Here is a 57553-nt window from a genome sequence, read left to right on the forward strand (position 1 = left end):
CCCCCCGCCCCCCCCCCCCCCGCCCGCCCACCCCCCCGGGCCCCCCCGGGGGGTTCCATCCACACCCCCCCAAAAAACCCCCCGGGCAATGCCCGGCGTTTTTGTGTCTGCGGATCAGGCGCGGTTGCGCTTGGGCAGCACGTCCTTGAGTTTGGCGTGCATGCTGCGCAGGGTTTTTTCGGTAGCGTCCCAGTCGATGCAGGCGTCGGTGATCGAAACACCGTACTGCAGGTCTTCGAGGTTTTTCGGAATCGCCTGGCAGCCCCAGTTCAAGTGGCTTTCGACCATCAGGCCGATGATCGACTGGTTGCCTTCGAGGATCTGGTTGGCGACGTTCTCCATCACCAGTGGCTGCAGGGCCGGGTCCTTGTTGGAGTTGGCGTGGCTGCAGTCGACCATGATGTTCGGCTTGATCTTGGCTTTGGCCAGCGCTTGCTCGCACAGCGCGACGCTGACCGAGTCATAGTTCGGCTTGCCGTTGCCGCCACGCAGCACCACGTGACCGTAGGCGTTGCCTTTGGTGGTGACGATGGACACGCCACCTTCCTGGTTGATACCCAGGAATCGGTGCGGGCTGGAAACCGACTGCAGGGCGTTGATGGCGACGGTCAGACCGCCATCGGTACCGTTCTTGAAGCCCACGGCCGACGACAGGCCGGACGCCATTTCGCGGTGGGTCTGGGATTCGGTGGTACGTGCGCCGATGGCCGACCAGCTGATCAGGTCCTGCAGGTATTGCGGGGAGATCGGGTCGAGCGCTTCGGTGGCGGTCGGCAGGCCCATTTCTGCCAGGTCCAGCAACAGCTGGCGGCCAATGTGCAGGCCGTCCTGGATCTTGAACGAGTCATCCAGGTACGGGTCGTTGATCAAGCCCTTCCAGCCCACGGTGGTACGTGGCTTTTCGAAGTACACACGCATGACCAGGTACAGGGTGTCGGAGACTTCGGCGGCGAGGGCCTTGAGGCGCTCGGCGTATTCATGGGCCGCTTTGATGTCGTGGATCGAGCAGGGACCGATCACCACAAACAGGCGGTGATCCTTGCCATCAAGGATATTGCGCACAACTTCACGGCCCGCAGTCACGGTCTTGAGCGCGGTGGCGCTGAGGGGAATTTCCTTCTTGAGCTGATCGGGGGTGATCAAGGTCTCGTTGGAGGCAACGTTTAGGTCATCGATCGGTAAATCAGCCATCGTGTTACTCGTCAGGTCACGGGTGCCGGCCGCCAGCGATCCCCGTGCGGCGGAGCAGCAAGATTGTACGCAGCGGGGAGCCGAACCTTAGCGCGTTACACCGTGGCTCGACAATGGGTAGCAGCCGCTTTCCTGCGTCGGAAAGCCCACGGGTGCAGGGTTTTTGTCCTTAAATGAGAATCTGTCGGGTATGGCTGGCTTCAAGGCTGGCTTCGGAGAATTCACCGGCATGCTGTTTGACCCACTGCTGGGCCAGGGCATCGAGATCGATCAGCGCGGTTTGCGCCCTCATGTGTTGCTGGTAAAGGTGCTGGATCTGGCACACCTGTTCGCTCATTCGCGCGCCGAACAGTGCCTGTTCATCGACGAAGGCAATACCGACCCGGTAGCCGTCCTGCTGTTTCTGGCACCAGGCCACGTATCCCGGGTAACGGGCGCTTTCGCCCAGGGAAGGGATGATCATCTCAACTGCCATTCCGCGGCGGTACGCGCGGGGATGGTTGCAGGCGATACCGCCCAGGCTGATAGTGTGCAGCCGCTGGCGGAACAGGCTGGGCGACTGACGTAACGCCAGTTCGACCGGAACATCGTCCGGGTGAGGCAGAAAACCACGCATGCTCGACTCCGTGTCGATTTTTTGACCTTGTTCGCCTGAGTATAGTGATGGATCGTAAGGCTGTTGATTTGCGTGTGAAAAAATTGAACAAAAATTGAACGTTCGGGGGAAGCAGTATGACGAGCAAACGTCCGCGTATCGGCATCATCGGAACAGGTGCCATTGGTGGCTTCTATGGGGTGATGCTGGCCAGGGCCGGATTTGATGTGCATTTCCTCCTGCGTACCGAGTTTGATGCAGTCAATGCCAACGGCATACGCATCGACAGCGCGGTGCACGGAACGCTGCAGTTGGCGGTGCAGGCCTACGCCTCTGTTGCCGACATGCCGTCCTGCGACTGGTTGCTGGTGGGCGCCAAGGCCACCAGCAATGCCGAGCTCGCCCCGGTCATCGCCAAGGCGGCGGCCGCGGATGGCAAAGTGGTGTTGCTGCAGAACGGTCTCGGCGTCGAAGAACAACTGCGGCCGTTGCTGCCGGACAGCCTGCATTTGCTCGGTGGGCTGTGCTACATCTGCGTCAATCGCGAGGCGCCGGGCGTGATCCGTCACCAGGCCCTGGGTGCAGTGAACCTGGGGTACCACAGCGGCCCGGCTGGCGACGCCGCACGTCAGACAATTACCCAGCAGGGTGCTGAACTGTTTCGCGCTGCCGGTATCGACTCGCACGCCATGAGCGACCTGGCGTGTGCGCGCTGGCAGAAACTGGTCTGGAATGTGCCTTATAACGGACTGTCGGTGCTCCTTCAGGGCGGCACCACGCCCCTGATGGCAGACTCCCACAGCCGGGCGTTGATCCAGGCGTTGATGGCTGAAGTGGTTGAAGGTGCCCGTGCCTGCGGTCATGAAGTGCCACAGGGCTATGCCGAGCAGTTGTTCGCCGGCACCGAGAAGATGCCTGACTACTGGCCAAGCATGTATTACGACTATGTCCATAATCGCCCGCTGGAACTTGAGGGGATCTACGCCGAGCCGTTGGCCAGGGCGCGTGCAGCCGGTTGCAGTCTGCCGCGCATCGAGGCGCTCTATCAGGCGCTGGCGTTCATCGACCGGCGTAACCAGAAGACGGTGCAGTAACAGCCAGCGGCTACAGTGGATATTCCTGGCACAAGAGGAAGCGTGCATGAGCAAAAACCTGGGTGACAAACTGGTCGTCGCCATCTCGTCAAGGGCACTGTTTGACCTGAGCGAAAGCCATCGGATCTACCTGGCGCAAGGCGTCGAGGCTTACCGCCAGTACCAGATCGAGCACGAGGACGAAGTGCTCAAGCCCGGGGATGCATTTTTGCTCGTGCAAAAACTGCTGGGTATCAATGCTCACCTTGGTCATCCCCGGGTCGAGGTGGTGCTGGTGTCGCGCAACAGTGCCGACACCGGCCTGCGGGTGTTCAACTCCATCGAACACCACGGCCTGGGTATTTACCGCGCGGCGTTTGTCGGCGGGCGCAGCCCTTACCCTTACCTTGCAGCGTTTGGTTGTCACCTGTTCCTGTCCACCGATGCCGACGATGTGCGCAGTGCGCTCGAAGCGGGTTTTGCAGCGGCGACCATTCTCTCCGGCGGCGCGCAGCGTGCGGCCAGCGATGAATTGCGAATCGCATTTGATGGCGATGCGGTGCTGTTTTCCGATGAGTCCGAGCGTGTGTATCAATTGGGTGGCCTGGAAGCGTTTCAGGCCAGTGAGCGTGAGGCTGCCCGCGAGCCGTTGCGGGGAGGGCCGTTCAAGCCGTTCCTCGCTGCGCTGAATCAGTTGCAGAGCGAGTTTCCCGACGGTGCCTGCCCCATCCGCACCGCGTTGGTCACTGCGCGGTCGGCGCCTGCCCACGAACGGGTGATTCGCACCCTGCGCGAATGGGATATTCGCCTGGACGAGTCACTGTTTCTCGGCGGCCTGGACAAGTCGGCGTTCCTCGAGGCGTTTGCCGCCGACGTGTTTTTTGACGATCAGGCGGGCCACTGCGAGCGGGCGCGCAGTGTGGTCGCAACCGGTCATGTGCCGCATGGCATCAGCAACGAACCGACCCTTGGCTAGTGGCCGTTTGCCGGAGCGCCGGACGGAACGGCGCGTGATTCGGGCGCTGCTAAGCTGAAGCTTGCTCTGCCCAAGCGGCAGTCGAGGAGGTCGAATGATCCGTTCCATGCTCTATGCCACCGACCTCGGTGTGTACGCGCCTTTTGTCATGCAGCATGCGCTGGCGCTGGCGCGCACATTCAATGCAGAGCTCTATGTGATTCATGCCGTGGAACCGATGGGGCAGTTCGCCGAGTCGCTGTTGCAAAGTTACCTGGATGAACAAACGCTGGACCAACTGCATCGTCAGGGGGTCAACAACGTTATGGCCAACATCGAGCAGCGGGTGCTGGAAAACTTTCGTGACGAATTGGGCGAAGAGGCCGACCTGGCCCTGATCAAGGCGGTGCGCGTGCGTCAGGGGGACCCGGCCCAGGTGATTCTTGAGCAGGCTCAGCGCTTGAGTGTCGACCTGCTGATCTTCGGCAGTCACAGCCAGGGCGCGGGTGTCGATATCCCTCTTGGGCGTACGGCCGTACGCCTGTTGCAGTTGTCGCCGGTGCCGGTGTACATGGTGCCGCTGGCCCAACACCTTGGGCGTCGGAAGACTTAACGCTGCGTTGTCGGGGGTTTCCTACTAGACTGCTAAAATAGTTCTAGATTTATTCTTCAAACCACTAATATAGTTATAAATCGTCACTGCTGCCGGTGACGCCCAGCTGATTTGAGGGATACCTATGAAGCTTCAACAATTGCGCTACATCTGGGAAGTGGCGCACCACGACCTCAATGTCTCTGCGACAGCGCAGAGTCTGTACACCTCCCAGCCGGGCATCAGCAAACAGATCCGCCTGCTCGAAGATGAACTGGGCGTTGAAGTGTTCGCCCGCAGCGGCAAGCACCTGACCCGCGTGACCCCGGCCGGTGAGCGAATCATCACCACCGCTGGCGAAATCCTGCGCAAGGTCGAGAGCATCAAGCAGATTGCCCAGGAATTCTCCAACGAGAAAAAAGGCACCCTGTCGATTGCCACCACCCACACCCAGGCGCGCTATGCACTGCCGCCGGTGATCAGCAGCTTCATCAAACAGTACCCGGAAGTGGCTCTGCACATGCATCAGGGCTCGCCGATGCAGATCGCCGAAATGGCCGCCGACGGCACGGTGGATTTTGCCATTGCCACTGAGGCCCTGGAGCTGTTCGGTGACCTGGTGATGATGCCGTGCTATCGCTGGAACCGTTGCGTAGTGGTTCCGCAGGGGCACCCGCTGACCAAGTTGCCGAAGCTTACACTCGAAGCCCTGGCTGAGTACCCGATCGTTACCTATGTGTTCGGTTTTACCGGTCGCTCCAAGCTCGACGAAGCGTTCAGTCATCGCGGCCTGACCCCGAAAGTGGTGTTCACCGCCGCCGATGCCGACGTCATCAAGACATACGTACGCCTGGGCCTGGGCGTCGGTATCGTGGCCAAGATGGCTGTCGACACCAAGCTCGACAATGACCTGGTCGTGCTGGATGCCAGCGAGCTGTTCGAATCGAGCATCACCAAGATCGGTTTCCGCCGCGGCACCTTCCTGCGCGGTTTCATGTGCGACTTCATCGAGAAGTTTGCACCGCACCTGACCCGCGAAGTGATGGCCAAGGCCATTCAGTGCCATAACAAGCAAGAGCTCGAAGAGCTGTTTGCCGATGTCGAGTTGCCCGTGCACTGACAGCGGGAGCGGACATGAAAAACCGGCCATCGTGCCGGTTTTTTCATGTCTCGGATTGTGCTCAGGCCATGTTCATTGCGGTGGTGCCAACAAACACTGAAAGCATTGCAGCTATGGTCCCGGCACCCAGCTGGCGGCGGCTGAGTGCGCCACGCCAGGCCAGCTTGGCCAGGCCCAGGCTGGCCACAACCATCATCGCGCTAAAGGCGATCGCTGGTAGTGGTTGGTGCAGGCCCGGGTCTTCATTCAGCGCGCCCATCGCGAGAATGATGAGCGTCATCAAGATCTGCTTCTCCAGCAGGCAGTTACGCAGTTGTCGCATCACTGACGCCTGTAACTGATCGCGCGCAGGCAGGCCAGGCATCAGTAACAGTTCGGCCAAGGTAGCTCGACCCTTATCGTGCAGGTCAATGAGGCGGCCAATGGAGCGCAGTGGTATCCAGATCAACAGAACGGCAACCCACATCGACAGGAATGGCCCGCTGTATGTCGGTTGCAGCGCATAGGCCACCACCGCAAAGCCGATCATGACCAGATAGCTCAAGTACTGCCGGCGCACGCCATGCGCTTGACGGATGGTCTGGTAGCCAAGGAGGGTGGCGATACGGTCCTGATACAGGCTGCCCGGGAGGGCGTTGGGCGTGTTCAAGCGCTGGGGTGCCGCAAGGCGCTCTTTCAATGGGCCGACTACCCCCAGGGTGGCTCCATCGAGCACTGCACCCAGCGGGGTGAGCAGTTCGCTGCGAGGTCGTTTCGCATGCCAGTGCCACAAGCCCGAGGTTAGCACCAGTGCCAGAACCCCAAGCATCGCGCTAAGACCGGGTTCAGCCAATACAGACCAGAAAAGGCCGAGCAGAGCGCTGGGAATGATCGACAGAGCCAGGGGCGTGCTGAGTGCCAGCAGAGCGAAACACGAGCCCAGCCAGACTGCCGCAGCGAGCTGCAGGACGTCCTGGTTAGCGGGCGGCCACAGCAGCAGGTAGAGCAGTGGTGGGCCGACGCTCAATGTCAGGTGCGCAACAATGCCGCGCAGCAATGTGCGGCGAACGCCTGGCAGCCGCAAGGCGATCATGGTGCAAGCCAGGTTGCACAGCCGTGGCCCAAGTAGTCCCCACCATGCCAAGGCCGCGCTCAGCGCCCAGGTCAATGGCCCGGCTAGAGGCATGCCGTCGGCGGGCCCCAGGTGCCCGAGAAAAACACCGAAACTCAGAAGCACTAAATAACTCAGCACACTCGAAGAGAGAATCCAGGGGCCAGGAAACAGGGAGTCCAGCGCCTTGATCATCATGCTGCCAGCTCCAGCATTAGGTCTTCCAGGCCAAGTCGGTGCAGGCTTGCTTGCTCGGGCAGTAGCGAGCGGGTTTCACCTTGGGCCAGGTTCAGTACCAGGCTCCAGCCGCCGTCGGGCAATGATCGCCGGGCTACTTCGCCAGGCAGTGGCCCGGCAGGCAGCGGACAGTGCTGGGGCCATTGCACGCGGCGCAATTCGTCTTTGAGTTGGTCGGTTTCGGCATGGAGCCGGACGCGGCCTTGGTGAATCAGCGCAACATGGGAGGCGATGCGCTCCAGATCAGAGAGGATGTGGGTTGAGAACACCACGGTGCTGCCCTGTTCGCTGGCCAGCTCGACAATTTCCCGCAGCAACTCACGCCGAGCCAGCGGGTCCAGGCTGGCGGCCGGCTCGTCCAGCACCAGCAGGCGGGGTCGCGGGGCCAGGGCGCGAATGATCGCCACTTGCTGGCGCTGGCCGGGGGACAGATTCTGGATCAGGCGCTGGCCGTCCAGGCCCCAGCGCTGCAGCAGGTTCGTCGCCAGGTCGTTGTCCCAGTTCGGGTACAGGTTGGCACAGAACGACAGGGCATCTGCGACTTTCATCCACTGCAGGCTGTCGCTGTGCTGCGGGACGTAAGCCAATGTGGCTTTGTCCTGGTCATCGATCTGCGTGGCGGCTTTGCCAAACAGCCTTGCCTCCCCACTGTCTGCCTGGCGCAGGCCCAGCAGGCATTCGATCAGGGTGCTTTTACCTGCGCCGTTGCGCCCGAGCAGGCCCAGTACAGAACCGGGTGCAATGCTCAGCGAAACATCGTCCAGTGCCTGGTGATTTTTATAACGTTTGCTCAGGGCGCAGGCTTCAATCAGCGGGTCCGGATTACTCATTGCGTTCCTTCGTGGGGCTGTTCTTCGTTCATGAGGGGGGTAAGGGCGTCGATCAATTGATCTAGGCTCAGGTCCAACTGCCGGGCCTGACGGGCCAGTTCCTGCAGGGTGGGCTGCAGGGCGTTCAGGCGTGTTTCGGTCGGGGTAACGGCTTGCTGGTGGGTGGCAACCTGCATGCCCTTGCCGCGCTGGCGTTCCAGTAAGCCCTGGGCTTCGAGCAGGGCGTAGGCTTTGGAAACGGTCATCGGGTTGATGGCATGGGCTGCGGCCACCTCACGTACTGACGGCAACCGAGTGCCGGCCGGGCAGCTGCCAGCGCTGATCAGGCGGGTGATCTGGCCGACAATCTGGCGATAGATCGGGTCGGGTGAGCTGGGTTCGATGTAGAGGGTCATGGCGTCCATGTGTATTGGTGTAGCAATACACATGGATATGAACGCAAGGGCTTTTCTTCAGGCAAGAACAAACCGGGGCTGCTACGCGCCCCCTTAGGCCGTGGTCGGATTTTCAGTTGCTCATGAAGTCGCTTCTGCGTGGGCGCCAGATGGGCCATGGGCACGCAGGCGTTGATGCGACCACAGTGCCACCAGCAGCACCAGTGCTGCAGCGCATAGCGCAACGATGAACCCGGCCCGGGCGCCGCCATCATCCACGGCGTATCCGGATGTCGCTGCACCCAGCGCGATGCCGATGTTCAGTCCGGCCAGCAGCCAGGTCATGCCTTCGGTCAGGCGTTGTTCGGGCACCAGGCGCTCAACCAGCGACATTGCCACGATCAGGGTGGGGGCAAAGAACAGGCCGGCCACCAGTACGGCGACAGCCAGCATGGGAATGCTCTCTGCCAGTAGCAGGGGCAGTGTGGTCGCAGCTGTCATCAGCCCACCCAGCAGCAGTAAACGATGCAATGGGGTTTGCAGCTTGAGCGTGCCGAACAGCAGCCCGGACAGGCACGAGCCCAGTGCGTAGGCAGATAGCACCAGCGTCGCTGCCGCGGGTTGGCCCAGTTGCTCGGCGAAGGCGACGCTGACGATATCCACAGTGCCGACAATAATGCCCATGGCCACCATCAGCAGTATCAGCAAGCGCACGTTTGCCGACCTGATCACCGATCCCGGGTGATCGCTGGCGGCGTTCTCCGACTGCACCGGCGGTTCGCTGCCACGCTGCGCGACAAGGGCGAGTACGCCAACGGCCAGCAACAACGCTGCAGCCAGTGGCCCGGCCTGTGGAAATACCGCCACACACAATCCGACCGAAAGGGGTGGCCCGGCGATGAAGGTGACTTCATCGAGTACCGTTTCCAGCGAGTAGGCCGTTTGCAGGCGAGGTTGACCCCGATAGATGCCTGTCCAGCGTGCCCGCACCATTGCCGACAGGCTGGGCATGAAGCCGGCAAGCAAGGCGCCGACGAACAGCGTCCAGTCCGGCGCCTGCCACCAGGTGCTGGCGGACAGAAGCAGCAGGCCGATGACGTTGACGGCGGTGGCGGCAGGCAGCACCCGGTGTTGCCCGTGGCTATCCACAAGGCGGGAGATCTGCGGTGACAGCAGCGCGTAGGCCAGTACGAAGGTGGCGGACACTGCGCCCGCCAGCGCGTAGCTGCCGCGCAGTTGCGCGAGCATGGTGATGATACCGATGCCGGTCATGGGCAGCGCCACCCGCGCCAGCAGCCCCGCCAGGGTAAAGCCGGTAGCACCGGGTGCGGTGAACAATGCGCGATAAGGGTTGGCCATCGGGTTCTCCAGGGACATCGTTTGCCAGGAACTGGCGGTGCGCTGAAAATACATACAGAGCGTATGAATAAAAGCGTATATTCATACGTATTGAATGTAAACAATCATACGGCTCGTATGTAAGGAGTTTGAATGGTTCGCCGCACTCGCGCCGAGATGGAAGAAACCCGTGCCACGCTGCTGGCCACTGCCCGCAAAGTCTTTAGCGAGCGAGGCTACGCCGATACCTCGATGGATGACCTCACCGCGCAGGCGAGCCTGACCCGTGGTGCGCTTTACCACCATTTTGGCGACAAGAAAGGCTTGTTGGCTGCTGTGGTGGCGCAGATCGATGCCGAGATGGACGAGCGTCTGCAGGCAATCTCCGACGCTGCCAATGATCCCTGGGAAGGCTTTTGCCAGCGCTGTCGTGTTTACCTGGAGATGGCCCTGGAGCCAGATATCCAGCGTATCGTGTTGCGCGATGCCAGGGGCGTGCTGGGCGGTGCTTCAGCGGACGCGCAACGTGATTGTGTCGAGTCTATGCAGAGGTTGATCGATGCACTCATGTGCCAGGGCATTGTTGCCCGGGCCAGCCCGCAGGCGTTGGCTTCGCTGATCTATGGCAGCCTGGCTGAAGCGGCGTTGTGGATCGCCGATGGTGAAGACGCAAGCACGCGGCTGGTGCAAAGTGTTGCGGCGCTGGAGTTGTTGCTGCGCGGGGTGCTGGTCAGGCCCTGATCACCTGCTGCCCGGCTTGCAGCAAGCCGAGGCAGGGCGATTGCTCAGGGCCGGAACTCAGCCTTTGGTGATCAGGTTGCCGGCGTGCAGGCCGCATTCTTTCTGGGTCGATTCCTCCCACCACCAGCGGCCTTCGCGCTCGTGCTGGTTCGGCAGCACGGGGCGGGTGCAAGGCTCGCAGCCAATGCTGATGAACCCGCGCTCGTGCAGGCTGTTGTAGGGCAGTTCGAGCATGCGGATGTAGCCCCATACCTCTTCACTGCTCATCTGCGCCAGCGGGTTGAACTTGTACAGGGTGCGCTCCGGGGTGGAGAAGGCGCTGTCGATTTCCAGTGCGGCCACCTGGCTGCGGGTGCCCGGGCTCTGGTCGCGACGCTGGCCGGTGGCCCAGGCGCTGACGGTGCTCAGCTTGCGGCGCAAGGGTTCGATCTTGCGGATGCCGCAGCACTCGCCGTGACCGTCCTTGTAGAAGCTGAACAGGCCTTTTTCTTTGACGAAGGGGTCAAGCTTGCTGCGATCAGGCGAGAGAATTTCGATCGGCAGGTTGTACTGCTCGCGAACCTGGTCGATGAAGCGGTAAGTCTCGGGGTGCAGGCGGCCGGTGTCGAGGCTGAACACTTTGACGTTCTTGTTCAGTTTCCAGGCCATGTCCACCAGCACCACGTCTTCGGCGCCGCTGAAGGAAATCCACAGGTCATCACCGAAGTGCTCGAAGGCGAGTTTGAGGATGTCTTGCGGGGACTTGTTGGCGTAGGTCGCGGCCAGGGCGGCGACGTCGAAGGGTTGGCTCATCAGGCGGCTTCCGATCATTGAATGGCGCTTGGCGCTCGTAATGCGTTGATGTTACCAAAAATTGCCCGCGCAGACGCCGCGCATGTAGAGTGCGGCTTCCCATTTTTGTCGTTCGAGGAGTGTGCTGTGGAAATTGCCTGTCTCGACCTGGAAGGCGTGCTGGTCCCTGAGATCTGGATCGCCTTTGCGGAAAAAACCGGAATCGAATCATTGCGGGCCACCACCCGTGATGTGCCCGATTACGACGTACTGATGAAACAGCGCCTGCGCATTCTCGATGAGCATGGCCTGAAGCTTTCCGATATCCAGGCGGTGATCGCCACGCTCAAGCCATTGGACGGTGCCATCGAATTTGTTGACTGGCTGCGCGAGCGCTTCCAGGTGGTGATCCTCTCCGACACATTCTACGAGTTTTCACAGCCGCTGATGCGCCAGCTGGGTTTCCCGACCTTGCTTTGCCATCGCCTGATCACCGATGAGACCGATCGGGTGACGGGTTACCAGCTGCGCCAGAAAGACCCTAAACGCCAGTCGGTGCTGGCTTTCAAGAGCCTGTACTATCGAGTGATAGCAGCAGGGGATTCGTACAACGACACCACCATGCTGGGCGAAGCCGATGCGGGCATTCTGTTCCATGCGCCGGAGAATGTGATCCGCGAGTTTCCGCAGTTTCCGGCCGTGCATGATTTCGACGCGCTGAAGCAAGAGTTCATCAAGGCTTCGAACCGTTCACTGAGTCTTTGAGGGACCGGCTACTACGTTGTAGGAGCCAGGCTTGCCGGCGAAAAACGGTAACGCGGTGCCGCAGATTCACCGCAGTGCCTATTTCGTGGGCAAGCCTCGCTCCTACGGGGCGTGGGAAAGATTTTGCAGCGTGTCGAGCAGCACCTTGACCTTGGTGATCGACTCTTCGTATTCAGCCTGCCAATCCGAATCTGCCACCACGGCGCCACCTCCCCAGCAACACACCTGGCCATCCTTGACCAGCAAGCTGCGGATCGCAATCGAGCTGTCCATCTCGCCGCGCACGTCCACATACAGCAATGAGCCGCAATACAGCGCCCGGCGGCTGGGTTCCAGTTCGTCGATGATCTGCATCGCGCGAATCTTCGGTGCACCGGTGATCGAACCACCGGGGAAGCTGCCGGCGATCAGGTCCAGGGCGTCTTTGCCTTCGGCCAGTTGTCCGGTGACACTGCTCACCAGGTGATGCACGTTGGGATAGCTTTCCAGGTTGAACAACTCCGGCACTTTCACTGAGCCGATCTCACATGTTCGCCCCAGATCGTTGCGCAGCAAGTCGACGATCATCAGGTTTTCCGCGCGGTCCTTGTTGCTTGCCAGCAGTTCGGCGGCATTCGCGGCGTCCTGCGTGGCATCCGGGCTGCGCGGGCGGGTACCTTTGATCGGTCGGGTTTCGACCCGGCCACCACTGACCTGGATGAAACGTTCCGGCGAGAAGCTCAGCAGCGCGCTGCCATCATCCAGCACCTGGAAGCCCGAAAAGGGGGTAGGGCACACCCGGCGAATGGCCTGGTACGCCTGCCAGGGGTCGCCTTGGCACGGTGCGCGAAACCGTTGCGTGAGGTTGATCTGGTAGCAGTCGCCGGCATGGATATACGCCTGCACCCGGTCGAAGGCCTGGTGGTAGTCGTCGGCGCTGATGTCGCCGCGCATCGGTGCCAGCAGGGAAAACTGCGCCGTGCAGGCGGGAGCAGGCGCTTCGAACAGGCGGATCAGGCGTTGGCGCTCGGCGTCGGCGAGGCTTGGGTGAAACAGCAACTGGCTGCGTTCAAGCTGATGGTCGCTGATCAATGCCCAGGCATACAGCCCCAGGCTGGCGTCGGCCATTCCCAGGTCGTTGGCGGCCAGGCTCGGCAGCGGCTCCAGGCGGCGACCGAAATCGTAGCTCAGGTAGCCGATCAGCCCGCCGGCAAAGGGCAGCTCGACGCCTTGGGGCAATTCTGCCCGGCCCAGTTCGTCCAGGCTTGCGCGCAGGCGTTGCAAGTAGGCTTCACCGCCTTCAGTGGCCTGGGGCGTCAGGGTCTGCAGTGGCCACGCGCTGAGCAGGTCAAAACGGCCACGCGCGGCAGTTGGGCGCGCGCTGTCGAGCATGACGGCGCCTGGTGCCAGGCGGATACGGGCGAAATAGGCCGCAGGGTCGGCCAGGTAGGGCAGGGCGTGAAGCGTACAGGTCGGCATGCAAGTAACAGCTATGGATGCGGGGAGGCGATTGTAGTCCTGTGTAGGAAATGCGCCTAGCGTTGGCTGCGACCTTGAGTGTGTCCGGCTGCGCCAACCGGGGTGGAGGGCGCAGCCGGGGGTGTTCTCACTCAGATGGCACGTGGCCGAATAGCTCTTGAGCGAAGCGCACGCGCTCTTCCGGGGTTTCCTGGATGCCGTCTTTGGCGAGTTTTTCCAGGTGCGCCTCGACGGCGTGGGTGCGCAGGGTCAGGCCGCAGTCGTTGGCGATCTGGATGTTCAGGCCAGGGCGGGCGTTGAGCTCGAGGATCAACGGTCCCTTGTCCTGGTCCAGCACCATGTCGACACCGATATAGCCCAGCCCGCACAACTCATAGCAGCCAGCGGCCAGCTTCATGAAGCCGTCCCAGTTCGGCAACTGCACACCGTCCACCGCGTTGGTGGTGTCCGGGTGCTTGCTGATGATGTTGTTCAGCCAGGTACCACGCAGGGTCACGCCTGTGGCCAGGTCGACACCGACACCGATGGCACCCTGGTGCAGGTTGGCCTTGCCGCCCGACTGGCGGGTCGGCAGGCGCAGCATGGCCATCACCGGGTAGCCCATCAGCACGATGATGCGGATGTCCGGCACACCTTCGTAGCTGATGCTCTTGAAGATCTGGTCGGGGGTCACCCGGTACTCGATCAGGGCGCGGTCGCGGTGACCGCCCAGGGAGTACAGGCCGGTGAGGATGCTGGAGATCTGGTGCTCGATTTCCTCGTGGCTGATGATCTTGCCCGAGACCGTGCGATAACGGTCTTCAAAGCGATCGGCCACCACCAGGATGCCGTCACCGCCGGCACCCTGTGCCGGCTTGATGACGAAGTCGTTGCGTTCGCCAATGATCTCGCCGAGTTTTTCGATCTCTTTTTCGGTAGAGATGATCCCGTACATCTCCGGCACATGGATGCCGGCCTGGATCGCACGCTCTTTGGTGATGATCTTGTCATCGACGATCGGGTACAGGTGGCGCTTGTTGTACTTGAGGACGTAGTCCGCATTGCGCCGGTTGATACCCATGATGCCCCGGGCCTCCAGGGCTTTCCAGGTTTTCCAGAGACCGAACATCAGGCGTCAGCCTTCACGAAAGCTTTGAAACGTACCAGCTCCGTCAGGCGGTAGCCGCGGTAGCGACCCATTGCCAGCATGAAGCCCACCAGGATCAGCAGCACGGCCGGGAAGGTGAAGACGAAGTACACCAGTTCCGGCACGCTCATCAGCAGGTGCGCAAGGGAGGCAGCGAACAGGGTGCCGATGGCAACTTTCATCGCATGGCCACCGCCACGTTCTTCCCAGGTGATCGACAGGCGTTCGATGGTCATGGTCAGGATCACCATCGGGAACAGGGCCACCGACAGGCCGCGCTCCAGGCCCAGCTTGTGGCTGAACAGGCTGATGGCGGCAATCAGTACCACGACGAAGGTCAGTACCACCGACAGCCGCGGCAGCATCTGCAACTTCAGGTGTTCAAGGTAGGAGCGTAGCGACAGGCCCAAAGCCGTGATGACCGTGAACAGCACGATACCGAAGCCCAGCTGGGTTTCGCGGAAGGCCAGGGCGATCAGCACCGGGGTGAAGGTCCCCAGGGTCTGCAGGCCGATCAGGTTGCGCAGCACCAGGATCACCAGCACGCCGATCGGGATCATCACCATGATCATGAAGGTTTGCTGGGTCTGCAGTGGCAGGCCGTAGAGCGAGTATTCGAGGAAGTCGGCGTCGGTGTTCTCGTCCGTCAGCTTGGCCAGGCGGATGGCGTTCATCTCGCTGTTGTTCAGGCTGAAGCTGACGTTGGCTTTCTTGCCGCCATCGACGGTGATCAGGTTGTCATCGCCGGTCCACCACAGCAGGCGGTCGGCAGGCAGCCCTTGTTCGCCGGTGTCCGGGTTGAAGTACAGCCAGTCGGTGCCGTTGAAGCTGCGCAGCCACAGTTCAGGGGTTTGTGGCTGGTCGGCGATCAGGCGGATGGTATGGACCTTTTCCACCGGAACGTGGGCGATGGACAGCAGCAGGTCAATGATCTTGGCTTTGTTCAGCGACGAGGTGTCACCGGCCAGCAGCAGCTTGACGTTGTCGTCATTGAGGTTGTTGACGCGCTTGATGGTCTCGCTGACAAAGGTTTCGACGTCGGCCGAATGCTGGCGAATCGGCGCCATCAGGGCTTCGGCGGCGATTTTTTCCGGGCCCTCTACGGCCAGGCTGTCGCGGAAGGTCGGGCCCTTGATCTTGGCTTTTTCAGTGCTGTAGCGCTTGGTCAGCACCAGGCGGTAGTACAGGGTCTGGTTGCCGCTGGCACGGCGGGCCGACCAGGTTACCTTGCGGTTGCCGTCGACGCGGTTGACGCTGACCCCGTAGTTGTTGGAGATGAAGCTCTCGTTGAGGCTGACGTAGTCACGGCTCAGTGGCGGCACGAACATCTGGACCTTGATCGGGTCCTTGGGGTTGGCGACGAACTCGACCTTGGCGTCAATGTTCCACAGGTCGTCGGTCTCGTCTTCGGTCACCGGGATGCCGAGAAAGAAGATCTGATAGGCCGTGACGATGATGCCCAGTAGCACCAGTACGGTGATCAGGACTTTCAGGTGAAGGGTAAGAGAGCGCATCGGGATTACTCTGCGGTGTGAGCGTCAGGGGCGCAGGCAGGTTTGCCGGCCGCGTATTTAAGGCTTGGGTCGACCAGCGCGTCGAAGTGCTTGAGCGCCTCTGAGCCGATCAGCAGCGGGTACTGGAATGCGCTGCGGTCTGTCAGGTTCACTTCGATCACGCGTTGGGCCGTCCCCATGCAGATGTTCAATTCGATCACCGGGCGGGCGGTGTAGGCCTTGCCTTCGTCCGGGTTGTAATCGCCGGCGCGTCGCTTGATTTTGCTGACGCGGGCCAGGGGGCGTTCTATCGGATGCGCGTGGGCGGCGTCAATTGCCAGGTAGAAGCGTACCCATGATTCGCCGTTGCGCTTGAAACGCTTGATATCGCGGGCGCTGAGCGAGGCGGTCTTGGCGCCAGTGTCGAGCTTGGCGGCAACCTCCAGGTCGATATCGGCAAGGCGGGCGTATTCATTAAGACCGTACACGGTCTTTTCCGCGGCCTGACCCAGGGCAGGCAACAAAAACAGGCTGAGCAACAGTGGAAGGGGTGTAAGTCTCATAAATCCTGGCGCGGTGCTGTGCGATGTTCGGGTAAAGGCCACTGGCAAGTACTGCGCAAGCTTCCTCGATTTGCTGTCATCACCACAAAATGATGACAAACACACTATTCGTGCCCTGTGTAAGGGCGCGGCATTCTATCACGCTGGTGTGATGGCGCCAGCGGCTGCACTCAGACAACACCCGCACTGGTGAAGTTCGTTCTTAGACGATTGTCGACAATATTTATTTTGTCTTTGACTCCGCTTGCCAATTTGGCTAGTTTTGGCCTCATTGATTTGTGAGGTGTCGACAATATGTTGGACGCAGCCTTGGTTCCCGGTGCCATCGCGGAGGATTCCGAAACACTCTCGGAAAACGTCTTCCGCCGCATCCAGGCCGCTATCGTCAAGGGTGAAATCGCCCCTGGCAGCAAAATCTCCGAGCCTGAGCTGGCGCGCACCTACGGTATCAGCCGCGGGCCACTGCGCGAGGCCATTCATCGCCTTGAGGGCCAGCGCCTGTTGGTGCGCGTGCCCCACGTCGGTGCGCGGGTCGTGTCGCTCAGCCATGCCGAGCTGATCGAGCTGTATGAGATCCGCGAGTCGCTGGAAGGCATGGCCTGTCGCCTGGCTGCCGAGCGTATGAGCGTAGCCGAGATCGACGAGCTGCGCCGGGTGCTCGACACCCATGAGCGCGACGCTACGTTCCAGGCCGGCCTGGGTTACTACCAGCAGGAAGGCGACTACGACTTCCACTACCGGATCATTCAGGGCAGCGGCAACCGCACATTGGTGCAGATGCTCTGTGGCGAGCTGTATCAGCTGGTGCGCATGTACCGCATCCAGTTCTCTGCCACGCCCAACCGGCCGCGCCAGGCGTTCGCCGAACACCACCGCATTCTCGATGCCATCGCCGACCGTGACGGTGAACTGGCCGAGCTCTTGATGCGCCGTCACATCGGCGCCTCCAAACGCAACATCGAGCGTCATTATCAGGACGCGTCTAGCCCACGAGGTGATTCATGAGTCAGAAAAGTCCCGGCCAGCGTTTTCGTGATGCCGTCGCCGCCGAGCACCCGCTGCAGGTTGTCGGTGCGATCAATGCCAACCATGCGCTGTTGGCCAAGCGTGCCGGCTTCAAGGCTATCTATCTGTCCGGTGGCGGTGTAGCAGCCGGCTCGCTGGGCCTGCCTGACCTGGGTATTACCGGCCTTGACGACGTACTCACCGATGTACGCCGTATCACCGACGTGTGCGACCTGCCATTGCTGGTGGACGTCGACACCGGTTTCGGTTCCTCGGCCTTCAACGTTGCCCGTACCATCAAGTCGATGATCAAGTTCGGCGCTGCGGCCATTCATATCGAAGACCAGGTCGGCGCCAAGCGTTGCGGCCACCGCCCGAACAAGGAAATCGTCTCCCAGCAGGAGATGGTCGACCGCATCAAGGCGGCGGTAGATGCCCGTACCGATGACAGCTTCGTGATCATGGCGCGTACCGATGCCCTGGCCGTAGAAGGCCTGAACGCTGCCCTGGACCGCGCTGCCGCCTGCATCGAAGCCGGTGCCGACATGATTTTCCCGGAAGCGATCACTGAGCTGGCGATGTACAAGACCTTCGCTGACCGTGTGAAAGCCCCGATCCTGGCCAACATCACCGAATTCGGCGCCACTCCGCTGTACACCACCGAAGAGCTGGCCTCGGTCGATGTGTCGCTGGCGCTGTACCCGCTGTCGGCCTTCCGCGCCATGAACAAGGCGGCCGATAACGTCTATAACGCGCTGCGCCGCGACGGTACCCAGAAAAATGTCGTCGACACCATGCAAACCCGCATGGAGCTGTATGACGCCATCAACTACCACGCGTTCGAGCAAAGCCTCGATGCGCTGTTTGCCCAGAAGAAGGGCTGAAACGCGGTTTGAACCCGTGATGCATTGCCGTTTCCCATAACAAATTCAAGAGTGGAGAAAAACATGGCCGAAGCAAAAGTACTCAGTGGTGCCGGCCTGCGTGGTCAAGTGGCCGGGCAAACCGCACTGTCGACAGTCGGACAGGCCGGTGCCGGCCTGACCTACCGTGGTTACGACGTCCGCGACCTGGCCGCGGGTGCCGAGTTCGAAGAAGTGGCCTACCTGCTGCTGTACGGCGAACTGCCGAGCGCTGCTCAGCTGGCCGAATACAAGGGTCGGCTGAAAACCCTGCGTGACCTGCCTCAGGCGTTGAAGGAAGTGCTTGAGCGCATTCCGGCAGATGCCCATCCGATGGACGTGATGCGCACCGGTTGCTCGGTACTGGGCACCCTGGAGCCCGAGCTGACGTTCGAGCAGCAACGCGACAAGACCGACCGCCTGCTGGCACTGTTCCCGGCGGTGATGTGCTACTGGTACCGCTTCACTCACCATGGCGTGCGCATCGAGTGCACCAGCGATGAAGACACCATTGGCGGTCACTTCCTGCACCTGCTGCATGGCAAGAAGCCGAGCGAGCTACACGTAAAAGTGATGAACGTCTCGCTGATCCTGTACGCAGAGCACGAATTCAACGCCTCGACCTTCACTGCCCGTGTGTGCGCCTCGACCTTGTCGGACCTGTATTCGTGCATCACCGCCGCCATCGGCTCGCTGCGCGGCCCGCTGCATGGCGGTGCCAACGAAGCGGCGATGGAGCTGATCGAGCGCTTCCAGAGCCCGCAGGACGCGGTGACAGAACTGCTGCAGATGCTTGAGCGCAAAGACAAGATCATGGGCTTTGGTCATGCGATCTACAAAGAGTCCGATCCGCGTAACGAAGTGATCAAGGGCTGGTCGAAGCAGCTCGCCGACGAAGTGGGCGATACCGTGCTGTACCCGGTGTCCGAAGCGATCGACAAGACCATGTGGGAGCAGAAGAAGCTGTTCCCGAACGCCGACTTCTACCATGCCTCGGCGTATCACTTCATGGGCATTCCGACCAAGCTGTTCACGCCAATCTTTGTCTGCTCGCGTCTGACCGGCTGGGCCGCTCACGTGTTCGAGCAGCGCGCCAACAACCGCATCATCCGTCCAAGCGCCGAATACACCGGCGTTGAGCAGCGCAAGTTCGTGCCAATCGAGCAACGCTGAGACCGGCTTTGAGCGGCCAGCACTGGCCTCAGTGCTGGCCCTCACGCCACCGAACTTACCGTGATTGAGTCCCTGTGCCATGAATACTGAATTTCGCAAGAACCTGCCGGGCACCGGCCTGGATTATTTCGACGCCCGTGCGGCGGTCGACGCGATCAAGCCCGGCGCCTACGACACGCTTCCCTACACCTCGCGCGTACTGGCAGAAAACCTGGTGCGCCGTTGCGATCCGGCCAGCCTCAATGCCTCGTTGAGCCAACTGATTGAGCGCAAGCGCGATCTCGACTTCCCGTGGTTCCCGGCCCGCGTCGTGTGCCATGACATTCTCGGCCAGACCGCGCTGGTGGACCTTGCCGGTCTGCGTGACGCTATCGCCGACAAGGGCGGCGATCCTGCCCAGGTCAACCCGGTAGTACCGGTGCAGTTGATTGTCGACCACTCGCTGGCCGTGGAGTGCGGTGGCTTTGATCCGCAGGCGTTCGAAAAGAACCGTGCCATCGAAGACCGTCGCAACGAAGACCGCTTCCATTTCATCAACTGGACCAAGAAGGCATTCAAGAATGTCGACGTGATCCAGCCCGGCAACGGCATCATGCACCAGATCAACCTGGAGAAGATGTCGCCGGTCATCCACGCCGAGCGCGGCGTGGCCTATCCGGACACCTGCGTCGGTACCGACAGCCACACCCCGCACGTTGATGCCCTGGGCGTGATCGCCATCGGTGTCGGCGGCCTGGAAGCCGAGAACGTCATGCTCGGCCGCGCCTCGTGGATGCGTCTGCCGGAAATCGTCGGCGTCGAGCTGAGCGGCAAGCCGCAGCCTGGCATCACCGCCACTGACGTGGTGCTGGCCCTGACCGAATTCCTGCGCAAGGAAAAAGTCGTTGGTGCCTACCTCGAGTTCTACGGCGAAGGCGCCCGTGCCCTGACCCTGGGTGACCGTGCGACCATCTCCAACATGGCCCCCGAATACGGCGCCACTGCGGCAATGTTCTCCATTGACCAGCAGACCATCGACTACCTCAAGCTCACCGGTCGTGACGACGAGCAGGTCAAACTGGTGGAAACCTACGCCAAGGTTGCCGGCCTGTGGTCTGACAGCCTGGCCAATGCCGAGTACGAGCGTGTGCTGCGCTTCGACCTGTCCAGCGTCGTGCGCAACATGGCTGGCCCGTCCAACCCGCATGCCCGCGTTGCAACCAGCGACCTGGCCAGCAAAGGTATCGCCGGCCAGTGGGAAGAGGTGCCGGGGCAGATGCCGGACGGCGCCGTGATCATTGCTGCGATCACCAGCTGCACCAACACCAGTAACCCGCGTAACGTGATCGCCGCCGGCCTGCTGGCGCGCAACGCCAACAAGCTCGGCCTGGTCCGCAAGCCATGGGTCAAGTCGTCCCTGGCGCCGGGCTCCAAGACGGTAGCCCTGTACCTGAAAGAAGCGGGCCTCGATGACGAGCTGGAGCAGCTTGGCTTCGGTATCGTGGCGTTTGCCTGCACCACCTGCAACGGGATGTCCGGTGCCCTGGATCCGGTTATCCAGCAGGAAATCATCGACCGTGACCTGTACGCCACTGCCGTGCTCTCGGGTAACCGCAACTTCGACGGGCGTATCCATCCGTACGCCAAGCAGGCGTTCCTGGCTTCGCCGCCGCTGGTAGTGGCTTATGCCATCGCCGGTACCATCCGCTTCGACATCGAGAAGGATGTGCTGGCGGTGGTCGACGGCAAGGAAATCCGCCTCAAGGATATCTGGCCGAGCGACGAAGAGATCGACGCCGTGGTCAAGGCAGCGGTCAAGCCGGAGCAGTTCCGCCAGGTCTACATCCCGATGTTTGCCATCGAGGAAGACACCGGGCCTAAAGTCGACCCGCTGTACGACTGGCGCCCGATGAGCACCTACATCCGCCGTCCGCCGTACTGGGAAGGCGCCCTGGCCGGCGAGCGCACGCTCAAGGGCATGCGCCCGCTGGCGGTGCTGCCGGACAACATCACCACCGACCACCTGTCGCCGTCGAACGCCATCATGCTCGACAGCGCCGCCGGTGAATACCTGGCGAAAATGGGCCTGCCGGAGGAAGACTTCAACTCCTACGCAACGCACCGTGGTGACCACCTCACCGCGCAGCGTGCGACCTTCGCCAACCCGAAACTGTTCAACGAAATGGTTCAGGAAGGCGGCAAGGTCAAGCAGGGTTCGCTGGCGCGGATCGAGCCGGAAGGCAAGGTCACCCGTATGTGGGAAGCCATCGAAACCTACATGGACCGCAAGCAGCCGCTGATCATCGTTGCCGGTGCCGATTACGGTCAGGGCTCGTCCCGTGACTGGGCGGCCAAGGGCGTGCGCCTGGCGGGTGTCGAGGCTATCGTTGCCGAAGGCTTCGAGCGTATTCACCGCACCAACCTGGTGGGCATGGGCGTGTTGCCGCTGGAGTTCAAGCCAGGCGTCAACCGCAAGACCCTGGACATCGACGGCACCGAAACCTTCGATGTGGTCGGCCAGCGCACCCCGCGCGCAACCTTGACCCTGGTGATCACCCGTCACAACGGCGAGCGCGTCGAAGTGCCGGTGACCTGCCGCCTGGACACCGCCGAAGAAGTCTCGATCTACGAAGCAGGCGGCGTGCTGCAGCGCTTTGCCCAGGACTTCCTCGAGTCGGCGACCGCCTGAGAAAAACTGTAGGGGCCGGCTTGCCGGCGATGAAATCGACGCCGATTGCGTGGCGTCTGCATCGCTGGCAAGCCAGCTCCTACGGGTTGTTGTCAGCCTTATGTTTACGTGTATTTTCCCAGGACAAGATTCCCATGGCTCACGTACCCCAGATCAAAATCCCCGCCACCTACATCCGTGGTGGCACCAGCAAAGGCGTTTTTTTCCGTCTGCAGGATCTGCCTGAGCGCGCACAGGTTCCGGGCGCGGCCCGCGATGCCCTGCTGCTGCGGGTGATCGGCAGCCCCGATCCGTATGGCAAGCAGATCGACGGCATGGGGGGCGCAACCTCCAGCACCAGCAAGACTGTGATCCTTTCGCACAGCAGCAAGGCCGATCACGACGTCGACTACCTGTTTGGTCAGGTGTCCATCGACAAGGCCTTCGTCGACTGGAGCGGCAACTGCGGTAACCTTTCGGCAGCCGTTGGCTCCTTCGCCATCAGTGCCGGCCTGGTCGACAGCAGTCGTATCCCGCAGGACGGCATCGCCACGGTGCGTATCTGGCAAGCCAACATCGGCAAGACCATCATTGCCCATGTGCCGATCACCAACGGTGAAGTGCAGGAGACCGGCGACTTCGAGCTGGATGGCGTGACCTTCCCGGCGGCCGAAGTGCAACTCGAGTTCATGGACCCGGCTGCCGACGAAGACGGTGAGGGCGGTTCGATGTTCCCGACCGGCAACCTGATCGATGACCTGGAAGTGCCTGGTATCGGTACCCTCAAGGCGACGCTGATCAACGCTGGCATCCCGACCATCTTCATCCAGGCCGAAGCCATCGGTTACACCGGTACCGAGTTGCAGGACGCGATCAACAGCGATCCTCAAGCCTTGGCCAAGTTCGAGACCATCCGTGCCTATGGCGCCGTGCGCATGGGCTTGATCGAACACATCGATGAAGCGGCCAAGCGTCAGCACACGCCGAAAGTTGCCTTTGTTGCACCGCCGACGGCTTACCAGTCGTCCAGCGGCAAAGCGGTGGCGGCGTCAGACGTTGACCTGTTGGTGCGTGCGCTGTCGATGGGCAAGCTGCACCACGCCATGATGGGTACCGCTGCGGTGGCCATTGGCACGGCGGCGGCAGTCCCGGGCACGCTGGTCAATCTCGCGGCCGGTGGCGGCGAGCGCAGTGCCGTTCGTTTCGGTCACCCGTCGGGCACCCTGCGCGTTGGCGCTGAAGCCCGTCAGGTGAATGGCGAGTGGACGGTCACCAAGGCCATCATGAGCCGCAGTGCGCGGATTCTGATGGAGGGTTGGGTGCGTGTGCCGGGTGATGCCTTCTAAGGCTTCTGATCAGTACAAGCGCTCAATAAAAAACCCCGCCGATTGGCGGGGTTTTTTTACGCTAAGTCAGCTTACGCTTGAACGACCGGAATGTTGGCGCTCGCAGCAGCTTCACGGAACTCGGCGATCTGGTCGAAGCTCAGGTAGCGGTAAACGTCGGCAGCCATGCTGTCGATGTTCTTCGCGTACTCCATGTACTCTTCGACGGTTGGCAGCTTGCCCAGGATCGAGGCAACAGCAGCCAGCTCGGCCGAGGCCAGGTAGACGTTAGTGGCGTCGCCCAGGCGGTTCGGGAAGTTACGGGTCGAGGTGGAAACCACGGTCGAACCGGTCTGTACGCGTGCCTGGTTACCCATGCACAGCGAGCAGCCTGGCATTTCCATGCGCGCACCGGCTTTGCCGTAGATGCCGTAGTAGCCTTCTTCGGTCAGCTGGTGAGCGTCCATCTTGGTTGGCGGAGCCAGCCACAGACGGGTAGGGATGCCACCCTTGACCTTCTCCAGCAGTTTACCGGCAGCGCGGAAGTGACCGATGTTGGTCATGCACGAACCGATGAACACTTCGTCGATCTTCTCGCCCTGAACGGTCGACAGCAGACGGGCGTCGTCCGGGTCGTTCGGCGCGCAGAGCACAGGCTCTTTGACGTCGGCCAGGTCGATCTCGATGATCTCGGCGTATTCGGCGTCCTTGTCGGCTTCCAGCAGAACCGGGTTGGCCAGCCAGGCTTCCATCGCTTGTGCGCGGCGCTCCAGGGTACGCGGGTCACCGTAGCCTTCGCTGATCATCCAGCGCAGCAGGGTGATGTTCGACTGCAGGTACTCGGCGATAGCCTTTTCTGGCAGCTTGATCGAGCAGCCGGCAGCGGAACGTTCAGCCGAGGCGTCCGACAGTTCGAACGCTTGCTCGACGGTCAGTTCATCCAGGCCTTCGATTTCCAGGATGCGGCCGGAGAAGGCGTTGATCTTGCCTTTCTTCTCGACGGTCAGCAGGCCTTTCTGGATGGCGTAGTAAGGGATTGCATGAACCAGGTCACGCAGGGTGATGCCCGGTTGCAGTTTGCCCTTGAAGCGCACCAGTACCGACTCCGGCATGTCCAGCGGCATGACGCCGGTGGCAGCGGCGAAGGCGACCAGGCCGGAACCGGCCGGGAACGAGATGCCGATCGGGAAACGGGTGTGCGAGTCACCACCGGTACCGACGGTGTCCGGCAGCAGCATGCGGTTCAGCCAGCTGTGGATGATGCCGTCGCCAGGACGCAGGGACACGCCGCCACGGGTGCGGATGAAATCCGGCAGGGTGTGGTGGGTGGTGACGTCGATTGGCTTCGGATAGGCCGCGGTGTGGCAGAACGACTGCATGACCAGGTCGGCAGAGAAGCCCAGGCACGCCAGGTCTTTCAGCTCGTCACGGGTCATCGGGCCAGTGGTGTCCTGGGAGCCGACGGTGGTCATCTTCGGTTCGCAGTAGGTGCCAGGGCGTACGCCTTTGCCTTCCGGCAGGCCGCAGGCCTTGCCGACCATTTTCTGCGCCAGGCTGTAGCCTTTGCCGGTATCGACCGGGGCTTCAGGCAGCTTGAACAGGTCGGTTGCACCCAGGCCCAGTTCGGCACGGGCTTTCTCGGTCAGGCCACGGCCGACGATCAGCGGGATACGGCCGCCAGCGCGGACTTCGTCGAGCAGCACCGGGGTCTTCAGTTCGAAGGTGGTGATGACCTCGTCGGTGCCGTGCTTGCAGACTTTGCCGGCGTACGGGTACACGTCGATGACGTCGCCCATGCCCAGGTTGGTGCAGTCGAATTCGATCGGCAGGGCGCCGGCGTCTTCCATGGTGTTGTAGAAGATCGGGGCGATCTTGGTGCCGAAGCAGAAACCACCGGCGCGCTTGTTCGGCACGTACGGGATGTCGTCGCCGAAGAACCACAGCACCGAGTTGGTGGCGGATTTACGCGAGGAACCGGTACCGACCACGTCACCGACGTAGGCGACCGGGAAGCCTTTGGCTTTGACTTCTTCGATCTGCTTCAGCGGACCGACGGCGCCTGGTTGCTCAGGCACGATGCCGTCACGGGCCATTTTCAGCATGGCCAGGGCGTGCAGCGGGATATCAGGGCGCGACCAGGCGTCCGGAGCAGGGGACAGGTCGTCGGTGTTGGTTTCGCCAGGGACCTTGAATACGGTCAGGCTGTACTTTTCTTCGATCGCAGGACGGGCGGTGAACCACTCGCCGGCGGCCCAGGATTCCAGTACGGCTTTGGCGTGAGCATTGCCAGCCTTGGCTTTTTCGGCAACGTCGTGGAACGCATCGAACATCAGCAGGGTGTGCTTCAGTTGCTCGGCGGCAACGGCAGCCAGCTCGGCGTCATCCAGCAGTTCAACCATGGTGGCGATGTTGTAGCCGCCCTGCATGGTGCCCAACAGCTCTACCGCGCGCTTTTTGTCGATCAGCGGGGAAGTGGCTTCGCCCTTGGCGACAGCAGAGAGGAAACCGGCCTTGACGTAGGCAGCTTCGTCCACTCCTGGTGGAACGCGGTTGGTGATCAGGTCGACGAGGACTGCTTCTTCGCCAGCAGGGGGATTCTTCAGCAGCTCGACCAGGCCTGCGGTTTGTTCGGCGTTAAGCGGCTGGGGCACGATGCCCAGGGCGGCACGCTCTTCGATGTGTTTGCGGTAGGCTTCAAGCACAGTTATTACCCTCATCAGTGGTCCCAAATGGGTGTCCGGGACGCTCATCCAGAAAATCCGGCACCCATGCGCAATACGGCTTCTTGGGCCGCGTAGCCAGGGTTGCAGGAGATCCTCACAGAAGCTGCTTTCAAAGTTTTACGCCTGTAGAACGGAGGCTGATGAGGGCTGGCGCGGAATATGCGATGAGGCGTATATCCCGGGCCAACGCCGTTCTACCGGATCAACTGTGCTCGTGACGCTTTGAAAACAGCTTCTAACGGACATTGGCGCCTTAAAAAGGCCGGATGATTCTACGGTAAAAACTCGATAAAGGTAAGGCGCGCACGATGACTTTAACGGGTGACCCCCGTTAGACAAAGGGCTAACATGGCAGGCTGTTCCACCGTTCGGTTGTTGGTTTTTTCATGTCCAATCAGTCAATTAAAACGCCTTGTGTTGGCCTCTGTTCCACGGTTTACGGGGACTTGGTGTGCCGTGGCTGCAAGCGTTTTCATCATGAAGTGATCAACTGGAACGGCTACAACGAAGACGAAAAGCGTGCGGTCTGGCTGCGCCTCGAGCAATTGCTGGTGCAGGTCATGGTGGCCAAACTTGAGGTCTTTGATGCCGCGCGGCTGCGTTCGCAACTTGAAGTGCGCAAGATCCGCTTCGTGCCGCACCAGTCCGAGTATTGCTGGGCATACCAGCTGATCGCTCGTGGCGCACGGGTTATTCGTGAGATCGAGGCCTACGGCATGGTGCTGTTGCCGGAGTTTCGCGACTGGGAGCTGCCCGAGCTGCGTGACGCCATTGATCGGGAGTTTTTCTTGCTGTCCGAGGCCCACTACCAGCGCTACATCGCGCCGGGGTTCCTCAAGGATGCGCTGGGCTGAATCGCCGTAGGCGCGAGGCTTGCCCGCGAAGAACAATGGCGGTGTAGCAGATACACCGCAGCGTCTGGTTCGCCGGCAAGCCTGGCTCCTACCTAGCAATGCGGCCCTTAGCCTTGCGCCAGCTCGGTCAGGTGGACCCGTGCTTCTTCGCTTTTAAGCACCAGCACATCGCATTCCAGCGAATCGAGCACGACCTCCGCCGTATTGCCGATCAGGGCCCCGGATATCCCGGTGCGGGCCACGGTGCCGATGACGGTGACCGCCGCCTTGTATTTACTGGCGGTGTACGGGATCAGTACGTCAGCCGGGCCTTCGGCAACGTGCAGGCGATCATCGCTGATATCGAATTCGGCCTGGAACGCGGCGCATTCCTCGCGGTAGCGCTGTTCGATAGTCTCCTTGAGCTGGTACACCGGATCAGCGGCCGACAGCATTGGTGAGGGATGGGCGCTGATCACATGCAGGTTGCCCTTGGCGAGGTTGGCGATCTTGTAGCCGTGATCGATGATGCTCTTGTGCAGCAGGCGGTGCGTTTCGTCATGGTTGCCGACGTCCACTGCAGCGAGGATCACGCCACCGGTCCAGGGGGTTTCGGTCTTGACCATCAGCACCGCGCTGGGGCACTGGCGCAACAGCTTCCAGTCGGTCGGGGTGAGCAGAGCCCGCTTCAGCGGGTTGTCCGGGCGGTGTTCCTTGATCACCAGGTCACAGCCTTCTGCCTGCTGCACATCGACAATCGACTCGTGCAGCGAGTCGTGCCAGGCCTGCTCATGGGTGACGTTGTTGTAGCCGTCGTCATGCAGCTGGCTGGCGAGCAGGCTGAGCAGGGCGCTGTGGTCCTGTTTCTTGTCGCACATCAATAGGTGCAGGCGCGCACCCGTGGCGCCTGCGATCAGCTTCGCCCGCTTGAGCGCGCGGCTGTGGGCGTGTTCAGGGTCGAGTACCACCAGGATGCTGCGTACTTCTTGCATGAGCGTGAACTCCCTTCAGAAATGGCGACCGATGCCTGACTATAGTCGGCGCCAAGTGCTATGGGCGTTGATATGTATCAAGCATAGTTCACTGGTGATCGCCGCCGCTGCCGGTATAATCGCCGGTCTTGCCGTTTGCCCTGCCTGTTTGTGAGCCTATGCACCTTATTCCCGAAATTGATGCGTTCCTTGGTTGCCGTACTCCCGATGCCTGGGTCCAGGCGGCGCTCGCCGACCAGGAAACCCTGCTGATCGACCACAAGAACTGCGAGTTCAAGGCCGCCAGCACCGCGTTGAGCCTGATGGCCAAGTACAACACGCACCTGGACCTGATCAACATGATGTCGCGCCTTGCCCGTGAAGAGCTGGTGCACCACGAGCAGGTGCTGCGCTTGATGAAGCGCCGCAAGATCGCCCTGCGTCCGCTGTCCGCCGGCCGTTATGCCTCGGGTCTGCGCCGTGTGGTGCGCACCCATGAGCCGGTGAAGCTGGTCGACACGCTGGTGGTGGGCGCCTTTATCGAAGCCCGTAGCTGTGAGCGTTTTGCCGCGCTGGTGCCGCACCTGGATGAAGAGCTCGGCAAGTTCTACCACGGTCTGCTCAACAGCGAGGCCCGTCACTACCAGGGTTACCTGAAGCTGGCTCATCAATATGGCGAGCGGGCGGATATCGAGCGGGTAGTGGAGAAGGTCAGGGCGGTCGAGGCCGAGCTGATCAGCACCCCCGATGAAGAGTTTCGCTTCCATAGCGGCATTCCCGCCTGAGACTTTTCGGTTGAACAAGGGCTGCCTCGGCAGCCTTTTTTATCGCCTAAATAGAAAGCAAGCTAATTAATGCCTTGACGATAACTGTCTAAGCAGTAACATTATGTTACTAGCTGCCTAAGCAGGGATCTTGTTCATGCCGCATTACACCCCGGAAAACTTTCAGACCTGCACCCTGGGCTTGCTCCTGGGGCGTGCGGCGTTGGTCAAAGACCGCATTCTTGACAGCCATCTGCAGGCGTTCGGCGTTACCGCAGCGCAATTCAAGGTGCTGATCATCGTCGCCCAGTTCGGGGTCGACACCCCGGCCGAGCTGTGTCGCTACCTGGCGCTGGACAGCGGATCGATGACGCGCATGCTCGACCGCCTGGAGCAAAAAGACCTGCTGGTTCGCCGGCGCTGCCCCGATGACCGTCGTCAGGTGCGCCTGGCGCTGAGTGAGGAAGGCAACAAGCTCGCCGACCAATTGCCGCACATCGGCGCGGCGGCAATGAACGAACTGCTCGGGGTACTGGCCCCGGGCGAACTGGCCAGCCTGGAACACCTGCTGACCAAAATGCTGCTGGCCGCGGGTGACAGCCTCACGGCGTTGCGCGTAAGTGCGGCAAACGAGCACAAGGCTGCCCTGCAGTCCTGTGCTGCTGATTCTGAGTAAGACAAGGTATTCGACATGGCCACTGCCACTCCCCAAGACACTGCCGATTCCGTGCAGGCACTCGATAACACGCGCAAACGCAAGACCTGGCTGCTCGCCCTGGCCTTGCTGGTCGTGCTTGGCGCCGCGGCGGTATGGGCCTGGCACGAGTTGTACGGGCGCTGGAACGAAGAAACCGACGACGCCTATGTCAACGGCAACGTGGTGGAAATCACCCCGTTGGTGACCGGTACGGTAGTCAGCATCGGCGCCGACGACGGCGACCTGGTGCATGAAGGCCAGGTACTGCTGGAGTTCGACCCCAGCGATGCCCAGGTCGGGCTGCAGGCCGCTCAGGCCCAGCTGGCCCGTGCCGTGCGCCAGGTACGCGGCCTGTACAGCGATGTCGATGGCAAGAAAGCCCAGGTGCAGGCGCGTCAGGCCGAGCTGAGCAAGGCCCAGGAAAACTACACCCGACGCAAGACCCTGGCGGCTGGCGGAGCGATTTCCCTGGAGGAGCTGTCCCACTCCCGTGATGACCTGACCTCGGCTCAGGGCGCCTTCGACACGGCCAAGCAGCAACTCAACACCACCTCGGCACTGGTCGATGACACCGTGGTGTCGTCTCATCCACAAGTGATGGCGGCGGCCGCGGATTTGCGCCAGGCGTACCTGAACGCCGCACGCACCACCTTGGTGGCACCGGTCACCGGCTATGTCGCCAAGCGCACGGTGCAACTGGGCCAGCGGTTGCAGCCGGGCACCGCGACCATGGCCGTCATCCCCCTGGATCAGTTGTGGATCGACGCCAACTTCAAGGAAACACAGCTGCGCCACATGCGCATCGGTCAGCCGGTGGACATCATCGCCGACCTGTACGGCAGCGAAATCAAATACAGCGGCACCATCGACAGCCTCGGCGCCGGTACCGGCAGCGCCTTTGCCTTGCTGCCGGCACAGAATGCCACCGGCAACTGGATCAAGATCGTCCAGCGCGTACCGGTGCGTGTCCATATCAACCCTGAACAACTGGCGGCGCACCCGCTGCGTATCGGCCTGTCGACGCAGGTTACGGTCGACCTGCACGACCAGAGCGGCCCGGTGCTGGCCCAGTTGCCGCCGCAAAAGGCATCGTTTGCTACCCGTGTCTACGACAGTCAACTGGTCGAGGCCGATGCCTTGATCGCGCGGCTGATCCATGACAACAGCGCAGGCACCAGCAAGACGGCGCTGCGATGAGCAACACGGCTTCATTCAGCCCGCCGAGCCTGCTGCTGACGACCATCGGGCTGTCGCTGGCGACGTTCATGCAGGTGCTCGATACCACCATCGCCAACGTCGCCTTGCCGACCATCTCCGGCAACCTCGGCGTCAGTTCGGAGCAGGGCACCTGGGTGATCACCTCGTTTGCGGTAAGCAACGCAATTGCCTTGCCGCTGACCGGCTGGCTGAGCCGGCGCTTCGGCGAGGTCAAACTGTTTCTCTGGGCCACACTGCTGTTCGTGCTGGCCTCTTTTCTCTGTGGTATTGCGCGGTCGATGCCCGAGCTGGTTGGTTTTCGGGTGCTGCAAGGCATTGTCGCCGGCCCGTTGTACCCGATGACCCAGACCTTGCTGATTGCCGTCTATCCGCCGGCCAAACGCGGCATGGCGCTTGCGTTGCTGGCGATGGTCACCGTGGTGGCGCCGATTGCCGGGCCTATCCTCGGAGGCTGGATTACCGACAGCTACAGCTGGCCGTGGATCTTCTTCATCAATGTGCCCATCGGCCTGTTTGCCGCCGCCGTCGTGCGTCAACAGATGCGCTCGCGGCCGGTCAGCACGCAGCGTCAGCCCATGGACTACATTGGCTTGCTGAGCCTGATCATCGGCGTCGGGGCCTTGCAGATCGTACTGGACAAGGGCAATGACCTGGACTGGTTCGAGTCCGGGTTTATCGTGATTGGCAGCCTGATTTCGGTGGTGTTCATCGCCGTGTTCATCATCTGGGAGCTAACCGACAAGCACCCGGTGGTCAACCTGCGGTTGTTCGTGCACCGTAACTTTCGCATCGGCACGATCGTGCTGGTGGGCGGCTACGCGGGCTTTTTCGGCATCAACCTGATCCTGCCGCAGTGGCTGCAAACGCAGATGGGCTACACCGCTACCTGGGCCGGCCTTGCCGTGGCGCCGATCGGTTTGCTGCCGGTGCTGATGTCGCCCTTTGTCGGCAAATATGCGCACAAGTTCGACCTGCGCGTGTTGGCGGGGGTGGCGTTTCTGGCCATCGGCACCAGTTGTTTCATGCGTGCCGGCTTCACCAATGAAGTGGACTTTCAGCACATTGCCCTGGTGCAGTTGTTCATGGGCATCGGCGTGGCGCTGTTCTTCATGCCCACCTTGAGCATCCTGCTGTCGGACCTTCCACCGCATCAGATCGCCGACGGCTCGGGGCTGGCTACCTTCCTGCGCACCCTGGGGGGGAGTTTCGCCGCCTCGTTGACCACCTGGATCTGGATTCGCCGGGCGGACCAGCACCATGCCTACCTGAGTGAAAGCATCAGTACCTACGAACCAGCCACCCGCGAAGCACTGAATCACCTGGGCGGTGCGAACGGGCAGTCGTATGCGCAGCTGGAGCGGATGCTCAGCAGCCAGGCCTACATGATGTCGACGGTGGATTACTTCACCTTGATGGGCTGGGTGTTTGCCGGGCTGATACTGCTGGTGTGGCTGGCCAAACCACCGTTTGCGGCCAAAGCCGGGCCGGCGTCCGCAGGGCATTGAGCGCAAGCATCGCCGGCAAGCCGACGCCTACAAAACCGCGAGTGTAGGAGCCGGCTTGCTGGCGAAAAGGCCCGAAGGGCTTTCAATCAGGGAAACGCAAAAGGCTGCAGCTGAAACCCTTGCTCATCCACTTCCAGCGCCCAACCCTGGCGGTCCCAATCGCCCAGCACGATACGTCGCGCCGGCTGATCATTGACCATCAGCTTGTGAATCGCCGGGCGATGGGTGTGGCCGTGCACCAGCGTGAGCACGCCATGTTCGGCCATGACCCGCGGCACTTCTTCCGGCGTCACATCGACGATGTCGTTGGCCTTCATTCGTACCTGGGTGCGGCTTTCATTGCGTAGCTTGCGCGCCAGCTTCCGGCGGGTGCCGAGCGGCAGGTGCCGCAGGATCCACATGCTCACAGGGTTGCGCAGGTAACGACGCATTTTCATGTAGCCCAGGTCCAGGGTGCACAAGCTGTCGCCGTGCATCAGCAGGACCGGTTCGCCGCCCAGCGTCACCACGCTCGGGTCGCGTAGCAGTGTGCAGCCAGCGGCCTTGCAAAAGGCTTCGCCGATCAGGAAGTCACGGTTGCCATGCATCAGGTAGACCTGCGTGCCGCTGTCGCTGAGGGCGCGCAGGGCTTGGCAGATCGTGGTCTGGAAGGGCGTCATGGCGTCGTCGCCGATCCACACCTCGAAAAAGTCGCCAAGGATGTACAGCGCCTTGGCGTGGCGGGCACGACCGTCGAGCAGATCAAGAAACGCCCGGGTAATGTCCGGGCGTTCTTCTTGCAGGTGCAGATCAGAGATCAGCAGTATCACTCAACGATCTCGGCTTTCTCGATGATCACGTCATCAACCGGAACGTCCTGGTGGCCGGACTTGGAACCGGTGGCAACGGCTTTGATCTTGTCGACAACGTCGGTGCCTTCGGTGACTTTACCGAATACCGCGTAGCCCCAGCCTTGAACGTTCTTGCCGCTGTGGTTGAGGAAGCTGTTGTCGGTAACGTTGATGAAGAACTGTGCCGATGCCGAATGCGGCTCCATGGTACGGGCCATGGCGATGGTGTACTTGTCGTTGCTCAGGCCGTTGTCGGCTTCGTTCTGGATGCTTGGGCGCTTGTCTTTCTTCTCTTTCATGCCTGGCTCGAAACCGCCGCCCTGGATCATGAAGTTACCGATGACGCGGTGGAATACGGTGTTGCTGTAGTGGCCAGCGTTTACGTATTCGATGAAGTTGGCCACGGTGATCGGGGCTTTTTCAGCGTTCAGTTCGATGACGATGTCGCCGAAGTTGGTGCTCAGTTTGACTTTGGACATGCTGGAATTCGCTCTTTCAAGGCATTTGAAATAGGGCCGCGCGGGGGCGCGATACACACTTGACGCACAGTCTACAGCCCGCGATACGTGATTTGCGGCAGTTTTTTCGCATTGCCTGCCGAATATCGCGGCTGTTTGTCGGCCCGACGCTGTCGGCAGCTCGACCGCTTCGGCTATGATAAGCGCTTTGATTCAGTCGGCCTACCCAGGCCGTGCACCCCGTATTCAAGGATCCTATGAGCAAGCCCACTGCCGACACCGCTCCCAACGCCGCTGCCAAAGGCGCCCCAGCCGTTCCTGCAAACTTCCTGCGCCCGATCGTGCAGGCTGACCTGGACGCGGGCAAGCACAGCAGCATCGTCACCCGTTTCCCGCCAGAGCCCAACGGTTACCTGCACATCGGCCACGCCAAGTCGATCTGCGTGAACTTCGGTCTGGCCCAGGAGTTCGGTGGAGCCTGTCACCTGCGTTTCGATGACACCAACCCGGCCAAAGAGGACCAGGAGTACATCGACGCCATCCAGAGCGATGTGAAGTGGCTGGGCTTCGAGTGGACCGGCCCGGTGCGCTACGCCTCGGAATACTTCGACCAGCTGCACCTGTGGGCGATCGACCTGATCAAGGCCGGCAAGGCCTATGTCTGCGACCTGACCCCGGAGCAGGCCAAGGAATACCGCGGCAACCTGACCGAGCCCGGCAAGAACAGCCCGTTCCGCGAGCGCAGCGTCGAGGAAAACCTCGACCTGTTCGCGCGCATGAAGGCCGGCGAGTTCAAGGACGGCCAGTGCGTGCTGCGTGCCAAGATCGACATGGCATCGCCGAACATGAACATGCGCGACCCGATCCTGTACCGCATCCGTCATGCCCACCACCACCAGACCGGTGACAAGTGGTGCATCTACCCGAACTACGACTTCACCCATGGTCAGTCGGACGCCATCGAAGGCATCACCCACTCGATCTGCACCCTGGAGTTCGAAGGTCACCGTCCGCTGTACGAGTGGTTCCTGGACAACCTGCCGGTGCCGGCCAAGCCGCGTCAGTACGAGTTCAGCCGCCTGAACCTGAACTACACCATCACCAGCAAGCGCAAGCTCAAGCAGCTGGTCGACGAACAGCACGTCAACGGCTGGGACGACCCGCGCATGTCGACCCTGTCCGGTTTCCGTCGCCGTGGCTACACCCCGGCGTCGATCCGCAACTTCTGCGAAATGATCGGCACCAACCGTTCCGACGGCGTGGTCGACATGTCGATGCTCGAGTTCAGCATCCGTGACGACCTCGACCGTACCGCGCCACGTGCCATGTGCGTGCTGCGTCCGTTGAAGGTAGTGATCACCAACTACCCGGAAGGTCAGGTCGAGAACCTCGAGCTACCACGTCACCCGAAAGAAGACATGGGCGTGCGTGCGCTGCCGTTTGCGCGCGAAATCTACATCGATCGCGACGACTTCATGGAAGAGCCGCCTAAAGGCTACAAGCGCCTGGAACCCGCCGGTGAAGTGCGCCTGCGTGGCAGCTACGTGATCCGCGCCGACGAGGCCATCAAGGACGCCGACGGCAACATCGTCGAGCTGCGTTGCTCCTACGATCCGGACACCCTGGGCAAAAACCCTGAAGGCCGTAAAGTCAAAGGCGTGATCCACTGGGTGCCGGCTGCGGCCAGCGTCGAGTGCGAAGTGCGTCTGTACGACCGCCTGTTCCGCTCGGCCAACCCCGAGAAGACCGAAGATGGCGGCAGCTTCCTCGACAACATCAATCCCGATTCGCTGCAGGTACTCACCGGTTGTCGTGCGGAACCTTCGCTGGGCCAGGCCCAGGCAGAAGACCGCTTCCAGTTCGAGCGCGAAGGTTACTTCTGCGCCGACCTGAAAGACTCCCAGCCGGGTCGCCCGGTATTCAACCGGACTGTGACCCTGCGCGATTCGTGGGGCAGCTGAGGAACGCTCGTGCTTACCATCTACAACACGCTTAGCAAGACCAAAGAAGTTTTCAAACCGCTGGACGGCAACAATGTGCGGATGTACGTCTGCGGCATGACCGTGTACGACTTCTGCCACCTGGGCCATGGCCGCAGCATGGTTGCCTTCGACCTGGTCACCCGCTGGTTGCGTTACAGCGGCTACAACCTGACTTATGTGCGCAACATCACCGACATCGATGACAAGATCATCAACCGTGCCAACGAAAACGGCGAGTCGTTCGACGCGCTGACGGCGCGCATGATCGACGCGATGCACGAAGACGAGCGTCGCCTGAACATCCTGCCGCCCGATCTGGAGCCGCGTGCCACCGACCATATCCCGGGCATGCACGCGATGATCCAGACCCTGATCGACAAGGGCTACGCCTACGCGCCGGGTAACGGCGACGTGTACTACCGGGTCGGCAAGTTTGTCGGTTACGGAAAGCTGTCGCGCAAGAAGATTGAAGACCTGCGCATTGGCGCACGTATCGAGGTCGACGAGGCCAAGCAGGACCCGCTGGACTTCGTCCTCTGGAAAGGCGTCAAGCCGGGCGAGCCGAGCTGGGAATCGCCGTGGGGCGCCGGTCGTCCGGGCTGGCACATCGAGTGCTCGGTGATGTCCACCTGCTGCCTGGGTGAAAGTTTCGACATCCATGGCGGCGGCAACGACCTGGAGTTTCCGCACCACGAGAACGAAATCGCCCAGAGCGAGGCCGCGACCGGCAAGCAGTACGCCAATTCGTGGATGCATTGCGGCATGATCCGCATCAATGGCGAGAAGATGTCCAAGTCCTTGAACAACTTCTTCACCATTCGCGATGTACTCGACAAGTATCACCCGGAGGTTGTTCGTTACCTGCTGGTGTCGAGTCACTACCGCAGCTCGATCAACTATTCCGAAGACAGCCTGCGCGAGTCCAAGGGTGCGCTGGAGCGTTTCTATCATGCGCTGCGTGGCTTGCCACGGGTCGAGGCCAAGGGCGGCGACAGTTATGTCGAACGCTTTACCCTGGCGATGAACGATGACTTCGGTACCCCGGAAGCGTGCGCCGTGCTGTTTGACCTGGTGCGTGAAATCAACCGCCTGCGCGAAAGCGAGCCGGAGGTTGCGGCGGGCCTGGCGGGTCGTTTGCGTGAGCTGGGCGACTTGCTGGGCGTGCTGCAGCTGGATGCGGATGACTTCCTGCGTGCCGGTGCCGAAGGCAAGGTCGATGCGGCTGAAGTCGAAGCCTTGATCCAGGCGCGCTTGCAGGCGCGCGCCGACAAGAACTGGGCAGAGTCCGACCGCATTCGCGACCAGATCACCGCCATGGGTGTGGTGCTGGAAGACAGCAAAGGCGCAACCACCTGGCGCCTGGCTGACTGATCGGCAGTGAATTCATCGCTGGCAAGCCAGCTCCCACAGGTACGAATGCACGCCCCTGTGGGAGCGGGTTTACCCGCGATGAGGCCTTAACTGGCAACGCCAGTACGGCAATGAACCACCAGCTTCGCCCCGCCCAGTTCGCTCTCCCCGACCTCAAGCGCATAGCCATGCAGGTCGACAATCGCCGCAACAACCGACAGTCCCAGCCCGAACCCCGGGTGGCGATGGCCTTCCTCGCTGCGGTAAAAGCGCTTTAACACCGCCTCACGCTCATCCTCGGGAATCCCCGGTCCGCTGTCTTCCACCGCAATCCGTAACGTACCGGCCTCGCTGCTGGCGCGCATGCGCACCTGGCCGCCGGGTGGGGTGAACTTGATGGCGTTCCCCAGCAAGTTGGCCAACGCCTCGAACAACAGTTCGCGATCACCATGCAGCGGTGGCAGCTGCGCGGGCAGCTCAAGGCTGAGGCTGATTTCGCCGTCCTCGGCCAGCGGCAGGTAGAAGTCGTGCATCTCGATCAGCAATGTGCGTGGGTCCAGTTCGACGAAGCCGGCCCGGCGCTGGCGATCCTCCAGCTCGCTGATACGCAGCAAGCCGCGAAAACGCGCCATCAAGGTGTCGGTTTCGCCAATCGCCTGCTCCAGGGCTTCGGCCTGGGGCGATGCGTCGCCGGCTTGCTGGCGGATGCGGTAGAGCTGGGCGCGCAGGCGAGTCAGTGGGGTGCGCAGGTCGTGGGCGATGTTGTCGCACACCCCTTTGACTTCGTGCATCAAGCGTTCGATACGGTCGAGCATGGCGTTGACGATGGCGGCGAGCATGTCCAGCTCATCCCGGCGCGGCGACAACGGCAGGCGCCGGGTCAGGTCGCCGGCGACGATCTGTTCGGCGGTGGCCTGAATGGCGCGGATACGTTTGAGCGGCCGGCGTCGTAGCAGGTACCAGCCGGCAATTCCGGGAATGATGGTCAGCGACAGGCCCCAGAGCAGGGCATGCAGGATGATGCGGGTGACCACGAACAGCGAGCCGTTGTCGCGCACCAGTACCAGCCAGCGGCCGTCACGCACTTTCAGGGCTACCGCATCGCAGCTGTCACGAGGCAGGTGAGGATCGTCGGCGTCCAGGCAGCGGCTCAGTTCATGAATCTTGCCGTCCAGGCCCAGGTCAGTCGGCAGCTGGCGGATCTGCCCGCCGAGCGGATTGAACTGCGCATCGAACAGGCCGTAGGCATCAAAGCTGCGCTCTTCGAAGGCCTGGCTGGCAATCAGCGCATCGTCCAGCTGCTTGCCGCTCATGTGCGCGAACAGGTGCTGGCGTTGCATGAGTGAGTGGCGCGTCAGCTTGTTCAGGTAGCCTGAGACCTCGAAGTACAGCACCCCCATGAGGATGCTGCTCCAGGCCACAAACAGAAAACTGTACAGCGCCAACAAACGACTGGTGGACGAACTCCAACCCTTAGACGGGTTCGGCAATGGCATAGCCCGAGCCCCGCACGGTCCGAATCAGCGGAGTCTGGCCAGCGGCGTCGATTTTTTTGCGCAAGCGTCCGATATGCACATCAATCAGGTTGGTACCGGGGTCGAAGTGATAGCCCCAGACCTCTTCGAAAATCATCATCCGGGTGATCACCTGGCCGGCGTGGCGCATCAGGAACTCAAGCAACTTGTACTCGGTGGGCAACAGGTTGAGGGTGTGTTCGCCACGCTTGGCTTCGTGGCTGATCAGGTCCAGCTCCAGGTCGCCCACCTGCAGGCGGGTTTGCGCCATCGGTACGCTGTTGCGGCGCAACAGCACTTCGACCCGGGCGGCCATTTCGTCGGAGGCAAAGGGTTTGGTCAGGTAGTCGTCGCCACCGGCACGCAGGCCGCGCACCCGCTCGTCGACATCGGAGAGGGCGCTGATCATCAGGATCGGCGTTGCGATCTTCAGGTTGCGCAGGGTGGTGACGATCGTCAGGCCGTCGAGCTCCGGGAGCATGCGGTCCAGGGTGATCAGGTCGTAGCCACCGGCAATGGCTTTGGACAGGCCTTCACGGCCATTGTCGGCCCAGTCCACCTCCAGGCCATGGCTGGAAAGCTCGGCGACGATCTCCTGGGCGGTGACGGCGTCATCTTCAATGGTCAGTACGCGGGGCATGCTATTACCTGGGCGGCGAGTAGATGACTGATTGTGCCAAAGAATAGGCGGTGCCCGGGTTAAAGAAAAATTCATGTATTTGAGGGCTGCCGTGCAGCCCACAAAAACAAACCCCGCCATCAGGCGGGGTTTGTGGTTCAGGCGACCTTGACAATCCAGCCTGCTGGCGCTTCGACATCGCCGCTCTGGATGCCGGTCAGCTCGTTGTAGAGCTTCTGGGTGACCGGGCCGACTTCGGTTTCGCTGTGGAAGACGTGCAGCTCACCGTTGTACTGGATGCCGCCGATCGGGGTGATCACCGCTGCGGTGCCGCACGCCCCGGCTTCTTTGAAGCGCTTCAGGTCGTTGATCAGCACGTCGCCTTCGATCACTTTCAGGCCCAGGCGCGATTCGGCCAGTTCCATCAGCGACAGGCGGGTGATGCCCGGCAGTACCGAGATGGATTTTGGCGTGACGAATTCGTCGTTGTTGGTGATGCCAAAGAAGTTTGCCGAACCGACTTCTTCGATCTTGGAATGAGTCAGCGGATCGAGGTAGATGCAGTCGGCAAAGCCGGCTTTCTTCGCTTCGTAGCCCGGTTGCAGGCTGGCCGCATAGTTGCCGCCGACCTTGGCGGCGCCGGTGCCCTGAGGCGCGGCACGGTCGTAATCGGAGATCAGGAACTTGTGCGGGGTCATGCCGCCTTTGAAGTACGAACCAACCGGAATGGCGAAGATCGAGAAGATGAACTCCGGCGCGGTGCGCACGCCGATGTTGTCACCCACGCCGATGACGAAGGGACGCAGGTACAGGGCGCCCTTGCCGTACGGCGGAATGAAGCGCTCGTTGGCCTTGACCACCTGTTTGCAGGCTTCGACGAACACGTCGGTTGGTACCCGCGGCATCAGCAGGCGATCGCAGCTGCGCTGCATGCGTTCGGCGTTCTTGTCCGGGCGGAACAGGTTGATCGAGCCGTCCTTGCAGCGGTAGGCCTTCATGCCTTCGAAGCATTGCTGGCCATAATGCAGCGCGGTCGAGCCTTCGCTGATGTGCAGTACGTTGTCGTCAGTCAGGGTGCCCTGGTCCCACTCGCCATTGCGGAAGTTGGACAGGTAGCGCTTGTCGGTCTTGATGTAGTCGAAGCCCAGCTTGTCCCAGTTAATTTCGTTACTCATGGCACCCTCGAATCGGTTTGCATTTGCCTGATGTTTCAGGCGTTTGTTATTGCGCACGCAGCCACGATAATACATCCCGTGCGGATCGGGAACGCCCAGTCATAGGATTGGACCATGGTCGCAGTGAAAATCTTTGAAAATTGCCCCGGCAAGGCTCAGCAACGGGCTGTTGAGGCCGTTTTACGACCCGACGAAGGGCTACCTCAAAGGCGTTGACCTGCTGCAGAAGCAGGCGCAGTATCAAACCATCAAGCTTTGCCTGCTGACCTCGTTCGTACTACGACCATCGCCAAACGCGAGGCGGGTACGCAAGATTCACGCCTAAGGCAGCAGGTAATCCAAGGCCCCGCCAGCAATGACGGGGCCTTGTCTTTTCTGGCTGTTCAGTCTTCGATCTGCTGACAGAACCGCAGGCGATTGCCGAACGGGTCGGCGATCTCCATCTGCAGGCCCCAACCGACGCGCACCGCCTCAGGGCGGGAGTAACCGTAGCGCTTTTCCGCCAGCTCGTGCTGCAGGGCGAGGATGTCTTCGACACGGGCAAATACCGTCGAACCAGGGGTGGCATCGCCGTGATGCTCGCTCAGGTGCAGGATCAGGCCGTCGCGGTGTACCTGGGCATACAGGGGCAGGTCGGGTTCGAAACGGTGTTCCCAGTCCAGGCTGAAACCGAGGAAGTCCTGGTAGAACTCTTTGGCTTTTTCGACGGAAAAGATACGCAGGACCGGGATGGCGGGAGCAAGGTGCATAGCAAGGACTCGTCAGATGTCAGTCGGCGGCGTTGGGCAAACCGTAGCGTTACTTCACGGTCTGCAGGCGCAGATCACTGTAGTAGAAGTCGTACTTGGGTGTTCTGGCAAATCTGTAGCAAAAGACGCCTTGACCTCTACTTAACTCAAGGTTCGATACTGCCCGCTCTTTCGTAAAGGAGTACATCCATGAGCCTGGAAACATTCCCCGGCGCCTTTCAGTTGTCCAACCCCGAAGGCCTCTACGACCCCAGCGCCAACGCCTATTCCCATGTCGCCGAGATCCGCCCTCAAGCCCGGCTCCTGTACGTTGCCGGGCAAGGGGGTGAAGACATCGAAGGGCGGCTGCCAGCCGACTTTGCCGAGCAGGCCAGGCACGCCCTGGCCAATCTGCAGACAGCGTTGCGCAGTAAAGGCGCCGGGCTAGAGGATGTGTTCAAGCTGACGCTGTTGATTGTCGACCACTCAGAGGCAAAGCTGCGCCACTGGGTGGCCGAGGCCGACCGTGCGTGGGGGCCTCGAAAGAAGCCCACCTGCACCTTGATCCCGGTACCCAGGCTGGCGCTCGATGGCATGTTGATCGAAGTCGAAGCCATCGCCGCGCTGACGGATCAGCACGCTTAGAAAGTGGCTTTGACCTGCAGGCCCAGCACCAGCGCATTGTCGATGTCCTGACCGGAAAATGCGCCGGGCTCGATGATGTACTGCACATCCGGGCGCAGGGTCAGCCAGGGCGTGGCCTGGTAGCCGTAGCTGAGTTCCAGCAGCTGTTCGGCGCTGTTCAGGTCGGGGTAGGCGATGCCAGCGGCGAGCGCGGCATCTTGCTGCACATCGCGGCTGCGCGGGTTGGGTACCGCGCGGCCGTAGCCCAGGGCGAGGGTGTCACGCGGGCGGCCTTCAAACGGCTTGTACAGGACCATCCCGGCGCCGTACCACGTGCTGAAGGGCGACGCGGCGCTGCTGGCAGCCGAGTACTGGCCGAAGGCGTGCAGGCTGCGTCCGGCTGAAACCGGCGAGTTCCACAGCGCCTGGTCGATCAGCAGGTAGTGGCCCGAGCGGCCGGCCACGTCCTTGTCGCTGCCGATGCGTTGGGCGTCGGAGCTGTCGTAGTAGTAACCCAGCTTGTACTCGCCCGGCAGTTTTGCCTGATGCTTGTACACCAGCTCGATCGGCACCACGGTGCCGGTGGTGTGCTTGGGCCCCAGATGCCAGGCGCGGCTGGAATTGCCGTTGCTTTGCGGGTCGACATTGAAGGCGGCTACGCGCAGTTGCCAGGCCGGTGACAAGTCGTACTTCACCCGCGCGCCGAGGTGGGAATTGGGGTAGTTGGTCCAGCCACTGCCGCCCGACATGTTCAGCGGGTGACCGCAGAAGCCGGCGTTCATAAAATTGCACAGTATGCCGCTGTCAAGGCCACCAAGGTCGTTGCCCATGGCCATGTAGCCGAGCTTGACGTTAAGTGCCGGGGTAAACAGGGTGCGTTCGTAGCTCAGCTCGGTCAGGCGGGTGTACAGGCCGCCGTAGTTTTCCTGGATGGGCAGGCGGTTGCCGACCAGGTCTTCCGAGGCGCTGTTGCCGCGGCGGTCGTTGACCGTCAGCTGGATTTTGCCGGCGTTTTCCATGCCATACAGCTTGCTCAGGTCGAACTGTACGCCGAGCTTGAGGTTCTGCGAATAACGCACCGAGCGGTGCAGGCCGCCGTCCGCGTTGTAGGCTGTTTCGCCGCTGTAGTCACCGGTGAATTTGACACCTTGTTCATCCAGCTGGTGGCGCAGGCCGCCCCAGTCACCGGTGAGGGTGCTGCGGCTCAACAGGTCCGGGCTTTCATTGGCCAGCGCAGGGAGGCTGGAACTGCAGGTCAGGCCGAGCAGCAGGCCGGTGATCAGGCGGGGAGGGGAAAAGCAAAAAACGGAAGACATGCGCAACCTTTCAAACGAAATCGCGAGCGACAGATAAAAAGAGGAGTGCGCGGTGCAAAAGCACCGCGCGGGTAGAGCGATGGTGGGTTACGGCAGCGCGTAGGCGATGACGTAGTCACCCCGGTCGGGCGACTGGCGAGCGCCGCCAGCGGTAATGACGATGTACTGCTTGCCGGTTTTCGGTGACACATAGGTCATCGGGCCGCCCTGGCTGCCCACGGGCAGGCGGGCTTTCCAGGCTTCTTCACCGTTGCCGCTGTTGAAGGCGCGCAGGTAGAAATCCTGGGTGCCGGCAATGAATACCAGGCCGCCCTGGGTCGACAGGGTGCCACCAAGGGTCGGCAGGCCGACCTTGATCGGCAGGTGCATGCGGATGCCCAGTGGCCCGGTGTCTTCCACGGTGCCGACCGGTACCTGCCAGGCGACCTTCCGGGTTTTCATGTCGATTGCGGTCAGGGTGCCGAATGGCGGTGCCTGGCAGGGAATACCGGCCACCGACAGGAAGCGGTTCTTGTTTACTGCATACGGGGTGCCCTTGAGCGGCACCGCGCCCATGCCGGTATTCAGCGCTTCGCCACCCGAGGCGGCCTGGGCTTTGTTTTGCGAGGGGATCATCTGGATCCAAAGGCCCAGGCGCATGTCGTTGACGAAGATGAAGCCATGCACCGGGTCGGTGGACAGGCTGCCCCAGTTCATGCCGCCCAGCGATCCCGGGAAGCTCAGCGACAGGTCGGTGCCTGGCGCGGTGTACAGGCCGTCGTAGCGCATCTTCTTGAAGTCGATGCGGCACAGCAACTGGTCGTACGGCGTGGCGCCCCACATGTCCGATTCTGTCAACTGCTGGGCACCGATCTGCGGCATGCCGACCGACTTGGGCTGGGTGGGCGAGTAGGGTTCGTAGGGGATGTTGCCTGGCTTGACCGGTACTTCATCGACCTGGGTCAGCGGCTTGCCGGTGGCGCGGTCGAGCACAAAGATCTGCCCGGCCTTGGTGCCGATCACCACCGCAGGCACCGACTGGCCGTCTGCCTTGGTGAAGTCGATCAGGCTTGGCTGCATCGGCAGGTCGAAGTCCCAGAGGTCGTTGTGCACGGTCTGGTACACCCACTTTTCTGCACCGCTGGTGGCGTCCAGCGCCAGTACCGACGCGCCGTACTTGTGGTTCAGTACCGTACGTTCGACGCCATAGATGTCGGTGGACGAACCGCCCATGGGCAGGAACAGGGTGTTCATGGCCGGGTCATACGACATCGGCGCCCAGCTGTTGGGGGTGCTGCGTACGTAGGTGCTGTCGCCAGTCGGGGCGCTCTTGTCTTCGGGGTTGCCCGGGTCGAAAGCCCAGCGCATCTGGCCGCTGATCACGTCGAAACCGCGGATGACGCCGCCCGGCATGTCGGTCTGGACGTTGTCGGCAACGCGGCCACCGACGACGACAGTGGTGCCGGCCATCAGCGGGGCCGATGACAGTTGGTAGTAGCTGTCCGGAACGTTGCCCAGGCCGGCCTTCAGATCAACCTGGCCATTGTTGCCAAAGCCTTCGCAGAAGGCGCCGGTGTCGGCATCGACGGCGATCAGGCGGGCATCGATGGTGTTGGTCAGCAGGCGACGCTGGCAGTTGGCGCCGGCCGGTACACTGGCAGCAATGATCGCCGAGCTGTTCGGTTGCGTCGGTTGCGCAATGGGTGCGGTGGCGTCGAAGTAGGCCATGCCGCGACAGCGCTGCCAGACCGCCGACTTGGCGTTGATTTCGTTTTTCCACAGCTCTTTGCCAGTGTCGGCATCGAGTGCGATCAGGTTGTTGTGCGGTGTGCAGATGAACACCTTGTTGCCAACCTGCAGCGGCGTCAGCTGGTCTTCGGCGCCGTTGCCATCACTGATGGCGACATCGCCGGTGTGATAGGTCCAGGCCACTTTCAACTGGTTGACGTTGTCACGATTGATCTGGTCCAGCGCCGCGAAACGGCTACCACCCTCGGTGTTGCCGTAATGCGCCCAGTCTTTTTGCGCTTTGGCCGGGTCGACCGCGGTCAGTCCCGGGCCGGTGCCAGTGGGGGCTACGCTCGGGTGGGCAACAAACATGTTGCCGGCGGCAATCACCACGGCAATCGCCAGCACGCCGGCCACACCATAAGCACCACGACCGGGCGTGGCACCGGCGGCGCGAGCCAGCATCGGGTACACCAGGGCCAGCGCCAGGCCGATGACGCCGAACATGAACAGACGCGAGAACAGCGGCCAGAACACCAGGCCGACATCGGCCAGGGCCCACAGCGCGGTACCGATCAGGAACGCGGCGAAAACCCAGGCTCCGGCTGGCTTGCGACGGGCGACCAGCAGGCCGGAAATGGCCATCACCAGGCCGCCGATCAGGAAGTACCAGGAACCACCCAGACTGACTAGTTTCACGCCACCGGCGGCCAGTGCCAGGCCGAGCAGGGCAATGATGATGCCCAGGCCTGTCAGGATGAAAGTTGAGGCGCCAGAGGTGCGCGGTGTTTGCTTCATATCGAAAAAAACTCGAAGAGGAGGGTGGCGGAATTATACCCTTAGCAAGCTAATTAACAAGTTAGTCCATTTTTTGGTGTTTAAAAAAATTGACGCCTCTGTTGCTTTAAATGCGCCTTCAGGGTTTTATGATGCGCATTGAATTGCATCAACCTTCAGCAGCAGGCAGTAACAGTATGATTGAAGTCACCGAAGTCTCCATTGCCGATCTACGCGCTGCGCTCGAATCGGGTCAGACCACTGCGGTCGAGCTGGTTCAGGCTTATCTGGCGCGTATCGAGGCCTATGACGGTCCCGACACGGCCACCGCGCTCAATGCCGTAGTGGTCCGTAACCCCGAAGCGCTGAACGAAGCCCGGGCGTCCGACGCCCGTCGGGCCAAGGGTGAATTGTTGGGCCCACTGGATGGTATTCCTTACACCGCCAAGGACAGCTATCTGGTGAAGGGACTCACCGCTGCTTCCGGCAGCCCGGCGTTTGCCGACCTGGTTGCCTACCGTGATGCGTTCACCATCGAGCGCTTGCGCGCTGCGGGTGCCATCTGCCTGGGTAAAACCAACATGCCGCCGATGGCTAACGGCGGCATGCAGCGTGGCGTGTATGGCCGGGCCGAAAGCCCGTATAACGCCGACTACCTCACTGCGCCGTTTGCGTCGGGCTCCTCCAATGGTGCCGGTACGGCCACGGCTGCCAGCTTCTCGGCATTCGGCCTGGCGGAAGAAACCTGGTCGAGTGGGCGTGGGCCTGCAACCAATAACGGACTGTGTGCCTACACGCCTTCGCGTGGGGTGATTTCGGTGCGCGGTAACTGGCCGCTGACGCCGACCATGGACGTCGTCGTGCCGTTTGCCCGGACCATGGCTGACCTGCTTGAAGTGCTCGACGTGGTGGTTGCCGAAGACCCCGACACTCGCGGCGACCTGTGGCGCATGCAGCCTTGGGTGCCGATCCCGAGCGTTGCCGAGGTGCGCCCGGCGTCCTATCTGGACCTGGCTGCCGACCCTACGGCGCTGGTCGGCAAGCGCCTGGGCGTGCCGCGTATGTACATCAATGCCGATCCTGAGGCCGGTACCAGCGAAGCGCCGGGTATCGGCGGCCCGACCGGGCAGCGCATCAACACCCGGCCATCGGTCATCAGCCTGTGGGAAGCGGCGCGCAAAGCCCTGGAAGCTGCAGGTGCCGAAGTGATCGAGGTGGATTTCCCGCTGGTGTCCAACTGTGAAGGTGATCGCCCTGGCGCGCCAACCGTGTTCAATCGCGGCCTGGTCTCCAAGGAGTTCCTGCACCATGAACTGTGGGACCTGACGGCCTGGGCCTTCGATGATTTCCTGCAGGCCAACGGTGACCCCAAGTTGAACCGCCTGGTCGACGTGGATGGCCCGAAAATCTTCCCCCACGACCCGGGCACGCTGCCTAACCGCGAAGGTGACCTGGCGGCGGGCATGGACGAGTACGTGCGCATGGCCGAGCGCGGCATTACCCCATGGGACCAGATCAGTACGGTGCCGGACGGGCTGCGCGGGCTGGAACACACCCGTCGTATCGATCTGGAAGACTGGATGGATGGCTTGCGGCTCGATGCCGTGCTGTTCCCGACCGTGGCCGACGTGGGCCCGGCCGATGCGGATGTCAATCCGGCGTCGGCGGACATTGCCTGGAGCAACGGTGTGTGGGTTGCCAACGGTAACCTCGCCATCCGTCATCTGGGTGTGCCGACCGTGACCGTGCCGATGGGGATCATGGCTGATATCGGCATGCCGATCGGCCTGACCTTTGCCGGGCGCGCGTATGACGACTCGTCGTTGCTGCGCCTGGCGTCGGCCTACGAGTCGACCGGCTCCAAGCGTCAGGTGCCGCCACGCACGCCACCGCTGGTGTCGGGCAAGTAACAGAGACGCCGGGGTTGAAGCAGCAATGCTCCAATCCCGGCTGTTCATGGCCGAGGCGAGCTGTATGTTCGGTGCGTACGAGTGCCGGGCTGTAAATGCCGGTCGGGGGAGAGTTTGATACGGAAGAAGAAAATGGCAGGGGCGGCTGGATTCGAACCAACGCATGGCAGGATCAAAACCTGCTGCCTTACCGCTTGGCGACGCCCCTGTAGGTGTTGCGACGAGTGCCTGGCACCCGCTGGATGACATTCGCTGCTGTGCCGTAAATGACCCGTTGCAGGAATGCGCGGAAATTTACCAACTTTTTTCCCGTCTGGGAAGAGTCTGTACAGATAAATTGTTTTTAAAACAGCTGGTTAGTGTTGGGCGAGGGCAGGCGTCATAATGCCTGCGATGCGTTACCCCACTTTTTTCAGGAAATACTCATGGCAAACCACGACCTCACCTTTACCCCTGACCCGGACCCGGAATCCATCTCCAGCGACGTCGTCGGCTTTGCCGGCGTGCTGGTTTCTACCCAGATCCCGACCCGCGCCGACGGCAGCCTGGAACTGGGCGACATCACCCTGCAAAGCGAGTGCACCCTGCAGGCGCTGAAGGTGGCCTTGGAGCGCGCTGGCAGCTCGATGGACCGGGTGATGCACCTGACCATCTACCTCACCGACATGGCGGACCGCGCGGCGTTCAACGAGGTGTACCAGCGTTTCTTCGCCAAGCCCTGGCCGGTGCGTGCTGCCGTTGGCGTGGCCTCGCTGGCCGTTGAAGGCATGCGCGTGGAAGTGACGGCGATGGCGGCAAAGGCCTAGGCCCGCACAGCTCTCCAGATTCCATCGATCCCGTGGGAGCTGGCGCTAGCCGGCGATGGACTGCGCAGCAGGCCCGGCTCGGTACCGGACGAACAGCATTCGCGGGTAAACCCGCTCCCACAAAGACAATTGCTCCTACAAAGTCAGTGGCCCAAAGCAATCAGGGTCATCCTGCATGCAGCTCGGCAGCCGACGGGTGCCTGTCACGCGTTTCGCGCTACAATGCGCGCCTTGACCGTGACAAGCCTGACTAAAAAAACATGTCCTTACCCAAGCATCACCTGGAATTGCTCAGCCCTGCCCGCGATGTAGCCATTGCCCGCGAGGCCATCCTGCATGGCGCCGACGCTATCTACATCGGCGGCCCAAGCTTCGGCGCCCGCCACAACGCCTGCAACGAGGTGGGCGAAATCGCCCAGTTGGTGGAGTTCGCCCGTCGCTACCATGCCCGGGTGTTCACCACCATCAACACCATCCTGCACGACAACGAGCTGGAGCCGGCGCGCAAGCTGATCCACCAGCTCTACGACGCCGGTGTCGACGCGCTGATCGTCCAGGACCTGGGGGTGATGGAGCTGGACATTCCGCCGATTGAGCTGCATGCCAGTACCCAGACCGACATCCGCACCCTGGCGCGGGCAAAGTTCCTCGATCAGGCCGGTTTCTCGCAGCTGGTGCTGGCCCGTGAGCTGAACCTGAAGGAAATCCGCGCCATCGCCGATGAAACCGATGCCGCCATCGAGTTTTTCATTCACGGCGCCTTGTGTGTGGCGTTCTCCGGTCAGTGCAACATTTCCCACGCCCAGACCGGCCGCAGTGCCAACCGCGGCGACTGCTCACAGGCCTGCCGCCTGCCCTACACCCTCAAAGATGAGAAGGGTGGGGTGATCGCTTACGAAAAACACCTGTTGTCGATGAAGGACAACAACCAGAGCGCCAACATCCGCGCGCTGGTCGAAGCAGGCGTGCGCTCGTTCAAGATCGAAGGGCGCTACAAGGACATGGGCTATGTGAAGAACATCACCGCCTACTACCGCCAGCGCCTGGATGCCGTGCTCGAAGACCGCCCGGACCTCGCCCGTGCCTCCAGCGGCCGTACCGCGCACTTCTTCCTGCCCGATCCGGACAAGACTTTCCACCGCGGCAGCACCGACTATTTTGTCAGCGAGCGCAAGATCGACATCGGCGCGTTCGACTCACCCACCTTTACCGGTCTGCCGGTAGGCGTGGTGGAAAAGGTCGGCAAGCGCGACATGCAGGTAGTCACCCACGAGCCGCTGTCCAACGGTGATGGCCTCAACGTGCTGGTCAAGCGTGAAGTCGTGGGTTTCCGCGCCAACATCGCCGAGCCCAAAGGCGAGTTCGATGAAGACGGCGAGAAGCGCTACCGCTACCGCGTCGAGCCCAACGAAATGCCTGCCGGGATGTATCAGCTGCGGCCTAACCACCCGTTGAGCCGCAACCTGGACCACAACTGGCAACAGGCCTTGCAGAAAACCTCCGCCGAGCGCCGTATCGGCCTGGGCTGGGTGGCACGCTTGCGCGAAGACCGCCTGGAACTGACCGCCACCAGCGAAGAGGGTATCAGCGCCACTGTTGGCCTGGACGGCCCGTTCGGTACGGCCAACAAGCCGGAGCAGGCCCTGGAGCAACTGCACGACCTGCTCGGCCAGCTGGGCACCACCCAGTACCACGCCACCACGATCAAGCTGGATGCGCCACAGGCGTTTTTCATTCCCAACTCGCAGCTCAAGGCCCTGCGCCGCGAGGTGATCGAATCGCTGACCGCCGCGCGTGTTGCCGCGCACCCACGCGGCGCGCGCAAAGCCGAGACCACGCCACCGCCGGTGTACCCGGAGTCGCACCTGTCGTTCTTGGCCAACGTCTACAACCAGAAGGCCCGCGACTTCTACCACCGTCACGGGGTCAAGCTGATCGACGCCGCCTACGAGGCACATGAAGAGAAGGGTGAAGTGCCGGTGATGATCACCAAGCACTGCCTGCGCTTCTCCTTCAACCTGTGCCCCAAACAGGCCAAGGGCGTCACCGGTGTGCGCACCAAGGTCGCACCGATGCAGCTGATTCACGGTGATGAAGTGCTGACCCTGAAGTTCGACTGCAAGCCGTGCGAAATGCACGTGATCGGCAAGATGAAGGGCCACATCTTCGATCTGCCGCAGCCGGGCAGCGCCGTGCAGCAACAGGTCGTTGGCCATATCAGCCCGGAAGACCTGCTCAAGACCATCCCCCGCGCTCCGCACTGAGTGCCAGCGAGCGCGGCGTTACAACGTCGCGCTCGCCGTCAGTCCCCCAGCTCCGTTCCCGCCTTGTCCAGCAGCCAGCCACGAAACGCTTGCAGCGCTGGCAGCGCCTGGTTGCGGGGTGGATATACCAGGTAGTAACTGCGCGCGCTGGCATAGGGCAGGGCGGGGCAGCTCAGCTCGCCGCTGGCCAGTTCGTCGGTGATCAGGATGCGGGGCACCAGGCCGATGCCGATGTCGGCACGCACGGCCTGGATCAAGTGCGACGTCAGTTCGAAGCTCGGTCCCAGGCGCATGGCGTGATGGGCCAGGCCGTGGTGGGTGAACCATTCGCCCCAGGCATTGGCATTGTTGGCGACACTGAGCAGCACCTGCTGGCTGATGTCCTTCGCGCTCCAGATGGCGCGGCTGGCCGCCAGGGTGGGTGAGAGAATCACCATCAGCTCTTCGGCATGCAGGCGATGGCAGATCAGCCCCGGCAATTCGCCGGTGGCAACGACGATGGCGGCGTCGATACCGCTGGTGGCGAAGTCGACGGGTTCGATGCGTGAATTGATATGCACCAGCACATCCGGGTGGCTGCGGTAGAACGCATGCAGGCGTGGCAACAACCATTTCGAGCCAAAGGTCGGTAGCGTTGCCAGGCGCAGGTTGCCACCACCGGCCTGGTGGGCAACTGCGTGCAGGGTAGCGCTGCGCACCCGCCCCAGGGCCTCGCTGATTTCGCGCTGATACAGGCGGCCGACGTCGGTCAGCTTGACCGTGCGGCCTTCACGGCGGAACAGGGTCACCCCCAGTTGCTGTTCCAGGGCTTGCACCTGGCGGCTGACAGCGCTCTGGGTCAACGACAGCTCGACCGCCGCGCGGGTGTAGCTTTCATGGCGCGCTGCCGCTTCGAATGCCAGCAGCAAGGACATGGACGGGGTGAGATTGCGGTAATTCATTCGTAAAAGTCATCAAAGGCTGCGGGATTATCCGTTTGTGCCTGGCTCAAGGCTGCGGGATCATTGGCATCATCCACTACCTGGCGGTGTACTGACCATACCGTTTCAGCAAGTATTCATGATTAGCCTGACATAAATGAGGCCATCCCCCGATGATCGCCCGACTGACCGGCACTGCACCGGCCACGTTGTACCCTGATTTCCTTGAAGCCCTGCGCACTGCCGGTTTCCGTGGCCAGCTCAGTGCTGACTACGCCACCCGTACGGTGTTGGCCACCGATAACTCGATTTACCAGCGCCTGCCCCAGGCGGCGGTGTTCCCGCAGGATGCCGACGACGTCGCACGCATTGCGGCGCTGATGGCCGAGCCGCGATTCAAAGAGGTGAAGCTGACCCCGCGCGGCGGCGGCACCGGCACTAACGGCCAGTCGCTGACCGACGGCATTGTTGTCGACCTGTCGCGGCACATGAACAGCATCCTTGAGATCAACGCCGAAGCGCGTTGGGTGCGGGTGCAGGCCGGTGTCGTCAAGGACCAGCTCAACGCTGCGCTCAAGCCTCACGGGCTGTTTTTTGCCCCGGAGCTGTCGACCTCCAACCGCGCCACTGTCGGCGGCATGATCAACACCGACGCCAGCGGCCAGGGCAGCTGCACCTACGGCAAGACACGTGACCACGTGCTCGAGCTGCACAGCGTGCTGCTCGGTGGTCAACGTCTGCACACACGTCCCTTGAGCGACGCCGAGCTGGACCAGGCCTGTGCCGAACCAGGCCGTGCCGGGGAGGTGTACCGTACCGCCCGGCAGATCCAGGAAACCCAGGCCGAGCTGATCGAGCAGACCTTCCCCAAACTCAACCGCTGCCTGACCGGCTACGACCTGGCGCACCTGCGCGACGAGCAGGGGCGTTTCAACCTCAATAGCGTGCTGTGTGGCGCTGAAGGTTCGTTGGGCTATGTGGTCGAAGCCAAGCTCAATGTGCTGCCGATTCCCAAGTACGCAGTGCTGGTCAACGTCCGTTACACCAGCTTCATGGACGCCCTGCGCGACGCCAATGCATTGATGGCGCACAAGCCGCTGTCGATTGAAACCGTCGACTCCAAGGTGTTGATGCTGGCGATGAAAGACATCGTCTGGCACAGCGTCGCCGAGTATTTCCCCGCCGACGCCGAGCGCCCGACCCTGGGGATCAACCTGGTGGAGTTCTGCGGTGACGACCCGGCCGAGGTCAATGCGCGGGTCCAGGCTTTCGTTGGCCACTTGCAGGCCGATTCCAGCGTCGAGCGCCTGGGTCATACCCTGGCCGAAGGTGCCGAGGCCGTGACGCGGGTGTACACCATGCGTAAGCGTTCGGTGGGCTTGCTCGGCAACGTCGAGGGCGAAGTGCGTCCGCAGCCGTTTGTCGAAGACACCGCGGTACCGCCGGAGCAACTGGCGGACTACATTGCCGATTTTCGTGCCCTGCTCGACAGCTACGGGCTGGCCTATGGCATGTTCGGCCACGTCGACGCCGGTGTGCTTCACGTGCGTCCGGCCCTGGACATGAAAGACCCGGCCCAGGCAGCGCTGGTCAAGCCGATTTCCGATGCAGTGGCAACCTTGACCCTGCGTTATAGCGGCCTGCTGTGGGGTGAACACGGCAAGGGCCTGCGCTCGGAATACGTGCCGGAATACTTCGGTGAGCTGTACCCGTCGCTGCAAGCGCTCAAAGGCGCTTTCGATCCGCACAACCAGCTCAATCCCGGCAAGATCTGCACCCCGCCCGACAGCGCCCAGGGCCTGATCAAGGTCAACGAGGCGCCCATGCGCGGTGACTTTGACCGCCAGATTGATGAGCGTGTATGGCAAAGCTTTGGCAGCGCCGTGCACTGCAATGGCAACGGCGCCTGCTACAACTACGACCCTAACGACGCCATGTGCCCGTCGTGGAAAGCCACGCGCGAACGCCAGCATTCGCCCAAGGGCCGCGCTTCGCTGATCCGCGAATGGCTGCGCCTGCAGGGGGCTGCCAATATCGACGTGCTGGCTGCGGCGAAAGGCAAGACCGCCTGGCTTAAAGGCTTGCCGGCGCGCCTGCGCAACAACCTGTCGCGCAGCAAGGGCGAGGCCGACTTCTCCCATGAGGTCTACGACGCCATGGCCGGTTGCCTGGCCTGTAAATCCTGTGCGGGGCAGTGCCCGATCAAGGTCAACGTGCCGGAGTTTCGCTCACGCTTCCTTGAGCTTTATCACGGGCGCTATCAGCGGCCGCTGCGCGACTACCTGATCGGTTCGCTGGAATTCACCATCCCGTACCTGGCGCATGCGCCGGGCCTGTACAACGCGGTGATGGGTTCGAAATGGGTGAGCAAGCTGCTTGAACGCCACATCGGTATGCTCGACAGCCCGCTGATCAGCCGTTACAACTTCCAGGCCACCCTGGCCCGTTGCAATGTACGTGTGGCCAGTATTCCGGCCCTGCGCGAACTCACCCCGGCCCAGCGCGAACGCAGCATCGTGCTGGTTCAGGACGCCTTCACCCGATACTTCGAAACCCCGGTGCTGGCGGCGTTTATCGACCTGGCACATCGCCTCGGCCACCGTATCTACCTGGCGCCTTACAGCGCCAACGGCAAGCCGCTGCACGTCCAGGGTTTCCTGGGTGCGTTCAACAAGGCGGCGATCCGCAACGCCCGGCAACTCAGTGCCCTGGCCGACTGCGGCGTGCCGTTGGTGGGGCTGGACCCGGCCATGACCCTGGTGTATCGCCAGGAGTATCAAAAAGTGCCGGGCCTGGGCGACTGCCCGAAGGTGGCGCTGCCTCAGGAGTGGCTGATGGACGTGCTGCCCGAGCAGCCCGGCAAGGCTGCTGGCACCTTCCGCCTGATGGCCCACTGCACCGAGAAAACCAACGTGCCCGCCAGTACGCGTCAGTGGGAACAGGTGTTTGCCCGCCTGGGTCTGAAGCTGGTCACCGAGGCCACCGGTTGCTGCGGCATGTCTGGCACTTACGGCCACGAAGCGCGTAACCAGGAAACCTCGAAGACCATCTTCGAACAGTCCTGGGGCACCAAGCTGGACAAAGAGGGCGAGGCCTTGGCCACCGGTTATTCCTGCCGTAGCCAGGTCAAGCGCATGGCCGACCGCAGTCTGCGCCATCCTCTGGAAGTGGTGCTGCAACAGTTGAGCCGCTGACGATCAGGCAGCGTTGTCCAGGTTCGCCTTGGACAACGCTGCCGTTCACGTGCGCTTGGCCGTCGCGCAGGTCAGCCGATAACCGAAATGATCAAGCGCCTTCCGACCGTCAAAAATGCAGATCGCTCTATTTTAGGGCTTTTCAGATAGCGTCAAAAAAATGGAAAAAATGCCATAAAAAATATGGCGAATTGCTATCAAATTTTCCTTTGTCTTGTTGTATCGTTCGCCGGTTTGGCTCCGTGCCCTGTGCTGTACCACCGGGAATTTCTCTTCCAAGACAAGGAAGTTACTGCAATGAATCATGTGTTTGCGTTGGTATGGAATGCGTCACAGGGCGCATGGACTGTCACCCATGAGTACAGCAAGCGTTGCGGCAAAGGCACTCGACGCCTGAGCAAGCTGGCGTTGGCTTCGCTGTTGTTGAGTGCGGGTTTCAGTTCATCTGCGTTCGCCGCTTGTGCCGTGACCAACCTGGTTGTGGACTGCTCCGGTATCGCTGATCTAATCATCGCCAACAACTTTTCCAGCCCGTTTGATGGCCTGACGGTCAACGTAAATCCGGGTTCGTTGATGAACGCGCCGATTGGCGGCACGGCGATGAACCTCACCGGTAACAACATCACCCTCAACAACCGGGGGGCCATCGACCCGTCGGCTGTTGGCCTGGTTACCCTGCTGAGCAACGGCGCAGTGATCGGTAATGGCCTCTCGGGGGCAGTGCTAATCAACAATGAAATGACGGGAAGCCTCGTCGGTACTGTCGGCTTGATGGGCCTGACCCTCAACACCCTCCAGGGCATGGCGCTCAACGTTAACAACGGTGCTTCTGGCTCCACCACTATTGTCAATAACGGCACCATCAGCTCCAGGGCCCTACTGGGGCTCTACGTGCCGGGCGCCGACGCACCGGTGGTGGCGGTTCATGGCGGCTCCCGGGTCAACATGACCAATAACGGAACCGTCATTGGCCGGATCGCCTTCGAGGCCTCGCCCGACGGCAACACCTTCGTCAATGCCGGCTCCATCCAGGGCAGCGTGTCGCTCGGTGCTCACAGTACCGGCACCAACCGTTTTACAGCCATCACCGGCTCCAGCGTGTCAGCGGGTGGAGGCATTGGTTCGAGTCTGGGTGGTCTGCCAGGGGGCGACTTGACTTTCGCTGCTACCGGACAGGTCGACGGCGGTGCTGGCGGCAACAACGAACTGATCCTGCAAAACAGCCTGCTCGGTTTTGGTGGTGGTCTCGGGGGCAGCGGCACGGTGTCCAGCGCTAACTACGTCAACTTCAACCAGTTGACCGTCAACAGCGGCACCTGGATGTTGCAGGGGCCCTTGACGAGTGGCTCTACAAGACTCAATGGTGGTTTAGCCCGATTCGACAACAATGGCGCATTCGGTAGTGGGGTGTTGACCTCCAATGGCGGAGCCATCGAAGCGGTTACCAACGGCCTGACGCTTTACAATCCGATTGATGTAGGGCCGTTTGGCGGTCTGACCGTGGCCGGTGATAATTCCCTGGCGCTGGCCGGCGGGATCTATGGGGTGGGTGGCCTGACTAAACTCGGCACGGGCAACTTGACACTAGCGGGTTTTAACGCGCTCTCAGGCCCGTTGAACATTCAAGCGGGTAGTGTCACGACGCTCTTGAACAACTCATGGTCATACTCCCCCAGCGTCAACGTAAGCGCTGGCGCCAGCCTCAACCTCGACAGCGATTTCAGTATCGGCTCCTTGGCTGGTAGTGGCAGCGTACGGACCGGTGTCAGCACCTTGACCGTGGGCGGTGACAACACGACTACCACCTTTTCCGGTGACCTCAGTGGTACCGGCAATCTGAGCAAAACCGGCTCGGGGACGCTGAGCCTGATTGGAACCAAAACCTACACCGGTACCACCTCGATCAATGCAGGCACCCTGTACCTCAGCGGTTCACTGGCCAGCTCGCAAGTCAGTGTCAACAGTGGCGGTACCCTCAGAGGGAACGGCACGTTGTCGGGTGCGCTGAGCATCAACAATGGCGGCAGTCTGGCGCTGGTCTCGGGTAGCAACCTGACAGCCGATTCACTGGCCCTTAACGCCTACAGCGGTCTGGACGTAGTACTGGGCGCGCCTTCGACCACTTCTCTGCTCAATGTCGGTGATCTCACGCTCGATGGAAACCTCTACGTAACTGACACCTTTGGCTTCGGCGCCGGTGTGTACCGTTTGATCGACTACACCGGTAGCCTGGTCGATAACGGCCTCGAGCTGGCCGGCCTACCGAATGGCTTTGGTCTGAGTGACCTCGTGGTGCAGACGGCAATCGGCAACCAGGTCAACTTGCTGGTGGCGGCGCCCAACCAAAACATTCGTTTCTGGGACGGCAGCCAGACTATCCCCAATGGTGTGATCGACGGTGGCAACGGCACCTGGAACGCGCTCGGTACCAACTGGACCGACGTCAACGGCGTAGTCAACCGGTCTTGGGCCGGCGACTTCGCGGTGTTCCAGGGCACCGCCGGTACCGTGACCGTGAATGGCACCCAACTGCTGACCGGCATGCAATTTGTCACTGATGGCTACAACCTGGTCAGCGGCGCGGCGGGGCAGCTGACAGCGGTCAACGGCACCAACGGCAGCACGGCAGTGCGGGTCGATTCGGGCGCGACTGCGACGGTTGGCGTCGCTATCAACGGTAGCGGCACCCTCAACAAAATCGACAGCGGCACCCTGGTACTCAGCGGCGCCAATACCTATACCGGCGGTACCCTGCTCAGTGGCGGTACGCTGGTGGTGGGCAGCAACAACGCGCTGGGCTCGGGACAGTTGACCGCTGCACACGGTACGCAACTGGACAGCAACACGACCGTGGTTCTGGGTAACGCCCTGACCCTCGCCGGCGATCTCAACGTCAACGGCAGCAATGCGCTTACCCTCAACGGTGTGGTTGGTGGTGTCGGTGGGCTGATCAAAAACGGTGTCAGCACGCTGACCCTCGGCGCCAACAACACCTTTCTTGGCCCGGTGCTATTGAATGGCGGTGGGCTGGTGGTGGGCGCCGACTCGGCATTGAGCACGGGCATACTGTCTACGGCCGATGGCACCACGCTGGACGCCAGCACGGCGGTCGCCCTGAGCAACACGGTCATTGTGACGGGCAACCTGGGCATTGGCGGCACTGCCGACCTGACGCTGAATGGCTTCCTACTCGGTAATGGCGGCCTGATCAAGTATGGCGCGGCTGGCTTGACCCTGAGCGGTTCCAACGCTTACATCGGTGGTACCACGCTCACTGCTGGCACGCTGACTGTCGGCGGCAACG

At 61.7% G+C, this 57553-nt stretch carries 46 protein-coding genes and 1 tRNA gene (1 of these 47 cut by a window edge); 24 read left to right on the top strand and 23 right to left on the bottom strand.

The window, feature by feature from the left end; genetic code table 11:
* Positions 1 to 114 precede the first annotated feature (114 nt).
* Both I5S59_RS10535 and I5S59_RS10540 read right to left on the bottom strand, forming a co-directional pair.
* Positions 115 to 1191: a 3-deoxy-7-phosphoheptulonate synthase gene (locus I5S59_RS10535; protein ID WP_197876549.1), complete on the bottom strand. Its 1077-nt coding sequence runs from the start codon at positions 1189 to 1191 to the stop codon at positions 115 to 117.
* Positions 1192 to 1360: 169 nt separating this feature from the next.
* Complete coding sequence (locus tag I5S59_RS10540) at positions 1361 to 1807, bottom strand: PilZ domain-containing protein (protein WP_197876550.1); 447 nt, start codon at positions 1805 to 1807, stop codon at positions 1361 to 1363.
* 116 nt (positions 1808 to 1923) lie between these two features.
* Here I5S59_RS10540 and I5S59_RS10545 point away from each other — a divergent pair, with 116 nt between their 5' ends.
* From I5S59_RS10545 to cysB, 4 genes are all read left to right on the top strand, one after another.
* Positions 1924 to 2880, top strand: a complete 957-nt coding sequence (locus I5S59_RS10545; RefSeq protein ID WP_197876551.1) for a putative 2-dehydropantoate 2-reductase — start codon at positions 1924 to 1926, stop codon at positions 2878 to 2880.
* Positions 2881 to 2926: 46 nt separating this feature from the next.
* Positions 2927 to 3835 carry a 5'-nucleotidase gene (locus tag I5S59_RS10550; protein ID WP_197876552.1) on the top strand — a complete coding sequence of 303 codons (909 nt, stop codon included), beginning with the start codon at positions 2927 to 2929 and terminating at the stop codon, positions 3833 to 3835.
* Between the two features lie 94 nt (positions 3836 to 3929).
* Positions 3930 to 4427, top strand: coding sequence for a universal stress protein (locus tag I5S59_RS10555; protein ID WP_128324561.1), 498 nt, complete (start codon positions 3930 to 3932; stop codon positions 4425 to 4427).
* A gap of 124 nt (positions 4428 to 4551) precedes the next feature.
* Positions 4552 to 5526: an HTH-type transcriptional regulator CysB gene (cysB, locus tag I5S59_RS10560; RefSeq protein ID WP_197876553.1), complete on the top strand. Its 975-nt coding sequence runs from the start codon at positions 4552 to 4554 to the stop codon at positions 5524 to 5526.
* 61 nt (positions 5527 to 5587) lie between these two features.
* Here cysB and I5S59_RS10565 read toward each other — a convergent pair whose 3' ends face one another.
* The 4 genes from I5S59_RS10565 to I5S59_RS10580 form a co-directional block, all read right to left on the bottom strand.
* Complete coding sequence (locus tag I5S59_RS10565; RefSeq protein WP_197876554.1) at positions 5588 to 6814, bottom strand: hypothetical protein; 1227 nt, start codon at positions 6812 to 6814, stop codon at positions 5588 to 5590.
* Positions 6811 to 7683 (bottom strand): ABC transporter ATP-binding protein, encoded by an 873-nt coding sequence (locus I5S59_RS10570; RefSeq protein WP_197876555.1) that lies wholly within the window; start codon positions 7681 to 7683, stop codon positions 6811 to 6813. Before I5S59_RS10570 ends, I5S59_RS10565 begins: the two co-directional genes overlap by 4 nt.
* Positions 7680 to 8078 (bottom strand): GntR family transcriptional regulator, encoded by a 399-nt coding sequence (locus I5S59_RS10575; RefSeq protein ID WP_232239689.1) that lies wholly within the window; start codon positions 8076 to 8078, stop codon positions 7680 to 7682. The genes I5S59_RS10570 and I5S59_RS10575 overlap by 4 nt, the downstream gene beginning before the upstream one ends.
* A gap of 120 nt (positions 8079 to 8198) precedes the next feature.
* Entirely contained in the window at positions 8199 to 9416 is a 1218-nt protein-coding gene (locus I5S59_RS10580) for an MFS transporter (RefSeq protein WP_197876557.1), read from the bottom strand.
* A 132-nt stretch (positions 9417 to 9548) separates the two neighbouring features.
* On the opposite strand from I5S59_RS10580, the gene I5S59_RS10585 reads away from it, so the two are divergent.
* On the top strand, positions 9549 to 10136 hold the full coding sequence (locus I5S59_RS10585; protein WP_197876558.1) for a TetR/AcrR family transcriptional regulator: 588 nt from the start codon (positions 9549 to 9551) through the stop codon (positions 10134 to 10136).
* Between the two features lie 57 nt (positions 10137 to 10193).
* On the opposite strand, the gene I5S59_RS10590 is transcribed toward I5S59_RS10585, so the two are convergent.
* Positions 10194 to 10928, bottom strand: coding sequence for a phosphoadenylyl-sulfate reductase (locus I5S59_RS10590; RefSeq protein WP_128324564.1), 735 nt, complete (start codon positions 10926 to 10928; stop codon positions 10194 to 10196).
* A gap of 126 nt (positions 10929 to 11054) precedes the next feature.
* Here I5S59_RS10590 and thrH point away from each other — a divergent pair, with 126 nt between their 5' ends.
* Positions 11055 to 11672, top strand: coding sequence for a bifunctional phosphoserine phosphatase/homoserine phosphotransferase ThrH (gene thrH, locus I5S59_RS10595; protein WP_197876663.1), 618 nt, complete (start codon positions 11055 to 11057; stop codon positions 11670 to 11672).
* Between the two features lie 102 nt (positions 11673 to 11774).
* Here thrH and pabB read toward each other — a convergent pair whose 3' ends face one another.
* The 4 genes from pabB to I5S59_RS10615 form a co-directional block, all read right to left on the bottom strand.
* Positions 11775 to 13130 (bottom strand): aminodeoxychorismate synthase component I, encoded by a 1356-nt coding sequence (pabB, locus tag I5S59_RS10600; protein WP_197876559.1) that lies wholly within the window; start codon positions 13128 to 13130, stop codon positions 11775 to 11777.
* 127 nt (positions 13131 to 13257) lie between these two features.
* Entirely contained in the window at positions 13258 to 14238 is a 981-nt protein-coding gene (locus I5S59_RS10605) for an alpha-L-glutamate ligase-like protein (protein WP_128324567.1), read from the bottom strand.
* A complete protein-coding gene (locus I5S59_RS10610; protein WP_128324568.1) occupies positions 14238 to 15770 on the bottom strand; it encodes an inactive transglutaminase family protein in 1533 nt (510 codons plus the stop codon). The genes I5S59_RS10605 and I5S59_RS10610 overlap by 1 nt, the downstream gene beginning before the upstream one ends.
* Before the next feature lie 5 nt (positions 15771 to 15775).
* Positions 15776 to 16312 (bottom strand): ATP-dependent zinc protease, encoded by a 537-nt coding sequence (locus tag I5S59_RS10615; protein WP_128324569.1) that lies wholly within the window; start codon positions 16310 to 16312, stop codon positions 15776 to 15778.
* A 294-nt stretch (positions 16313 to 16606) separates the two neighbouring features.
* Between I5S59_RS10615 and I5S59_RS10620 the strand changes: the two genes are divergently transcribed.
* The 5 genes from I5S59_RS10620 (at position 16607) to prpF (ending at position 23385) form a co-directional block, all read left to right on the top strand.
* A complete protein-coding gene (locus tag I5S59_RS10620; protein ID WP_197876560.1) occupies positions 16607 to 17317 on the top strand; it encodes a GntR family transcriptional regulator in 711 nt (236 codons plus the stop codon).
* A complete protein-coding gene (prpB, locus tag I5S59_RS10625) occupies positions 17314 to 18201 on the top strand; it encodes a methylisocitrate lyase (protein ID WP_197876561.1) in 888 nt (295 codons plus the stop codon). Before I5S59_RS10620 ends, prpB begins: the two co-directional genes overlap by 4 nt.
* A 63-nt stretch (positions 18202 to 18264) precedes the next feature.
* Positions 18265 to 19392, top strand: a complete 1128-nt coding sequence (prpC, locus tag I5S59_RS10630) for a bifunctional 2-methylcitrate synthase/citrate synthase (RefSeq protein WP_197876562.1) — start codon at positions 18265 to 18267, stop codon at positions 19390 to 19392.
* 79 nt (positions 19393 to 19471) lie between these two features.
* Positions 19472 to 22060 carry a Fe/S-dependent 2-methylisocitrate dehydratase AcnD gene (acnD, locus tag I5S59_RS10635; RefSeq protein WP_197876563.1) on the top strand — a complete coding sequence of 863 codons (2589 nt, stop codon included), beginning with the start codon at positions 19472 to 19474 and terminating at the stop codon, positions 22058 to 22060.
* Between the two features lie 134 nt (positions 22061 to 22194).
* Positions 22195 to 23385: a 2-methylaconitate cis-trans isomerase PrpF gene (gene prpF, locus I5S59_RS10640; RefSeq protein WP_197876564.1), complete on the top strand. Its 1191-nt coding sequence runs from the start codon at positions 22195 to 22197 to the stop codon at positions 23383 to 23385.
* A 71-nt stretch (positions 23386 to 23456) separates the two neighbouring features.
* On the opposite strand, the gene acnB is transcribed toward prpF, so the two are convergent.
* Positions 23457 to 26066, bottom strand: coding sequence for a bifunctional aconitate hydratase 2/2-methylisocitrate dehydratase (gene acnB / locus I5S59_RS10645; protein ID WP_197876664.1), 2610 nt, complete (start codon positions 26064 to 26066; stop codon positions 23457 to 23459).
* Between the two features lie 407 nt (positions 26067 to 26473).
* Here acnB and I5S59_RS10650 point away from each other — a divergent pair, with 407 nt between their 5' ends.
* Positions 26474 to 26941: a DUF1289 domain-containing protein gene (locus tag I5S59_RS10650; protein ID WP_197876565.1), complete on the top strand. Its 468-nt coding sequence runs from the start codon at positions 26474 to 26476 to the stop codon at positions 26939 to 26941.
* Positions 26942 to 27048: 107 nt separating this feature from the next.
* Here the strand turns inward: I5S59_RS10650 and I5S59_RS10655 are convergent, their stop codons facing one another.
* Complete coding sequence (locus I5S59_RS10655; protein WP_197876566.1) at positions 27049 to 27912, bottom strand: universal stress protein; 864 nt, start codon at positions 27910 to 27912, stop codon at positions 27049 to 27051.
* 158 nt (positions 27913 to 28070) lie between these two features.
* Here I5S59_RS10655 and I5S59_RS10660 point away from each other — a divergent pair, with 158 nt between their 5' ends.
* The 4 genes from I5S59_RS10660 to I5S59_RS10675 all read left to right on the top strand — a co-directional run bounded on the left by I5S59_RS10660 (position 28071) and on the right by I5S59_RS10675 (position 32075).
* Complete coding sequence (locus I5S59_RS10660; RefSeq protein WP_197876567.1) at positions 28071 to 28676, top strand: tRNA-(ms[2]io[6]A)-hydroxylase; 606 nt, start codon at positions 28071 to 28073, stop codon at positions 28674 to 28676.
* 136 nt (positions 28677 to 28812) lie between these two features.
* Positions 28813 to 29331 (top strand): MarR family winged helix-turn-helix transcriptional regulator, encoded by a 519-nt coding sequence (locus tag I5S59_RS10665; RefSeq protein ID WP_197876568.1) that lies wholly within the window; start codon positions 28813 to 28815, stop codon positions 29329 to 29331.
* A gap of 15 nt (positions 29332 to 29346) precedes the next feature.
* On the top strand, positions 29347 to 30549 hold the full coding sequence (locus I5S59_RS10670; protein WP_197876569.1) for an HlyD family efflux transporter periplasmic adaptor subunit: 1203 nt from the start codon (positions 29347 to 29349) through the stop codon (positions 30547 to 30549).
* Complete coding sequence (locus I5S59_RS10675; protein WP_197876570.1) at positions 30546 to 32075, top strand: DHA2 family efflux MFS transporter permease subunit; 1530 nt, start codon at positions 30546 to 30548, stop codon at positions 32073 to 32075. The genes I5S59_RS10670 and I5S59_RS10675 overlap by 4 nt, the downstream gene beginning before the upstream one ends.
* 86 nt (positions 32076 to 32161) lie before the next feature.
* On the opposite strand, the gene I5S59_RS10680 is transcribed toward I5S59_RS10675, so the two are convergent.
* A complete protein-coding gene (locus I5S59_RS10680; protein WP_197876571.1) occupies positions 32162 to 32884 on the bottom strand; it encodes a UDP-2,3-diacylglucosamine diphosphatase in 723 nt (240 codons plus the stop codon).
* A complete protein-coding gene (locus tag I5S59_RS10685; protein ID WP_197876572.1) occupies positions 32881 to 33384 on the bottom strand; it encodes a peptidylprolyl isomerase in 504 nt (167 codons plus the stop codon). Before I5S59_RS10685 ends, I5S59_RS10680 begins: the two co-directional genes overlap by 4 nt.
* A 236-nt stretch (positions 33385 to 33620) precedes the next feature.
* Between I5S59_RS10685 and I5S59_RS10690 the strand changes: the two genes are divergently transcribed.
* Together I5S59_RS10690 and cysS are read left to right on the top strand one after the other, a co-directional pair.
* A complete protein-coding gene (locus I5S59_RS10690) occupies positions 33621 to 35324 on the top strand; it encodes a glutamine--tRNA ligase/YqeY domain fusion protein (RefSeq protein ID WP_197876573.1) in 1704 nt (567 codons plus the stop codon).
* Positions 35325 to 35333: 9 nt separating this feature from the next.
* Positions 35334 to 36716 carry a cysteine--tRNA ligase gene (gene cysS / locus I5S59_RS10695; RefSeq protein WP_197876574.1) on the top strand — a complete coding sequence of 461 codons (1383 nt, stop codon included), beginning with the start codon at positions 35334 to 35336 and terminating at the stop codon, positions 36714 to 36716.
* A gap of 86 nt (positions 36717 to 36802) precedes the next feature.
* Here cysS and I5S59_RS10700 read toward each other — a convergent pair whose 3' ends face one another.
* The 4 genes from I5S59_RS10700 to I5S59_RS10715 form a co-directional block, all read right to left on the bottom strand.
* A complete protein-coding gene (locus tag I5S59_RS10700; protein WP_197876575.1) occupies positions 36803 to 38191 on the bottom strand; it encodes a sensor histidine kinase in 1389 nt (462 codons plus the stop codon).
* The gene (locus I5S59_RS10705; RefSeq protein WP_128324587.1) at positions 38169 to 38849 is read right to left on the bottom strand and encodes a response regulator transcription factor; all 681 of its coding nucleotides are present in this window, start codon (positions 38847 to 38849) and stop codon (positions 38169 to 38171) included. The genes I5S59_RS10700 and I5S59_RS10705 overlap by 23 nt, the downstream gene beginning before the upstream one ends.
* A gap of 137 nt (positions 38850 to 38986) precedes the next feature.
* Positions 38987 to 40003 carry a branched-chain amino acid aminotransferase gene (locus tag I5S59_RS10710; protein WP_197876576.1) on the bottom strand — a complete coding sequence of 339 codons (1017 nt, stop codon included), beginning with the start codon at positions 40001 to 40003 and terminating at the stop codon, positions 38987 to 38989.
* A 383-nt stretch (positions 40004 to 40386) separates the two neighbouring features.
* On the bottom strand, positions 40387 to 40752 hold the full coding sequence (locus I5S59_RS10715; RefSeq protein ID WP_197876577.1) for a glyoxalase superfamily protein: 366 nt from the start codon (positions 40750 to 40752) through the stop codon (positions 40387 to 40389).
* Between the two features lie 189 nt (positions 40753 to 40941).
* Here I5S59_RS10715 and I5S59_RS10720 point away from each other — a divergent pair, with 189 nt between their 5' ends.
* Positions 40942 to 41376 (top strand): RidA family protein, encoded by a 435-nt coding sequence (locus tag I5S59_RS10720; protein ID WP_197876578.1) that lies wholly within the window; start codon positions 40942 to 40944, stop codon positions 41374 to 41376.
* On the opposite strand, the gene I5S59_RS10725 is transcribed toward I5S59_RS10720, so the two are convergent.
* Positions 41373 to 42671, bottom strand: a complete 1299-nt coding sequence (locus I5S59_RS10725) for a carbohydrate porin (RefSeq protein ID WP_197876579.1) — start codon at positions 42669 to 42671, stop codon at positions 41373 to 41375. The two genes, I5S59_RS10720 and I5S59_RS10725, sit on opposite strands and share 4 nt — an antisense overlap.
* Positions 42672 to 42758: 87 nt before the next feature.
* Positions 42759 to 45176, bottom strand: coding sequence for a glucose/quinate/shikimate family membrane-bound PQQ-dependent dehydrogenase (locus tag I5S59_RS10730; RefSeq protein ID WP_197876580.1), 2418 nt, complete (start codon positions 45174 to 45176; stop codon positions 42759 to 42761).
* A gap of 176 nt (positions 45177 to 45352) precedes the next feature.
* Here I5S59_RS10730 and I5S59_RS10735 point away from each other — a divergent pair, with 176 nt between their 5' ends.
* Positions 45353 to 47065: an amidase gene (locus tag I5S59_RS10735; protein ID WP_197876581.1), complete on the top strand. Its 1713-nt coding sequence runs from the start codon at positions 45353 to 45355 to the stop codon at positions 47063 to 47065.
* A 133-nt stretch (positions 47066 to 47198) separates the two neighbouring features.
* Here I5S59_RS10735 and I5S59_RS10740 read toward each other — a convergent pair.
* Positions 47199 to 47273 (bottom strand) — tRNA-Gln (locus I5S59_RS10740).
* A 217-nt stretch (positions 47274 to 47490) separates the two neighbouring features.
* Here I5S59_RS10740 and I5S59_RS10745 point away from each other — a divergent pair.
* Together I5S59_RS10745 and I5S59_RS10750 are read left to right on the top strand one after the other, a co-directional pair.
* The gene (locus I5S59_RS10745) at positions 47491 to 47871 is read left to right on the top strand and encodes a RidA family protein (RefSeq protein ID WP_197876582.1); all 381 of its coding nucleotides are present in this window, start codon (positions 47491 to 47493) and stop codon (positions 47869 to 47871) included.
* 260 nt (positions 47872 to 48131) lie between these two features.
* A complete protein-coding gene (locus I5S59_RS10750; RefSeq protein WP_197876583.1) occupies positions 48132 to 50135 on the top strand; it encodes a peptidase U32 family protein in 2004 nt (667 codons plus the stop codon).
* 38 nt (positions 50136 to 50173) lie between these two features.
* Here the strand turns inward: I5S59_RS10750 and I5S59_RS10755 are convergent, their stop codons facing one another.
* Positions 50174 to 51076, bottom strand: coding sequence for a LysR substrate-binding domain-containing protein (locus I5S59_RS10755; RefSeq protein ID WP_197876584.1), 903 nt, complete (start codon positions 51074 to 51076; stop codon positions 50174 to 50176).
* A 152-nt stretch (positions 51077 to 51228) separates the two neighbouring features.
* Between I5S59_RS10755 and I5S59_RS10760 the strand changes: the two genes are divergently transcribed.
* A complete protein-coding gene (locus I5S59_RS10760) occupies positions 51229 to 54249 on the top strand; it encodes an FAD-binding and (Fe-S)-binding domain-containing protein (RefSeq protein ID WP_197876585.1) in 3021 nt (1006 codons plus the stop codon).
* A gap of 297 nt (positions 54250 to 54546) precedes the next feature.
* Positions 54547 to 57553: the beginning of an autotransporter-associated beta strand repeat-containing protein gene (locus tag I5S59_RS10765; RefSeq protein WP_197876586.1), read on the top strand. Its footprint extends 5903 nt past the window's final position; 3007 of the gene's 8910 nt are visible here — the first part of the coding sequence; the start codon lies at positions 54547 to 54549; its stop codon lies beyond the right edge, outside the window.

The organism is Pseudomonas alkylphenolica (assembly GCF_016009175.1).
In the GTDB taxonomy this organism is placed as follows: domain Bacteria; phylum Pseudomonadota; class Gammaproteobacteria; order Pseudomonadales; family Pseudomonadaceae; genus Aquipseudomonas; species Aquipseudomonas alkylphenolica_B.

Bases quoted from the DNA above. Each gene is read 5' to 3' on its own strand.
- I5S59_RS10535 (WP_197876549.1), bottom strand. From the start codon at position 1,191: ATGGCTGATTTACCGATCGATGACCTAAACGTTGCCTCCAACGAGACC.
- I5S59_RS10540 (WP_197876550.1), bottom strand. From the start codon at position 1,807: ATGCGTGGTTTTCTGCCTCACCCGGACGATGTTCCGGTCGAACTGGCG.
- I5S59_RS10545 (WP_197876551.1), top strand. From the start codon at position 1,924: ATGACGAGCAAACGTCCGCGTATCGGCATCATCGGAACAGGTGCCATT.
- I5S59_RS10550 (WP_197876552.1), top strand. From the start codon at position 2,927: ATGAGCAAAAACCTGGGTGACAAACTGGTCGTCGCCATCTCGTCAAGG.
- I5S59_RS10555 (WP_128324561.1), top strand. From the start codon at position 3,930: ATGATCCGTTCCATGCTCTATGCCACCGACCTCGGTGTGTACGCGCCT.
- cysB (WP_197876553.1), top strand. From the start codon at position 4,552: ATGAAGCTTCAACAATTGCGCTACATCTGGGAAGTGGCGCACCACGAC.
- I5S59_RS10565 (WP_197876554.1), bottom strand. From the start codon at position 6,814: ATGATGATCAAGGCGCTGGACTCCCTGTTTCCTGGCCCCTGGATTCTC.
- I5S59_RS10570 (WP_197876555.1), bottom strand. From the start codon at position 7,683: ATGAGTAATCCGGACCCGCTGATTGAAGCCTGCGCCCTGAGCAAACGT.
- I5S59_RS10575 (WP_232239689.1), bottom strand. From the start codon at position 8,078: ATGACCCTCTACATCGAACCCAGCTCACCCGACCCGATCTATCGCCAG.
- I5S59_RS10580 (WP_197876557.1), bottom strand. From the start codon at position 9,416: ATGGCCAACCCTTATCGCGCATTGTTCACCGCACCCGGTGCTACCGGC.
- I5S59_RS10585 (WP_197876558.1), top strand. From the start codon at position 9,549: ATGGTTCGCCGCACTCGCGCCGAGATGGAAGAAACCCGTGCCACGCTG.
- I5S59_RS10590 (WP_128324564.1), bottom strand. From the start codon at position 10,928: ATGAGCCAACCCTTCGACGTCGCCGCCCTGGCCGCGACCTACGCCAAC.
- pabB (WP_197876559.1), bottom strand. From the start codon at position 13,130: ATGCCGACCTGTACGCTTCACGCCCTGCCCTACCTGGCCGACCCTGCG.
- I5S59_RS10605 (WP_128324567.1), bottom strand. From the start codon at position 14,238: ATGTTCGGTCTCTGGAAAACCTGGAAAGCCCTGGAGGCCCGGGGCATC.
- I5S59_RS10610 (WP_128324568.1), bottom strand. From the start codon at position 15,770: ATGCGCTCTCTTACCCTTCACCTGAAAGTCCTGATCACCGTACTGGTG.
- I5S59_RS10615 (WP_128324569.1), bottom strand. From the start codon at position 16,312: ATGAGACTTACACCCCTTCCACTGTTGCTCAGCCTGTTTTTGTTGCCT.
- I5S59_RS10620 (WP_197876560.1), top strand. From the start codon at position 16,607: ATGTTGGACGCAGCCTTGGTTCCCGGTGCCATCGCGGAGGATTCCGAA.
- prpB (WP_197876561.1), top strand. From the start codon at position 17,314: ATGAGTCAGAAAAGTCCCGGCCAGCGTTTTCGTGATGCCGTCGCCGCC.
- prpC (WP_197876562.1), top strand. From the start codon at position 18,265: ATGGCCGAAGCAAAAGTACTCAGTGGTGCCGGCCTGCGTGGTCAAGTG.
- acnD (WP_197876563.1), top strand. From the start codon at position 19,472: ATGAATACTGAATTTCGCAAGAACCTGCCGGGCACCGGCCTGGATTAT.
- prpF (WP_197876564.1), top strand. From the start codon at position 22,195: ATGGCTCACGTACCCCAGATCAAAATCCCCGCCACCTACATCCGTGGT.
- I5S59_RS10650 (WP_197876565.1), top strand. From the start codon at position 26,474: ATGTCCAATCAGTCAATTAAAACGCCTTGTGTTGGCCTCTGTTCCACG.
- I5S59_RS10655 (WP_197876566.1), bottom strand. From the start codon at position 27,912: ATGCAAGAAGTACGCAGCATCCTGGTGGTACTCGACCCTGAACACGCC.
- I5S59_RS10660 (WP_197876567.1), top strand. From the start codon at position 28,071: ATGCACCTTATTCCCGAAATTGATGCGTTCCTTGGTTGCCGTACTCCC.
- I5S59_RS10665 (WP_197876568.1), top strand. From the start codon at position 28,813: ATGCCGCATTACACCCCGGAAAACTTTCAGACCTGCACCCTGGGCTTG.
- I5S59_RS10670 (WP_197876569.1), top strand. From the start codon at position 29,347: ATGGCCACTGCCACTCCCCAAGACACTGCCGATTCCGTGCAGGCACTC.
- I5S59_RS10675 (WP_197876570.1), top strand. From the start codon at position 30,546: ATGAGCAACACGGCTTCATTCAGCCCGCCGAGCCTGCTGCTGACGACC.
- I5S59_RS10685 (WP_197876572.1), bottom strand. From the start codon at position 33,384: ATGTCCAAAGTCAAACTGAGCACCAACTTCGGCGACATCGTCATCGAA.
- I5S59_RS10690 (WP_197876573.1), top strand. From the start codon at position 33,621: ATGAGCAAGCCCACTGCCGACACCGCTCCCAACGCCGCTGCCAAAGGC.
- I5S59_RS10700 (WP_197876575.1), bottom strand. From the start codon at position 38,191: ATGCCATTGCCGAACCCGTCTAAGGGTTGGAGTTCGTCCACCAGTCGT.
- I5S59_RS10705 (WP_128324587.1), bottom strand. From the start codon at position 38,849: ATGCCCCGCGTACTGACCATTGAAGATGACGCCGTCACCGCCCAGGAG.
- I5S59_RS10710 (WP_197876576.1), bottom strand. From the start codon at position 40,003: ATGAGTAACGAAATTAACTGGGACAAGCTGGGCTTCGACTACATCAAG.
- I5S59_RS10715 (WP_197876577.1), bottom strand. From the start codon at position 40,752: ATGCACCTTGCTCCCGCCATCCCGGTCCTGCGTATCTTTTCCGTCGAA.
- I5S59_RS10720 (WP_197876578.1), top strand. From the start codon at position 40,942: ATGAGCCTGGAAACATTCCCCGGCGCCTTTCAGTTGTCCAACCCCGAA.
- I5S59_RS10725 (WP_197876579.1), bottom strand. From the start codon at position 42,671: ATGTCTTCCGTTTTTTGCTTTTCCCCTCCCCGCCTGATCACCGGCCTG.
- I5S59_RS10730 (WP_197876580.1), bottom strand. From the start codon at position 45,176: ATGAAGCAAACACCGCGCACCTCTGGCGCCTCAACTTTCATCCTGACA.
- I5S59_RS10735 (WP_197876581.1), top strand. From the start codon at position 45,353: ATGATTGAAGTCACCGAAGTCTCCATTGCCGATCTACGCGCTGCGCTC.
- I5S59_RS10745 (WP_197876582.1), top strand. From the start codon at position 47,491: ATGGCAAACCACGACCTCACCTTTACCCCTGACCCGGACCCGGAATCC.
- I5S59_RS10750 (WP_197876583.1), top strand. From the start codon at position 48,132: ATGTCCTTACCCAAGCATCACCTGGAATTGCTCAGCCCTGCCCGCGAT.
- I5S59_RS10755 (WP_197876584.1), bottom strand. From the start codon at position 51,076: ATGAATTACCGCAATCTCACCCCGTCCATGTCCTTGCTGCTGGCATTC.
- I5S59_RS10760 (WP_197876585.1), top strand. From the start codon at position 51,229: ATGATCGCCCGACTGACCGGCACTGCACCGGCCACGTTGTACCCTGAT.